The 56,038-nt window shown below is 67.1% G+C and carries 53 protein-coding genes (1 of these 53 running past the window's edge); 25 read left to right on the forward strand and 28 right to left on the reverse strand.

Features of this window, described 5'->3' with window-relative positions; genetic code table 11:
* Positions 1-106: 106 nt before the first annotated feature.
* Positions 107-1,300, reverse strand: coding sequence for a pyridoxal phosphate-dependent aminotransferase (locus Q0Q02_RS03145; protein WP_293806795.1), 1,194 nt, complete (start codon positions 1,298-1,300; stop codon positions 107-109).
* Positions 1,301-1,423: 123 nt separating this feature from the next.
* On the reverse strand, positions 1,424-1,843 hold the full coding sequence (mscL, locus tag Q0Q02_RS03150) for a large conductance mechanosensitive channel protein MscL (protein WP_293806797.1): 420 nt from the start codon (positions 1,841-1,843) through the stop codon (positions 1,424-1,426).
* Positions 1,844-2,354: 511 nt separating this feature from the next.
* Here mscL and Q0Q02_RS03155 point away from each other — a divergent pair.
* Positions 2,355-5,927, forward strand: coding sequence for a NahK/ErcS family hybrid sensor histidine kinase/response regulator (locus tag Q0Q02_RS03155; protein ID WP_293806798.1), 3,573 nt, complete (start codon positions 2,355-2,357; stop codon positions 5,925-5,927).
* A 139-nt stretch (positions 5,928-6,066) separates the two neighbouring features.
* Here the strand turns inward: Q0Q02_RS03155 and Q0Q02_RS03160 are convergent, their stop codons facing one another.
* The gene (locus tag Q0Q02_RS03160) at positions 6,067-6,627 is read right to left on the reverse strand and encodes a thioesterase family protein (RefSeq protein ID WP_293806799.1); all 561 of its coding nucleotides are present in this window, start codon (positions 6,625-6,627) and stop codon (positions 6,067-6,069) included.
* Between the two features lie 105 nt (positions 6,628-6,732).
* Here Q0Q02_RS03160 and Q0Q02_RS03165 point away from each other — a divergent pair, with 105 nt between their 5' ends.
* The 4 genes from Q0Q02_RS03165 to Q0Q02_RS03180 all read left to right on the forward strand — a co-directional run bounded on the left by Q0Q02_RS03165 (position 6,733) and on the right by Q0Q02_RS03180 (position 9,676).
* Positions 6,733-7,245 (forward strand): tyrosine phosphatase family protein, encoded by a 513-nt coding sequence (locus tag Q0Q02_RS03165; RefSeq protein WP_293806801.1) that lies wholly within the window; start codon positions 6,733-6,735, stop codon positions 7,243-7,245.
* A 408-nt stretch (positions 7,246-7,653) separates the two neighbouring features.
* Complete coding sequence (locus tag Q0Q02_RS03170; protein WP_293806803.1) at positions 7,654-8,124, forward strand: Lrp/AsnC family transcriptional regulator; 471 nt, start codon at positions 7,654-7,656, stop codon at positions 8,122-8,124.
* 76 nt (positions 8,125-8,200) lie between these two features.
* Positions 8,201-8,458 (forward strand): exodeoxyribonuclease VII small subunit, encoded by a 258-nt coding sequence (locus Q0Q02_RS03175; protein WP_293801622.1) that lies wholly within the window; start codon positions 8,201-8,203, stop codon positions 8,456-8,458.
* A gap of 297 nt (positions 8,459-8,755) precedes the next feature.
* Positions 8,756-9,676 (forward strand): pirin family protein, encoded by a 921-nt coding sequence (locus tag Q0Q02_RS03180; protein ID WP_293806805.1) that lies wholly within the window; start codon positions 8,756-8,758, stop codon positions 9,674-9,676.
* A 196-nt stretch (positions 9,677-9,872) separates the two neighbouring features.
* Here Q0Q02_RS03180 and Q0Q02_RS03185 read toward each other — a convergent pair whose 3' ends face one another.
* Complete coding sequence (locus Q0Q02_RS03185; protein ID WP_293806807.1) at positions 9,873-11,102, reverse strand: MFS transporter; 1,230 nt, start codon at positions 11,100-11,102, stop codon at positions 9,873-9,875.
* 182 nt (positions 11,103-11,284) lie between these two features.
* On the opposite strand from Q0Q02_RS03185, the gene dxs reads away from it, so the two are divergent.
* Both dxs and Q0Q02_RS03195 read left to right on the forward strand, forming a co-directional pair.
* The gene (dxs, locus tag Q0Q02_RS03190) at positions 11,285-13,195 is read left to right on the forward strand and encodes a 1-deoxy-D-xylulose-5-phosphate synthase (RefSeq protein ID WP_293806809.1); all 1,911 of its coding nucleotides are present in this window, start codon (positions 11,285-11,287) and stop codon (positions 13,193-13,195) included.
* 10 nt (positions 13,196-13,205) lie between these two features.
* Positions 13,206-13,934 carry a TlyA family RNA methyltransferase gene (locus Q0Q02_RS03195; protein WP_293806811.1) on the forward strand — a complete coding sequence of 243 codons (729 nt, stop codon included), beginning with the start codon at positions 13,206-13,208 and terminating at the stop codon, positions 13,932-13,934.
* On the opposite strand, the gene Q0Q02_RS03200 is transcribed toward Q0Q02_RS03195, so the two are convergent.
* Positions 13,935-14,435: a hypothetical protein gene (locus Q0Q02_RS03200; RefSeq protein ID WP_293806812.1), complete on the reverse strand. Its 501-nt coding sequence runs from the start codon at positions 14,433-14,435 to the stop codon at positions 13,935-13,937.
* 86 nt (positions 14,436-14,521) lie between these two features.
* On the opposite strand from Q0Q02_RS03200, the gene Q0Q02_RS03205 reads away from it, so the two are divergent.
* The gene (locus Q0Q02_RS03205; RefSeq protein WP_293806814.1) at positions 14,522-15,289 is read left to right on the forward strand and encodes an SOS response-associated peptidase; all 768 of its coding nucleotides are present in this window, start codon (positions 14,522-14,524) and stop codon (positions 15,287-15,289) included.
* Positions 15,290-15,339: 50 nt separating this feature from the next.
* Positions 15,340-16,935, forward strand: a complete 1,596-nt coding sequence (locus Q0Q02_RS03210) for a gamma-glutamyltransferase (protein ID WP_293806816.1) — start codon at positions 15,340-15,342, stop codon at positions 16,933-16,935.
* A gap of 213 nt (positions 16,936-17,148) precedes the next feature.
* Here Q0Q02_RS03210 and Q0Q02_RS03215 read toward each other — a convergent pair whose 3' ends face one another.
* Complete coding sequence (locus Q0Q02_RS03215) at positions 17,149-18,561, reverse strand: FAD-binding oxidoreductase (protein WP_293806818.1); 1,413 nt, start codon at positions 18,559-18,561, stop codon at positions 17,149-17,151.
* A 9-nt stretch (positions 18,562-18,570) separates the two neighbouring features.
* Complete coding sequence (locus Q0Q02_RS03220) at positions 18,571-19,809, reverse strand: RNA methyltransferase (protein WP_293806820.1); 1,239 nt, start codon at positions 19,807-19,809, stop codon at positions 18,571-18,573.
* A 159-nt stretch (positions 19,810-19,968) separates the two neighbouring features.
* Here Q0Q02_RS03220 and Q0Q02_RS03225 point away from each other — a divergent pair, with 159 nt between their 5' ends.
* Both Q0Q02_RS03225 and corA read left to right on the forward strand, forming a co-directional pair.
* A complete protein-coding gene (locus tag Q0Q02_RS03225; RefSeq protein WP_293806987.1) occupies positions 19,969-21,015 on the forward strand; it encodes a cysteine synthase A in 1,047 nt (348 codons plus the stop codon).
* Positions 21,016-21,109: 94 nt separating this feature from the next.
* On the forward strand, positions 21,110-22,168 hold the full coding sequence (gene corA, locus Q0Q02_RS03230; protein ID WP_293806822.1) for a magnesium/cobalt transporter CorA: 1,059 nt from the start codon (positions 21,110-21,112) through the stop codon (positions 22,166-22,168).
* Positions 22,169-22,220: 52 nt separating this feature from the next.
* Here corA and Q0Q02_RS03235 read toward each other — a convergent pair whose 3' ends face one another.
* The 4 genes from Q0Q02_RS03235 to Q0Q02_RS03250 form a co-directional block, all read right to left on the reverse strand.
* The gene (locus tag Q0Q02_RS03235; RefSeq protein WP_293806824.1) at positions 22,221-23,210 is read right to left on the reverse strand and encodes a magnesium transporter CorA family protein; all 990 of its coding nucleotides are present in this window, start codon (positions 23,208-23,210) and stop codon (positions 22,221-22,223) included.
* A gap of 244 nt (positions 23,211-23,454) precedes the next feature.
* Complete coding sequence (locus Q0Q02_RS03240) at positions 23,455-24,315, reverse strand: NAD(P)-dependent oxidoreductase (RefSeq protein WP_293806825.1); 861 nt, start codon at positions 24,313-24,315, stop codon at positions 23,455-23,457.
* Positions 24,299-25,180 carry an SDR family NAD(P)-dependent oxidoreductase gene (locus tag Q0Q02_RS03245; protein WP_293806827.1) on the reverse strand — a complete coding sequence of 294 codons (882 nt, stop codon included), beginning with the start codon at positions 25,178-25,180 and terminating at the stop codon, positions 24,299-24,301. The genes Q0Q02_RS03240 and Q0Q02_RS03245 overlap by 17 nt, the downstream gene beginning before the upstream one ends.
* Complete coding sequence (locus Q0Q02_RS03250; RefSeq protein WP_293806829.1) at positions 25,177-26,952, reverse strand: acyl-CoA dehydrogenase; 1,776 nt, start codon at positions 26,950-26,952, stop codon at positions 25,177-25,179. The genes Q0Q02_RS03245 and Q0Q02_RS03250 overlap by 4 nt, the downstream gene beginning before the upstream one ends.
* A gap of 185 nt (positions 26,953-27,137) precedes the next feature.
* Here Q0Q02_RS03250 and Q0Q02_RS03255 point away from each other — a divergent pair, with 185 nt between their 5' ends.
* Together Q0Q02_RS03255 and Q0Q02_RS03260 are read left to right on the forward strand one after the other, a co-directional pair.
* Positions 27,138-28,109, forward strand: coding sequence for an L-threonylcarbamoyladenylate synthase (locus tag Q0Q02_RS03255; RefSeq protein ID WP_293806989.1), 972 nt, complete (start codon positions 27,138-27,140; stop codon positions 28,107-28,109).
* A gap of 218 nt (positions 28,110-28,327) precedes the next feature.
* Complete coding sequence (locus Q0Q02_RS03260; RefSeq protein WP_293806991.1) at positions 28,328-29,227, forward strand: LysR family transcriptional regulator; 900 nt, start codon at positions 28,328-28,330, stop codon at positions 29,225-29,227.
* Between the two features lie 176 nt (positions 29,228-29,403).
* Here the strand turns inward: Q0Q02_RS03260 and Q0Q02_RS03265 are convergent, their stop codons facing one another.
* Positions 29,404-30,390 (reverse strand): MDR family oxidoreductase, encoded by a 987-nt coding sequence (locus tag Q0Q02_RS03265; protein ID WP_293806831.1) that lies wholly within the window; start codon positions 30,388-30,390, stop codon positions 29,404-29,406.
* 97 nt (positions 30,391-30,487) lie between these two features.
* On the reverse strand, positions 30,488-31,720 hold the full coding sequence (locus Q0Q02_RS03270; RefSeq protein WP_293806833.1) for an MFS transporter: 1,233 nt from the start codon (positions 31,718-31,720) through the stop codon (positions 30,488-30,490).
* Positions 31,721-31,943: 223 nt separating this feature from the next.
* Here Q0Q02_RS03270 and Q0Q02_RS03275 point away from each other — a divergent pair, with 223 nt between their 5' ends.
* A complete protein-coding gene (locus Q0Q02_RS03275; RefSeq protein WP_293806835.1) occupies positions 31,944-33,251 on the forward strand; it encodes a cell wall hydrolase in 1,308 nt (435 codons plus the stop codon).
* Between the two features lie 622 nt (positions 33,252-33,873).
* Positions 33,874-34,467, forward strand: coding sequence for a hypothetical protein (locus tag Q0Q02_RS03280; RefSeq protein WP_293806837.1), 594 nt, complete (start codon positions 33,874-33,876; stop codon positions 34,465-34,467).
* Between the two features lie 286 nt (positions 34,468-34,753).
* Here Q0Q02_RS03280 and Q0Q02_RS03285 read toward each other — a convergent pair whose 3' ends face one another.
* The 4 genes from Q0Q02_RS03285 to Q0Q02_RS03300 form a co-directional block, all read right to left on the reverse strand.
* Positions 34,754-35,020 (reverse strand): hypothetical protein, encoded by a 267-nt coding sequence (locus tag Q0Q02_RS03285; protein ID WP_293806839.1) that lies wholly within the window; start codon positions 35,018-35,020, stop codon positions 34,754-34,756.
* 8 nt (positions 35,021-35,028) lie between these two features.
* On the reverse strand, positions 35,029-35,298 hold the full coding sequence (gene infA, locus Q0Q02_RS03290; protein ID WP_061964687.1) for a translation initiation factor IF-1: 270 nt from the start codon (positions 35,296-35,298) through the stop codon (positions 35,029-35,031).
* Positions 35,299-35,378: 80 nt separating this feature from the next.
* Entirely contained in the window at positions 35,379-36,893 is a 1,515-nt protein-coding gene (locus Q0Q02_RS03295) for a DEAD/DEAH box helicase (RefSeq protein ID WP_293806841.1), read from the reverse strand.
* Between the two features lie 281 nt (positions 36,894-37,174).
* The gene (locus Q0Q02_RS03300; RefSeq protein ID WP_293806842.1) at positions 37,175-37,384 is read right to left on the reverse strand and encodes a cold-shock protein; all 210 of its coding nucleotides are present in this window, start codon (positions 37,382-37,384) and stop codon (positions 37,175-37,177) included.
* A 270-nt stretch (positions 37,385-37,654) separates the two neighbouring features.
* On the opposite strand from Q0Q02_RS03300, the gene Q0Q02_RS03305 reads away from it, so the two are divergent.
* Positions 37,655-38,149 (forward strand): GFA family protein, encoded by a 495-nt coding sequence (locus Q0Q02_RS03305; protein WP_293806844.1) that lies wholly within the window; start codon positions 37,655-37,657, stop codon positions 38,147-38,149.
* A gap of 35 nt (positions 38,150-38,184) precedes the next feature.
* On the opposite strand, the gene Q0Q02_RS03310 is transcribed toward Q0Q02_RS03305, so the two are convergent.
* A complete protein-coding gene (locus tag Q0Q02_RS03310; RefSeq protein WP_293806846.1) occupies positions 38,185-38,886 on the reverse strand; it encodes an HAD family hydrolase in 702 nt (233 codons plus the stop codon).
* A 101-nt stretch (positions 38,887-38,987) separates the two neighbouring features.
* Here Q0Q02_RS03310 and Q0Q02_RS03315 point away from each other — a divergent pair, with 101 nt between their 5' ends.
* Both Q0Q02_RS03315 and Q0Q02_RS03320 read left to right on the forward strand, forming a co-directional pair.
* On the forward strand, positions 38,988-39,233 hold the full coding sequence (locus Q0Q02_RS03315) for a type II toxin-antitoxin system prevent-host-death family antitoxin (RefSeq protein ID WP_293806848.1): 246 nt from the start codon (positions 38,988-38,990) through the stop codon (positions 39,231-39,233).
* The gene (locus Q0Q02_RS03320; protein ID WP_293806850.1) at positions 39,230-39,616 is read left to right on the forward strand and encodes a type II toxin-antitoxin system VapC family toxin; all 387 of its coding nucleotides are present in this window, start codon (positions 39,230-39,232) and stop codon (positions 39,614-39,616) included. The genes Q0Q02_RS03315 and Q0Q02_RS03320 overlap by 4 nt, the downstream gene beginning before the upstream one ends.
* 21 nt (positions 39,617-39,637) lie before the next feature.
* Here the strand turns inward: Q0Q02_RS03320 and ppdK are convergent, their stop codons facing one another.
* Positions 39,638-42,322 carry a pyruvate, phosphate dikinase gene (gene ppdK, locus Q0Q02_RS03325; RefSeq protein ID WP_293806852.1) on the reverse strand — a complete coding sequence of 895 codons (2,685 nt, stop codon included), beginning with the start codon at positions 42,320-42,322 and terminating at the stop codon, positions 39,638-39,640.
* A gap of 187 nt (positions 42,323-42,509) precedes the next feature.
* Positions 42,510-43,004: a YcgN family cysteine cluster protein gene (locus Q0Q02_RS03330; protein WP_293806854.1), complete on the reverse strand. Its 495-nt coding sequence runs from the start codon at positions 43,002-43,004 to the stop codon at positions 42,510-42,512.
* A 223-nt stretch (positions 43,005-43,227) separates the two neighbouring features.
* Here Q0Q02_RS03330 and Q0Q02_RS03335 point away from each other — a divergent pair, with 223 nt between their 5' ends.
* The 3 genes from Q0Q02_RS03335 (at position 43,228) to Q0Q02_RS03345 (ending at position 46,840) form a co-directional block, all read left to right on the forward strand.
* Positions 43,228-45,438, forward strand: a complete 2,211-nt coding sequence (locus Q0Q02_RS03335) for a PBP1A family penicillin-binding protein (protein WP_293806856.1) — start codon at positions 43,228-43,230, stop codon at positions 45,436-45,438.
* A gap of 197 nt (positions 45,439-45,635) precedes the next feature.
* Positions 45,636-46,211 (forward strand): DUF1214 domain-containing protein, encoded by a 576-nt coding sequence (locus tag Q0Q02_RS03340; RefSeq protein WP_293806858.1) that lies wholly within the window; start codon positions 45,636-45,638, stop codon positions 46,209-46,211.
* Positions 46,208-46,840, forward strand: a complete 633-nt coding sequence (locus Q0Q02_RS03345; protein WP_293806860.1) for a hypothetical protein — start codon at positions 46,208-46,210, stop codon at positions 46,838-46,840. The genes Q0Q02_RS03340 and Q0Q02_RS03345 overlap by 4 nt, the downstream gene beginning before the upstream one ends.
* 147 nt (positions 46,841-46,987) lie before the next feature.
* Here the strand turns inward: Q0Q02_RS03345 and Q0Q02_RS03350 are convergent, their stop codons facing one another.
* Together Q0Q02_RS03350 and Q0Q02_RS03355 are read right to left on the reverse strand one after the other, a co-directional pair.
* A complete protein-coding gene (locus Q0Q02_RS03350; protein ID WP_293806862.1) occupies positions 46,988-47,752 on the reverse strand; it encodes a hypothetical protein in 765 nt (254 codons plus the stop codon).
* Positions 47,749-47,958, reverse strand: coding sequence for a hypothetical protein (locus Q0Q02_RS03355; RefSeq protein ID WP_293806864.1), 210 nt, complete (start codon positions 47,956-47,958; stop codon positions 47,749-47,751). The genes Q0Q02_RS03350 and Q0Q02_RS03355 overlap by 4 nt, the downstream gene beginning before the upstream one ends.
* Positions 47,959-48,127: 169 nt before the next feature.
* On the opposite strand from Q0Q02_RS03355, the gene Q0Q02_RS03360 reads away from it, so the two are divergent.
* Positions 48,128-49,261, forward strand: a complete 1,134-nt coding sequence (locus Q0Q02_RS03360) for a DUF2336 domain-containing protein (protein ID WP_293806866.1) — start codon at positions 48,128-48,130, stop codon at positions 49,259-49,261.
* A gap of 188 nt (positions 49,262-49,449) precedes the next feature.
* Here the strand turns inward: Q0Q02_RS03360 and Q0Q02_RS03365 are convergent, their stop codons facing one another.
* Genes Q0Q02_RS03365 through Q0Q02_RS03375 form a run of 3 tightly spaced genes read right to left on the reverse strand, consistent with a single transcriptional unit; the run spans position 49,450 to position 52,205 of the window.
* Positions 49,450-49,785: a DUF1491 family protein gene (locus Q0Q02_RS03365; protein ID WP_293806868.1), complete on the reverse strand. Its 336-nt coding sequence runs from the start codon at positions 49,783-49,785 to the stop codon at positions 49,450-49,452.
* A 15-nt stretch (positions 49,786-49,800) separates the two neighbouring features.
* The gene (locus tag Q0Q02_RS03370) at positions 49,801-50,382 is read right to left on the reverse strand and encodes a hypothetical protein (protein WP_293806870.1); all 582 of its coding nucleotides are present in this window, start codon (positions 50,380-50,382) and stop codon (positions 49,801-49,803) included.
* A 14-nt stretch (positions 50,383-50,396) separates the two neighbouring features.
* A complete protein-coding gene (locus Q0Q02_RS03375) occupies positions 50,397-52,205 on the reverse strand; it encodes a PAS domain-containing sensor histidine kinase (RefSeq protein ID WP_293806872.1) in 1,809 nt (602 codons plus the stop codon).
* 327 nt (positions 52,206-52,532) lie between these two features.
* On the opposite strand from Q0Q02_RS03375, the gene Q0Q02_RS03380 reads away from it, so the two are divergent.
* Entirely contained in the window at positions 52,533-52,802 is a 270-nt protein-coding gene (locus Q0Q02_RS03380) for a hypothetical protein (RefSeq protein ID WP_293806874.1), read from the forward strand.
* A 50-nt stretch (positions 52,803-52,852) separates the two neighbouring features.
* The gene (locus Q0Q02_RS03385) at positions 52,853-53,284 is read left to right on the forward strand and encodes a SufE family protein (RefSeq protein ID WP_293806876.1); all 432 of its coding nucleotides are present in this window, start codon (positions 52,853-52,855) and stop codon (positions 53,282-53,284) included.
* Between the two features lie 6 nt (positions 53,285-53,290).
* Here the strand turns inward: Q0Q02_RS03385 and Q0Q02_RS03390 are convergent, their stop codons facing one another.
* The 3 genes from Q0Q02_RS03390 to Q0Q02_RS03400 all read right to left on the reverse strand — a co-directional run bounded on the left by Q0Q02_RS03390 (position 53,291) and on the right by Q0Q02_RS03400 (position 55,165).
* Positions 53,291-54,085, reverse strand: a complete 795-nt coding sequence (locus tag Q0Q02_RS03390) for a DUF6456 domain-containing protein (RefSeq protein WP_293806878.1) — start codon at positions 54,083-54,085, stop codon at positions 53,291-53,293.
* Positions 54,082-54,450: a helix-turn-helix domain-containing protein gene (locus tag Q0Q02_RS03395; protein ID WP_293806880.1), complete on the reverse strand. Its 369-nt coding sequence runs from the start codon at positions 54,448-54,450 to the stop codon at positions 54,082-54,084. Before Q0Q02_RS03395 ends, Q0Q02_RS03390 begins: the two co-directional genes overlap by 4 nt.
* A gap of 298 nt (positions 54,451-54,748) precedes the next feature.
* Positions 54,749-55,165, reverse strand: a complete 417-nt coding sequence (locus Q0Q02_RS03400; protein WP_265058358.1) for a MucR family transcriptional regulator — start codon at positions 55,163-55,165, stop codon at positions 54,749-54,751.
* 330 nt (positions 55,166-55,495) lie between these two features.
* Here Q0Q02_RS03400 and Q0Q02_RS03405 point away from each other — a divergent pair, with 330 nt between their 5' ends.
* On the forward strand, positions 55,496-56,038 hold the 5' end (the start) of the coding sequence (locus Q0Q02_RS03405; protein ID WP_293806881.1) for a S9 family peptidase. The gene runs 1,614 nt beyond the window's last position; only the first 543 of its 2,157 coding nucleotides appear in the window; its start codon is at positions 55,496-55,498; its stop codon lies off the right edge, out of view.

The following is a 56,038-nucleotide window of genomic DNA, read 5'->3' on the forward strand; positions in this document are numbered from 1 at the left end:
CGCCGGGGACAGGCGGCGCCGGGCGTTCATGGCGACGGGCCGGCGACGGGTCAACCGGCCGGTTCCCTGCTGGATGCAGGGCGGCGTTGCGCCGCCCGCTCTAGGATCAGAGGATGGCCAGGGCCTTCTGCAGGCGCGCCACGGCCTCGACCAGATCGGAGGATTTGCGGGCGAAGCAGAGGCGAAGGCCGGTCTCGCCGCCGGGGCCGAAAGCCGTGCCGGGGGCGAGGCCGACATTGGCGCTGTCGACCAGATCGAGCGCGAGCTTGCGTGAATCCTCGCGGCCATCGACCGAGAAGAACTGGTAGAACGCCCCGACCGGCGCCGAGAGCGTGACGCGGTTCGTCGCCTTCAGCCCCTCGAACACGATGCGGCGTCCCTCGGCCGCGCGCGCGATCTGCTCGGCGACGAAGCCTTCGCCCTCGTCGAGGGCGGCGATGGCGCCGCGCTGGACGAAGACCGGCGAACCGGAAGTCGAGTACTGGATGAGGTTCTCGACGATCTGCCCGAAGGCGACGGGCACCTCGATCCAGCCGATACGCCAGCCGGTCATCGCCCAGTTCTTCGAGAAGGTCTGGACGAAGATGACGCGGTCCTCGGCCTCCATGATGTCGTGGAAGGAGGGCGCGCGCTCCGAGCCGTCATAGACGAAGCGGCCATAAATCTCGTCGGCGATGAGCCAGATGCCGTGCTTGCGCGAGAGTGCGAGCAGCGCCTCCTGCTCGGCCCTGGTCGCAGTCCAGCCGGTAGGGTTCGACGGCGAGTTCACGAGGATGCCGCGTGTGCGCGGCGTGATCGCGGCGGCGAGCCTGTCGAGATCGAGGGTGAAGCGGCCCTGCGCGTAATCCATCGGGACGCAGACGGTCGCCGCACCGCTGACGCCGACGGCGGCGCCGAAATTCGGCCAGGCCGGGGTCGGGATGAGGATCTCGTCGCCGGGGCCGGCGATCATCCGCACGGCGATCTGGACCGACTGCATGCCCGAGCCGGTGACGAAGAAGCTCTCGGGCGAGAATTTGCGGCCATAGACGCGCTGGTGATAGCGGGCGAGCGCCTCGCGCAATTCCGGAATGCCGCGCTGCCAGGTGTAGAAGGTCTCGCCCGCCGCGAGCGAGCGCGCCGCGGCATCGGCGATGAAGGCCGGAGTCGAGAGATCGCCCTCCCCGACCCAGAGCGGGATCAGGCCGGGCTTGAGCCGGCCGTGATTGACCACTTCGACGATCCCGCTCTCCGGCGCGTTCCGGGCTTCGGGGCGAAGCTCGGCGATCAGGGTGCTGCCCGGCAGGATGGCGGTGTTCATCGGGATCGGCCTCACGAAAATACGATGCCTCACCTTTAGCCGATTGCAGCAAGGCGAGGCATGAAATCGCGAGATCGGGTCGATCGGCGGCCGTGATGAATCACGGCCGCGCGACGGTTGGGGTCAGGCCTGCTTCTGCTTGAGCAGGTCGCGGATCTCACCGAGCAGAACGACATCGTCGGGCTTCGCGGCGGGAGCCTCTGCCTTCGGCGGCTCCTTCTTCTGCAGCTGGTTGATGCCCTTGACCACGAGGAACAAGACGAAGGCGATGATCAGGAAATTGATCGCAACGGTGACGAAGTTGCCATAGGCTAGCACCGCGCCCTGCTTCCTGGCTTCCGAGAGGATCGGCGAGGTCACCGCCTTGTTGAGACCGATGAAATAGTTCGAGTAGTCGACGCCGCCGAGCGCGCCGATGAAGGGCATGATGATATCGGAGACGAGCGAGTCGACGATCCGGCTGAACGCGGCGCCGATGATGACGCCGATGGCGAGGTCGACGACATTGCCCTTGAGGGCGAATTTCTTGAATTCTTCCAACATGGTGCACCCCTTGAGAATCGACAAGGCTACCCCAACAGCCTGATCCCGACGCTAGACCAGCCTCGCAGAGCAGGGAAAGCCCGAAAACGCGCCGATGCCGGCCCTATTCCACGGAGAATGCAAAGAGTTGGGGATGAATCCGGCTCGGAAACGCAACCCTTACCCTGAGAGGGCAGCCGCCAAAGGCGCTCCCGTCCTCGAGAAGCTGACCTTGCCCCCCCAAATGCGCGGGTCATCCCGGCCGGAGCGAAGCGGAGATCCGGGATCCATTCCGAAGCCTTTCAGATCAGGGTTCCGGCATGGATCCCGGGTCTCCCTGCGGTCGCCCGGGATGACCTGTGCAGTTTCGAGCAGACACTGATCAAAGTCATTGCGTGCCTGGGCGGCCAGGCTCTCGGGATGAGGGCTGCATTTTTCGAACGGGCTATTGTACCCTGCCGCAAACCCGGAAACGGAACACGATGGCGCCTGCAACCCGGCCTCGCTCGCACACGATATCCACGAGGGCGGCATGATCCCCGCCTGGTCCGTGGTGCTGGTCGCGCTCGCTTATCTCTGTGGGCTCTTTGCCGTCGCCCATGTCGCCGATACCTCCGGGCGCAAGCTGATGACCGGCCGGGCGCGAACCACGGTCTATGCGCTGGCGCTCGGCGTCTACTGCACCTCCTGGACGTTCTACGGCTCGGTCGGCTTCGCCAATCGCGCCGGCTTCGACTTCCTCGGCATCTATGTCGGACCGATCCTCGTGATCGGGCTGGGCCACCGCTTCGTCGCCCGCATCGTCGGGATCGCGAAGTCTCAGAACATCACCTCGATCGCCGATTTCGTCGGGGCGCGCTACGGCAAGAGCGAGCGCGTCGCCGCGCTGGTCTGCATCGTCGCGGTGATCGGGGCGCTGCCCTATATCTCGCTGCAACTGAAGGCCGTCGCCAACTCGCTCTCGGTCTTCCTGGCCGCGGCCGGCGGCCATGCGCCTCCGTCGGACGTGCCGGTGCTGAGTGACCTGCCCTTCCTGGTCGCCGTCGTGCTCGCCGGCTTCGCCTGCGCCTTCGGCACCCGCCACATCGACGCCACCGAGCACCAGGACGGCCTGGTGCTGGCGATCGCTGTCGAATCCCTGATCAAGCTCGTCGCCTTCCTCGTGCTCGGCTTCTTCATCGTCTACGGGCTGTTCGGCGGCCCCGGCGACCTGCTGGCACAAGCTGCAAAACCGGTCGACGGCGCCCTGCCGATCTGGGAGCGCACCTCGAGCTGGCCGAACTTCCTGACGCTGACGCTGCTATCGAGCTGCGCCGCATTGCTGCTGGCGCGGCAGTTCCACATGACCATCGTCGAGAACCGCGACGTGCGCGACGTGCGCCGCGCGGCCTGGATGTTTCCGCTCTATCTCGTGCTGATCAACCTGTTCGTGCTGCCGCTCGCGGCCGCCGGCGAGATCCTGATCCCCGGCAGCGGCGTCGACCGCGACATGACCGTGCTGCTGCTGCCCTTGCAGCGCGAGGCCGGGGTGATCGCCCTCCTCGTCTTCGTTGGCGGACTCTCCGCCGCGACCGCGATGGTGATCGTCGCCTCGGTCGCGCTGGCGATCATGATCTCCAACCATCTCGTCATGCCGCTGCTGCTGCGCGGCCGCCGCAGCCTGAGCGACCCCGGCCGCGCCTTCAGACGGTTCGGCGGGCGCGATGACGGCGACAGCAATCTCGGCGGCGATCTCGGCTCGCAGGTGGTGATCATCCGGCGATTGAGCATCTTCCTCGTGATCCTGCTCGGTTATCTCTATTACCGCGCCTCGGGCGAGGCGGCGCTGGTCTCGATCGGCCTGCTCTCCTTCGCCGCGACGGCGCAGATCGCGCCGGCCTTTTTCGGCGGGCTGATCTGGCGGCGCGGCACCTCGCTGGGCGCCGCGGCGGGACTGACGATCGGCACGCTAGTCTGGGCCTATACGCTCTTGATGCCGAGCCTCGCGCTGCCCGGTGGCTGGTGGAGCAGCATCGTCACCGAAGGCCCGTTCGGAGCCGGCATCTTCAGGCCTGAAGCGATGTTCGGGCTGGAATGGCCGGCGCTGCCGCATGGCGTGTTCTGGAGCCTCGGCCTCAACATCCTCGCCTATATCGGCTTCTCGCTGCTCCGCCCGGCCAATGCGATGGAACGCTTGCAGGCCAATGCCTTCGTCGCTTCCCAGCCGGCGACGATGGCGCAGTCCTTCTCGCTCTGGCGCACCACGATCACCGAGGGCGAGCTGCAATCGACGATCGCGCGCTATCTCGGGGCGGAGCGCACGCAGCGCGCCTTCGAGGGCTTCAACAGCGGCCGCGGCGAGGCCTCGGAAAGCGGGCGCCAGGCCGATATCCATCTGCTGCGCTTCGGCGAGCACCTGCTCTCCTCGGCGATCGGCGCGGCCTCCTCGCGCCTCGTCCTGTCGTTGCTGCTGAAGCGACGCAACCTCTCGACCGAGGCCGCCTTCAAGCTGCTCGACGATGCCTCGGCCGCGCTCCAGTACAATCGCGACATCCTCCAGCACGGGCTCGACCATGCCGGCCAGGGCATCACCGTGCTCGACCGGGACCTGCGCCTGCTCGCCTGGAACCAGGCCTTCATCCAGCTCTACGACCTGCCGGCCTCGCTGGTCCGGTTCGGCACCGGGCTCGACGAGATCGTGCGCTTCAACGCCGGGCGCGGCGCCTATGGCACCGGTGCGCGCGACGAGTTGATGGCGGCGCGGCTGGAAAGCTTCATCAACGACCGCGAGCCGGTCCGTCTCAAGCTCTACCCCTCGAAGAAGGTCATCGAGGTCCGTACCAACGCCCTTCCCGATGGCGGCTTCGTCACGACCTATACCGACATCACCGACACCGTCGCCGGCGAAGAGGAGCTCGAACGCGCCAACGAAAGCCTTGAGCGTCGCGTCGCCGAGCGCACCGAGGAACTCCTCCACGTCAATGCCGAGCTGCAACGAGCCAAGGCCGAGGCCGAGGCCGCCAACGCCTCGAAGACGCGCTTCCTCGCCGCCGCCAGCCACGACATCCTGCAACCACTCAATGCCGCGCGGCTCTACGCGACCTCGCTGGTCGAGCGCGACCGCAGCGGCGGCCAGCCCGAGCTCGCCGAGAATATCGATGCGTCGCTCGACGCGGTCGAGGAAATCCTGACGGCGCTTCTGGAGATCTCGCGGCTCGACGGCGGGGCGCTCAAGCCGGAGCTCTCCTCCTTCCGGCTGGACGAACTGATGCGCCAGCTCCAGCGCGAATTCGAGCCCAGCGCCCAGGAGAAGGGCTTGAAGCTCGTCTTCATGCCGACCAGCCTGACCTTGCGCTCGGACCGGCGCCTGCTGCGCCGTCTGCTGCAGAACCTGATCTCCAACGCGATCAAGTACACGCCGAACGGCAAGGTGCTGATCGGCTGCCGGCGTCGCGGCAATCAGGTCGCGGTCGAGGTCATCGATACCGGGCTCGGCATCCCCCAGAGCAAGCAGAAGACCGTGTTCCGCGAATTCCAGCGGCTCGACCAGGGCGCGAAGGTGGCGCGTGGCCTCGGCCTCGGTCTCTCGATCGTGCAGCGCATCGCGCGTGCGCTCGACCATGGGCTGACGCTCGACTCGGCGCCGGGACGCGGCACGCGCTTCTCGATTCGAGTCCCGCGCGCCGCGCCGCTCCCGGCCATGACGACCGCGGCCGCGCCACGCAATGCGCCGGCCGGGCAGCTCGCGGGCATGCGGCTCCTTGTCGTCGACAACGAGCCCGCCATCCTCGACGGCATGAAGCGCCTGCTTGAAGGCTGGGGCTGCCGGGTCACGATCGCCGCCAGCCTCGAAGAGGCGCTCCCACATGTCGGCAGCAAGGGCGAGGCGGATGTGCTGATCGCCGACTACCATCTCGACCACGGGAACGGGCTGACTGCGATCAGCACGCTCCGTGCCCGCGCCCGCACGCCGATGCCGGCGATCCTGCTCACCGCCGACCGGACGCCGCATGTGCGCGAGGCCGCGAACGCGCTCGACGTGCACCTGCTCAACAAGCCGCTCAAGCCGGCCGCCTTACGGGCGCTGCTGGCGCAGTGGCGCGCGACGCGGCTGGCGGCGGAGTAAGCACCGCTCTACGTGCTCGGAACCACGACCGTCATCCCGGGCTTGCCCCGGGATCCATCGTAAAGCGCAGAGCCCTACGATGGATTCCGGAGTTCCGCTTCGCTCCATCCGGGATGACGGTAGAGGTTCGAGCGCTCTCTCAGGCAGCGGTCGAGGCGGCGCTGCGCATGGCGTCCTCGGAGGCGAGGAAGGCCGCGACCTCCGGGCTCGGCTCCGGGCTCTGCGCGATAACGCCGATCTCGCCGAGCAGACGCGCGACCGGGACATAGGCGCGAACCTTCTTGTCGTAGAGCGCGGCCCGGACCAGCGCGACCGCAGCGACGATCTCGGTGCCGTCCCGGCCCTGCATCAGCATGCGATGCTGCATCACCAACCAGTTCTCGCTCCAGCACAGGATGGTCGTCTCGACCCGGAACGGGCGAAACAGACGCATCTCGCGGCGGAAGCGGATCGTGCCGGCATTGACCACCGGCAGCCAGCGATGGCGCAGCACCGCCCGCCACAAGCCGCTGCGCAGCATCAGGTCGAGCCGGCCGAGATCCATCAGCGTCCAGTAGCGGCCATTGTTCATGTGCAGGCTGGTGTCGAGATCGTGGAACCAGACCCGGAAAGGCAGGACGGACGCATCTGCCGGCAAGTCGAGCCGCGGGCGGAAGCGCGTCGTCAGCAGAAGCCAGATCAGGCGGAACCAGAGATTCATGGGGAGCTTTTCCGCACCGGATCGATCGCGTGCGCGCCTCCATGTCATGGAGATGCCGGCACTGTCGATCATGCTATCGTCTGCCCATCGCTTCGGAGCCAGCCCTTGCCCACCCTTCACGTTTCCCCGCTGTCGCGGCTGGACGAGACCGTCGCGGCGGTCCGCGCCCGGCATCTGGTGACGCTGATCAATCTCGGCACGCCGGTCGCGCGGCCTGCGGGGATCGCGCCCGAGCGGCATCTCTTCCTCGGCATGTCCGACATCAACCAGGCGCTCGACGGCCATGTTCTCGCCGGGCAGGAGCATATGGCGCGCCTGCTCGCCTTCCTGCGCGACTGGGACCGGGCAGAGCCGATGGTGATCCATTGCTGGGCCGGGATCAGCCGCTCGACGGCCGCTGCCTATATCGCTGCCTGCACCCTCGGACCTGAGCAAGACGAGGACGAGGTCGCGGACGCGCTGCGTGCCGCTGCCCCTTCCGCGACGCCGAATGCCCGGCTCGTGGCGCTGGCCGATACGGCGCTCGGACGACGCGGCCGGATGATCCGCGCGATCGAGCGAATCGGGCGCGGCGCCGATGCCTTCGAGGGTACGCCCTTCGCCATGCCGCTCGCCTGAATTCCCGCTTCCGGCGACGCAGCTTCCTGCGCGCATTCTCCGCCAGCGCTGCCAATGCTACGGCACTCGCGCCGGATCGCTGCAGAAGATTGCTTGCATCGGGCGAAATTTGCGACGATGCATCGCGCGGGAGGCCTGAGAGCCTCTAATAAAATCCGGAGGGATCTCGATGGGCTTTGGAGGAGCCGCATGCCAGGAGGAGCGCGCAGCCGATATCTGTCGATATCGGCAAGTCGGTCCGACGCCGCAGGCGGCCCTCCAAAGCCCACCTCCGGCGCCGGGAATTCGACCGCCCGCGGCGTCGCGGCGCTTGCCGATGCCAAGGGTATCGGCTTCACCTCGCTCCTGGCGGAGCGGACGAATTGCCGGCGTCGAGACCCCACCGGATTTTGTTAGAGGCTCTTCACCGTGACCACGACGATCGAGCTCGATTCGCGCGACCGCTCCATCCTGCGGATTCTCCAGCAGGACGGGCGCATCACCAATTCGGACCTTGCCGAGAAGGTGCATCTCTCGCCTTCGGCCTGCCTGCGCCGCGTCCGACAGCTCGAGGACAGCGGCCTGATCCGCGGCTATGCGATGATGCTCGACGACAAGACCGCGGGCTTTCCCGGCACGGCCTTCGTCTTCGTCACGCTGGACCAGCAGGGCCGCGCCTCGCTGGAGAGCTTCGAGCAGGCGGTGCAGAGCCTGCCCGAGATCCTCGAATGCCATCTGCTGGCTGGCGCGCATGACTATCTGATGCGGGTGATCTATCGCGACAGCGCCGATTTCGAGCGCATCCATACCGACATCATCACGCAACTGCCTGGCGTCACCCGCGTGCAGTCGACGCTGACGCTGCGCACGATCAAGAAGACCTCGGCCCTGCCGGTCTGAATCAGCAGCGGCGCGAAGCGGGTTGCGGCCGGGCGCACTCCGGCGGATAAGCTCACCCGCAAAGAGGAATCAGGCCGTGAGCGAAGAGAAGACCAACGCCGATGTCGCCGCCCTGCCCTTCGAGGCAGCGATGAAGGAACTCGAAGCCATCGTCGCGCGGCTGGAACGCGGCGACGTGCCGCTCGAGGAATCGATTGCGATCTACACGCGCGGCGAGGCGCTGAAGGCCCGCTGCGACGCGCTGTTGAAGCAGGCGGAAGCTCGCATCGAGCGCATCACACTCGGTGCCGACGGCAAGCCGACGGGCGCAACCCCGCTCGACGTCGAGAACTGAGCCGGCCCCCACGCGCCCGACGCCGCTCCAGCTCGTCATGCTCACCCTTGTGGCGAGCATCCACGTCTTGGGCACCAGCCTCGATGAAGGAAGACGTGGATGGTCGGGACAAGCCCGACCATGACGGAAAAGGCCTGTTCCTGCATTCAGGCCTGGCGATACGCGCCCATTGGCACCGCGCTCGCATGCGCATGATCGATCGGCGGATCTTGCGCTCATGCAATCGGGCGATGGCGGCTGGAATCTTGCCGGCCAGTGCAATCGGGTTCACGTTCCGACCCGACCAAGGAGGCCCTCATGTCGCAACTCCCCGCCGACGATCCGATCCTGGGCGATGCCCGCTCCTGCGAGGCGATCGAGAAGGTGATCGTGCCCCGCTCCCATGATCTCGGCGGCTTTCAGGTCCGCCGGGCGCTGCCGGCCATCGGCCAGCGCATGGTCGGCCCCTTCATCTTCTTCGACCAGATGGGCCCGGCCGAATTCCATCTCGGCGAAGGTCTCGATGTGCGTCCGCACCCGCATATCGGGCTCTCGACCGTGACCTATCTCTTCGACGGCGAGATCATGCATCGCGACTCGCTCGGCACGGCGCTCGCGATCAAGCCGGGCGCGGTGAACCTGATGACGGCCGGGCGCGGCATCGTCCATTCCGAACGCACCGGCCTAGAAGCGCGCGCCACCGGCCCGAAGCTCTACGGCATCCAGGCCTGGCTCGCGCTGCCGAAGACGCATGAAGAGGTCGCGCCCGAGTTCAAGCATCACGGCGCCCAGGACCTGCCGCGCATCGTCGAGGGCGGCAAGCGCATCAGCCTGATCATGGGCTCGGCCTATGGCCAGACCTCGCCGGTGCAATTCCCCTGGGACGCGCTCTATGCCGAAGCCGTGCTCTCGCCCGGTTCGATCCTGCCGCTCGATCCCGATTATGACGAGCGCGCGATCTATATCGTCTCGGGCAAGGTCGACATCGCCGGGGAGGAGTTCGGCGCGGGCCAGCTCCTCGTCTTCAAGCCGGGCGACCGCATCTCGATCCTCGCCATCGACCAGAGCCGGGTCATGATCGTCGGCGGCGAGCCGATGGACGGCCCGCGCAACATCTGGTGGAACTTCGTCTCCTCCTCGAAGGAGCGCATCGAGCAGGCCAAGCACGAGTGGAAGACCGGTCGCTTCGACACCGTGCCCGGCGACGAGAGCGAGTTCATCCCGCTGCCCGAAGGCTGAGGCGAGGGTTTCAACTATTCATTCGCGGCTCGCGTTTCGCCGTCTTTCCGGGGCGATCCGAAGGATCGAGCCCGGAACCCAGAACCGATGCCGTTTCCGGGACGGACGCTGTCGGGCCATCGCTCGAACGCATAGTCGCATCGGTTCTGGATTCCGGGCTCAGGCCTGCGGCCTGCCCCGGAAAGACGGTAGAGGCTCAGGCGGCTTCAGAAATATCCCGCAGCCGTGGCACCCGCGAGAAGCCGATCAGCAGCAGCTGGATCAGGAAGCCCGCGGTCGCCAGCGCCAGGCAGGCGGCGATGCCGAGATGCGCCGCGACGGAGGCGCCGATCGCGGCGCCGATCGGCCGCGCCCCGAAGGTCGCGGTCATGATCAGGGCGGAAACACGGCCAAGCATGGCGTTCGGCGTCACCGCCTGTCGCAGTGTCATGGTCGAGATCGTCCAGATGATCGGGCCGACGCCGAACAGGAAGAAGCTCGCGGCAACCAGATAGACCGAGGGCAGCCAGAGCGTCGCGAACATCACGCCGGCCGCGCAAAGCCCTGCGAAGGGTCCGAGCAGGATCAGCGTCCCGAAGGTGACCTGCTTCGCGATGGCCGGCGCGAGGATGGCGCCGACGATCATGCCGGCGCCGTAGATGCCCAAGGTGATGCCGACCTGCGTGGCGCTCAAGCCCAGGTTCTGGACGGCATAGGCGACATAGACGGCCTGGAAGATGAACCAGGAGACGTTGAAGAACACCGCCGTCATCAGGATCGGCCGGAGCAGGTCGTGGCCGGCGACGAAGCGCGCGCCTTCCTTGAGATCGTCAAGCAGATCGCGGCGCGGGCCTGACGGTGCCTCGTCCTTCGGCAGGCCAGCCAGCAGCATCGCCGCGAGGATGGAAAGCCCGGCCGCCAGCCCATAGGCCGTCGAGACGCCGATCCAGCCGACGAGCGCACCGCCCAACGCCGGGCCGCCGGCATAGGCGAAGCTGCGGGCCAGTTCCAGCCAGCGATTGGCATCCGCCAGCCGCGCGCGCGGCACCACCGAGGGAACGAAAGCAGGAGCGGCGACGCTGTAGCAGACCGTACCGATCGCCCCGAGCGCCCCCATCAGCGCGAGCCAGCTCAGGTTGAGAGTGCCCGCGGCAAGCAGAAGCGGGATCGCCAGCAGCGAAACCGCGCGCAGCACTTCAGTGCCAACCATCAGCCGGCGGCGCGAGGCGCGATCGACCATCAGGCCTGCGGGAATCGAGAGCAGGAGGAAGGGCAAGGTCTGCGCCGTCTGCAACCAGCCGGTCTCGGCCGGTCCGGCCGCGAGCAGGAGGACCGCGGCCAACGGCGCGGCGGCAAGCGCGATCTGCTCCGAGAATTGCGCGAAGAGATTGGACCAGCCGATGCGGCGAAATGCCGTCGGCAAAGGCGTGGTATTAGTCAGTTGCATGGTGTTTGCGTCCCCGGAAGCGGTCATGGGCGCACTGAAATCCGTTGCAGGCGTCGGAACCACCCGTTTCGTGGCAAGGCGACACGCGCGCCGTCGACTTGGTCGAAAACACAACTGTGGTTTGCAAGCGCGCCGCGCAGGCTCTATTTCGAGGGCATCCCAGCGAAGGATCAGACAGCCTCGTGCCCCGCCCCGCCACGCCGCTCCTCGACACGATCCACGACCCCGCCGACCTGCGGGCCCTCGACGATGCCAAGCTGCGCCAGCTCGCCGACGAGCTCCGGCTCGAGACGATCGACGCCGTCTCCGTCACCGGCGGGCATCTCGGCGCGGGCTTAGGCGTGGTCGAGCTGACCGTCGCGCTGCATCATGTCTTCGATACGCCGCGCGACCGAGTGATCTGGGATGTCGGCCACCAGGCCTATCCGCACAAGATCCTGACCGGGCGGCGCGAGCGCATTCGCACGCTGCGCCAGCCGGGCGGCCTTTCCGGCTTCACCAAGCGCGCCGAGAGCGACTACGACCCGTTCGGCGCGGCGCATTCCTCGACCTCGATCTCTGCGGGGCTCGGCATGGCGGTCGGACGCGATCTCTCCGGCGGGCGCAACAATGTCGTCGCTGTGATCGGCGATGGCGCTATGTCCGCCGGCATGGCCTATGAGGCCATGAACAATGCCGGCGCGCTCGGCTCGCGCCTCATCGTCATCCTCAACGACAACGACATGTCGATCGCCCCGCCCGTCGGCGCGATGTCGGCCTATCTGGCGCGGCTCGTCTCGGGGCGGACCTACCGCTCGATCCGCGAGGTCGCCAAGCAGCTCGCCGAGAAGCTGCCGCGCTTCTTCCACGACAAGGCGCGGCGCACCGAGGAATATGCCCGCGGTTTCTGGACCGGCGGGACGATGTTCGAGGAGCTCGGCTTCTACTATGTCGGGCCGATCGACGGGCACAATCTCGACCATCTGCTGCCGGTGCTGCGCAATGTCCGCGACGCCGAGAGCGGGCCGATCCTCGTCCATGTCGTCACGCAGAAGGGCAAAGGCTATGCCCCGGCCGAGGCCAGCGCCGACAAATACCACGGCGTGGTCAAGTTCGACCCCGTCACCGGCCAGCAGGCCAAGACGCCGGCCAATGCGCCGAGCTACACCAATGTCTTCGCCCAGGCCCTTATCAAGCAGGCGCGCGAGGATGACAAGGTCGTCGCCGTCACCGCCGCGATGCCGTCCGGCACCGGGCTCGACGCCTTCGGCAAGGAGTTCCCGGGCCGCACCTTCGATGTCGGCATCGCCGAGCAGCACGCGGTGACCTTCGCGGCCGGCCTCGCGACCGAGGGCTACAAGCCCTTCGTGGCGATCTACTCGACCTTCATGCAGCGCGCCTACGACCAGATCGTCCATGACGTGGCGATCCAGAAGCTGCCGGTGCGCTTCGCACTCGACCGGGCCGGGCTCGTCGGCGCAGACGGCGCGACCCATGCCGGCTCCTTCGACATCGCCTATCTCGCCTGCCTGCCGGACATGGTGGTGATGGCGGCCGCCGACGAGGCCGAGCTCACCCATATGGTCGCGACCGCCGCAGCCTATGACGAGGGGCCGATTGCCTTCCGCTATCCGCGCGGCGAAGGCGTCGGCGTCGAGATTCCCGATGTCGGCGTGCCCCTCCCGATCGGCAAGGGCCGCATCGTTCGCGAGGGCACACGGATCGCGCTGCTCTCGCTCGGCACGCGGCTGGCCGAATGCCTCAAGGCGGCCGAGCTGTTGGCGCAGCGCGGCCTGTCGACGACGGTCGCCGATGCCCGCTTCGCCAAGCCGCTCGACGAGGCGCTGATCCTCAAGCTCGCCCGCGAGCACGAAGTTCTCGTCACCGTCGAGGAAGGTTCGGTCGGCGGCTTCGGCAGCCATGTGCTGCATCTGCTGGCGCTGAACGGCGCGCTCGATGCCGGCCTGAAGATCAGGAGCCTGACGCTGCCCGACGTCTTCCAGGATCATGACAAGCCGGATGCGATGTATGCCGCAGCCGGGCTCGACGCCGCCGGCATTGTCAAGGCCGTCGAGGCCGCGCTGGGCCGGCCCAGCGTCGTGAAGCTGGCCTGACGGCTTCGACATGAAAAGCCGTGCAGACCAGTTGCTCGTCGAGCGCGGCTTCTTCGAAAGCCGCGCGCGGGCGCAAGCTGCGATCGCGGCCGGGCTAGTTACCGCCAACGGCGCGCCGGTGCGCAAAGCTTCGGAGATGGTGGCCGATGACGCGGAGGTCACCGCGCAGGCGCCGCACCCTTACGTCTCGCGTGGTGGCCTCAAGCTCGCCGGCGCGCTCGATGCCTTCGGCTTCGATCCGCGGGGGCTCACCTGCCTCGATGTCGGCTCCTCGACCGGCGGTTTCACCGATCTGTTGTTGCAACGCGGCGCGTGCCATGTCGTCGCAGTCGATGTCGGGCGCGACCAGCTTCATCATTCGCTGCGAGCCGATCCGCGCGTCACCAGCTTCGAAGGGCAGGACATCCGCACGCTGGATACCGAAGCCCTGCCGGAGCGACCGAGCCTCGCCGCGATCGACGTCAGCTTCATCTCGCTGAAACTGGTGCTGCCGGCCGTCGCTGCCCTGCTCACGCCAGACGCCGGCATCGCCGCATTGATCAAGCCGCAATTCGAAGCTGGCCGCGCCGCGCTCAAGAAGGGCATCGTCCGGGACGAGGCGATCCAGTTGCAGGTGTGCGACGAGATTGTCGCAGTGTTGCAAGAGCTGGGCTTTACGGTCGACGGGCCGATCCCCTCCCCGATCGAGGGTGGCGACGGCAATCGCGAATTTCTGGTCGGCGCGCGGCGGCCTGCCTGATCAGCGCGCCAGCAAGGCGTCGATCTGGGCCTGAAGGGCAGCATCCTCGAACGCGCCGATATCGATCATGCCGTTCGCGTTGATGAACTGGGTCGCGCGGGCGATCTGGCGGCGCAGAGCCTCGCCGGCAACCTCGATGATCTCCGGCAGCTCTGGTGAAGGTGACGTTTCCGCGAGCAGCGCCGTCACGGTCGTGACAAGGCGTGCCATGGAACGGCAGACCTCCTCGAACCTCTCGCGCAGCGCCAGGTCGATCCGGTCATAGGCTGCCAGCGCCTCGGCTGCGCAACGCAGCGGCGATATCTCGAAATGCCCGCGATAGCAGAGGCCTCGCCAGGATTGCAGGTCTTCAATGACGCTGTCGTCGCTCGTCGCCATCTCGATCAGCATCAGGGCTTCACTGTAGCGATTGAGGAAATCGGTCGACAGACGCGGATGAACACCGGCGTCGAGCCGGTCGGCCGCCGTTCCAGCCAGCATGTCCGTCGCGATGACGCTCATCCGCTACCCCAAATCGGCGCGACTATGTTCGTGCAACCGCAAATAAAGTGTTGCTTCCGAACGCTCGTCTCGACCTAAACAGCGGCATGTGCGGACGCTACGCGATCACCCTGCCACCCGAAGCGATGCGCGAGACCTTCGGCTATCGCGAGCAGCCGAATTTCCCGCCGCGCTACAATATCGCACCGACGCAGCCGGTGCCGATCGTCAGGCTGCATGACGGGGCGCGGCAGTTCATGCTGATGCGCTGGGGCTTCATTCCGGGTTGGGTCAAGGACGCCAAGGATTTCCCGCTCGTCATCAATATCCGCATCGAGAGCGCCGCCGAGAAGCCCTCCTTCCGCAACGCCCTGACACGGCGGCGCTGCCTGCTGCCGGCCGACGCGTTCTACGAATGGCGCCGCAGCGGCGCCGGCAAACAGGCCCGCAACGAAGCTTTCCTGTTCCGGAAGCCGGATCGCGGCCTCTTCGCCTTCGCCGCACTCTGGGAGACCTGGCATTCGCCAGATGGCTCCGAGATCGACACGGTCGCGATGATGACCGGGCCGGCCAACGGCACGATGGCCCCGATCCATCACCGCAGCCCGATCATCCTCGATCCCCGCGATTACCAGGCCTGGCTCGACCCGCAGGCCACGCCGGAGCAGACCGGGCGCCTGCTGAAACCGCCGCCCGACGATCTGCTGGAGGCGGTCGCCATCGGCAATGCGGTCAACAAGGTCGCGAATGACTCGGCCGAGCTTCAGCTGCCACGCGCCGAGTTGCCGCCGGAGGAAGCCCCCGAGGAACCAAAGCGCCATGCGCGCAAAGCGGCCCGGTCTCCCGCAGATGACGGGCAAGGCAGCCTGTTCTAGCGCCGGATTCGTGCTCTGATCGTCGTGAGAAGACGACGAGGAGACGCGATATGCACGGCCGCCGCCCCACGATGACCTCCCGCCACGGCATGGTTGCCGCGGCCCATCCTCTGGCGGCACAGGCCGGCGCAAGACTGCTGGCGCAGGGCGGCAACGCCTTCGACGCCGCCGCCGCCACCGCCGCCGCGCTCAACGTGGTCGAGCCGTTCATGTCGGGGCTCGCCGGCATGGGCTTGTCGACGATGTGGGTCGCCGCCGAGAAGCGGGTGCGCGTGCTCGATTTCGTGCCGCCGATCCCGGCGAGCTTCCCGGCAGGCCGCTTCAGCAAGCGCACCGATCTGGAGCGCGGCGCGCTCGCGGTCGCCTCGCCCGGCAATCTCGCCGGCTGGTGCGAGCTGGTGAAGACCTATGGCCGCAAGTCGCTGGCCGAGGTCTTCGCGCCGGCCATCGCGCTGGCACGGGACGGGTCCGCGCTGGCCGAATTCGGCGCGGCGGAGTTCGAGGAGAACGATCCGCTCTTGGAAAAAATCCCGGCGCTTTACCCGGCCTGGTCGAAGAATTACCAGCCCAACGGCCCGATGCATCTCGGCTCGGTTCTCGTCCAGTCCGATCTTGCGAAGACGCTGAGCGAGATCGCCGAGAAGGGGCCGGAGCATTTCTATCGCGGCGTGCTCGGCGAGAAGGTCATCGCGCATCTGCAGGCGCTCGGCGGCTCGCTGACCATGGCCGATCTCGCGGCGGTCAAGACGGTCTGGCGCGAGCCGATGGCGGCGAGCTTCAAGGGATTGTCAGTGCACGTCCCGCCGCCGCCCTGCGAGGGCTTCCAGTTCCTGCTGACCTTGCGCCTGCTCGACGGGATCGATCTTGCGTCCAAGCCGCGGGACGGGGCTGATCATCTCGACCTCGTCTATCGCGCGATCCGCCTCGCGGCGGGCGAGCGCATCGCCCATAACAATCCCTCGCCGGAGAAGCTCGCCGAGATCATGTCGGAGGCCTCGATCGCGCGCCTGCGGCAGCGCCTGACCGACGGCAAGCCGGTGACCGGGCCGACCGAGCAATGGGTGCCGCAGGACAAGGAAGACCCGGCGCACACCACCTCGCTCTCGGTCGCCGACAGCGAGGGCAACCTGATCTGCATCACCCAGAGCCTCGGCAGCCCCTTCGGCAGCGGCGTGGTCGTGCCCGGCACGGGGCTCTGCTTCAACAACTTCCTGTACTGGGCCGATGTCCAGCCCGGCAGCCCGAACCGCTCGAAGCCCGGCGACGAACTGCCGATGTGCATGTCGCCGACGCTCTCGACTCGCGACGGCAAGCCCGTGCTCGCGCTCGGCACGCCCGGCAGCTACGGCATCATGCAGACGCAGGCGCAAGCCATGGTCCAGCATCTCGTCTACGGCTTGCCGCTGCAGGAGGCGATCGAGGCGCCCCGCGCCCGGCTCTGGGATGGTCGCCTCGTCGAGATCGAGAACCGGATCACGCCGGAGACGATCGCCGAACTGATCAAGCGCGGCCACGAGGCACGCGCCTTCGATGTCGGCTGGACGATGCGTTGCGGCGGCATGCAGGCGGTGGCGGTCGATCCTGCGACCGGCGTGTTCACCGGCGCCGCCGACCCGCGCCGCGATGGCTATGTCGCGACGCCGTGAGGCGTCACGGCCGAGTTCAGAAAATGGCGCGGGATCCCCTCTCCTGTAAGGAGAGGGGTAGGGGTGAGGTGTAGGCCCCTGGACCAGCTCGCTCTGGTCTACCGCAGCAGTGGTTGGGGTACGGCCAAGGCGTCCAACGGCCTACCCCTCACCCTGCCCTCTCCCTCCGGGAGAGGGTTCCCGCGGTATCTGAGCCTACTTGGTGATCTGACGTTACTCTGCTGCGAGCACCGAACCCGGGTTCAGAATCCCCTGCGGATCGAGCGTCTGCTTGATCGTCCGCATCAGGTCGAGCTCGACCGGGTCCTTCACGCCTGGCAGCAGATCGCGCTTCAGGCGGCCGATGCCGTGCTCGGCCGAGATCGAGCCATGCAGCTCGGCGACGATGGCGTGGACCGCCTCGTTCATCTCGCTCCAGCGTGCGAGGAAGCCCGCCTTGTCAGCACCGACCGGCTGGCTGACGTTGAAATGGATATTGCCGTCGCCGAGATGGCCGAAGGGCACCGGCCGGCAGCCCGGCACCATCGCCTCCACCGCCGCGATGGCCCGCGCCAGGAACTCGGGCGTCGCATGGATCGGCACGGAGACGTCGTGCTTGATCGAGCCGCCCTCATAGGTCTGCACCTCCGAGAGCATCTCGCGCAGCTTCCAGAAATCGGCGCGCTGGGCCAGCGAGCCCGCCAGCGCCGCATCGGTGACGATGCCCTTCTCCAAGGCTTCGCCGAGGAAGGCCTCGACATGCTCGTCGAGCCCCGAGGCCTGCTGGGCGGAGACCTCCATCAGCACATACCAGGGCGACGGCTCGGAGAGCGGGTCGCGCGTGCCGGAGGCGTGGCGCAGGACGAAGTCCATGCCGATGCGCGGCATCAGTTCGAAGGTGGTGAGCGTGCCGCCGGCGCCGGCCTTGGCGGCGTTGAGCAGTTCGAGCGCCGCCGCCGGATCGGGCACCGCGAGGAAAGCGGTGGCGCGCGCTGCCGGCGCGGGGAAGAGCTTCAGCACGGCGGCGGTGATGATGCCGAGCGTGCCTTCGGCGCCGATGAAGAGGTTCTTCAGGTCGTAGCCGGTATTGTCCTTGCGGAGCTGGCGCAGGCCATTCCAGATGCGTCCGTCCGGCAGTACGACCTCGAGCCCCATGCAGAGATCGCGGGCATTGCCATAGGCCAGCACGGCGGTGCCGCCGGCATTGGTCGAGAGGTTGCCGCCGATGGTGCAGGAGCCTTCCGACGCGAGCGAGAGCGGGAAGAGCCGGCCGGCCGCTTCCGCCGCATCCTGCGCGCGCTTCAGAGTGACGCCGGCCTCGACGATCATCGTGTCGCCATCGGTGTCGACGGCGCGGATCTTGTCGAGGCGCTGCAGCGAGAGGATGACCTCCCTGCCCTCGGAGATCGGGATCTGGCCGCCGACGAGGCCGGTATTGCCGCCTTGTGGCACCAGCACCGTGCCGGTCTCGGCCGCGAGCTTCACCAACTCCGCGACCTCGGCGGTCGAGCCGGGGCGGACGATGCCTTGCGCCTTGCCGCGGAAGAGATCGCGCCATTCCTTGAGATAGGGCACCATCGCGTCGGCATCGGTGATGATGTTCTTCGCGCCGACAATGCCGGCCATGCGATCGAGAATTACGCTCATCCTGAAGCCCTAGCCCTTCTTACCTCGCCGGAACACGCCGACGAGTTCGACATGAGCGGAATAGCGGAACTGGTCGACCGGCGTCACGGCCTCCAGCGCATAGCCGCCCGCAACGAGGGTCGCGGCGTCGCGCGCGAAGCTCGCCGCATCGCAGGAGACGTAGATCACGTCCTTGACCTTCGAGACCGCCAAGCGCTTGACCTGCGCCTCCGCGCCGGCACGCGGGGGATCGAGCACGACGACGTCGAAACCGTTGAGCTCGTGCTCTAAAAGCGGGCGGCGGAACAGGTCGCGCGTTTCGGTCGCGATTGGCTTCAACCCCTGCGTGGCGCCTGCGCCCTTGGCCAGCGCCAGCATTGCCGCCTTGTCGCTCTCGATCGCGAGTACCTGCATACGCTCCGCGATGCGGAAGCTGAACGGGCCGCAGCCGGCAAAGAGATCGGCCGCGCGCTTGCCCTTGGGCAGGGCGGCCATGACGAGCCCGGCCAAAGCCTCCTCGCCCGCCGCCGTCGCCTGCAGGAAGCCGCCTGCGGCCGGCGCCACCAGCGCCCTGCCCATGCGCTGCAAGGGCGGGCGTCGCTCGACAACGATCTCGCCACGGTTCGAGAGCCGGGCGAGGTCGAGCCGCTCTGCGAGCTGCGTCAGGGCGAGCCGGAGCTTGTCACCGAGCGGGCCGTGGCCACGCATATCGACATCGAGCCCGGCTTCCGAGGCCGTGACCTGGATATCGAGCGGCTTGCTCGCGCCGCCCATCCGGTTCGCCAGCATCAGGGCGACGGCTGGCGCGCGGTCGAGCCCCGGCGCCAGAACCGGGCAGGCTTCGACCGAAATCAGATCGTGGCTGCGCGCCGCCATGAAGCCGACGACCATCGCCTCGCCCTGACGACGGGCATGGAAGGTGACGCGGCGGCGCCCGGTGCCATGGGCATCGACGAGATCGGCGACCGGCGCCTCGATGCCGGCGCGGCCGAGCGCGGTCACGACCTGCTGGCGCTTCCATTCGCGATAGAGGCCGGGCGCCATGTGCTGGGCGGCGCAGCCACCGCAGCGGGTGAAGAGCGGGCAGATGGCGGCGATGCGGGATTCGGAAGGCGTGATGATCTCGACAAGCTGGCCGCGCTCGCCATCGACCACGGCGCGCACGGTCTCGCCCGGCAACGCATAGGGAATGAAGATGCTGCCGGAGGCGGCCTGCACGATGCCGTCGCCCTTCTGGCCGAGGCGATCGACGGTGAGAACTTCATTCATGGCGAGCTTCGGAGAAGAAACTTCTCCGGCTTGCGGCTTGGCGACTGGCATTGTTCCGAACTCGGGGCGAAAGGCCCGCTCACTGATGACCGCTGAGAAGCTTTCGCCTATCAGGTCGGAGAGAAATTGGGAAATCCCGCCATGACTATCCGCGCGAAGATCGACATGAAGAATGGCGTCATCGAAGCCATCGGCAACACCCCGCTCATCAAGCTCGAACGCGCCTCGACCGAGACCGGCTGCACCATCCTCGGCAAGGCCGAATTCATGAATCCCGGCCAGTCGGTGAAGGACCGGGCCGCGCTTGCGATCATCCGCGATGCCGAGGCGAAGGGGCAGTTGAAGCCGGGCGGCGTCATCGTCGAGGGCACGGCCGGCAATACCGGCATCGGCATTGCGCTCGTCGGCAATGCGCTCGGCTATCGCTCGGTGATCGTCATCCCGGAGACACAGAGCCAGGAAAAGAAGGACATGCTGAGGCTCGCCGGCGCGACGCTGGTCGAGGTGCCGGCTGCGCCTTATGCCAATCCGAACAACTACGTGAAGGTCTCGGGCCGCCTCGCCGAGGAACTGGCGAAGACGGAGCCGAACGGCGCGATCTGGGCCAACCAGTTCGACAATGTCGCCAACCGACAGGGCCATTTCGAAACGACCGGTCCGGAAATCTGGGACCAGACTGCAGGCCAAGTCGACGGCTTTATCTGTGCGGTCGGCTCGGGTGGGACGCTGGCCGGCGTCGGCATGGCGCTGAAGGCACGCAATCCGAAGGTGACGATCGGGCTCGCCGATCCGATGGGCGCTGCGCTCTATTCCTACTACACATCGGGCGTGCTCAAGGCCGAGGGCTCCTCGATCACCGAGGGCATCGGCCAGGGCCGGATCACTGCCAATCTGGTGGATGCGCCGATCGATATCGCCTTCCAGATTCCGGATGCGGAAGCGGTGCAGATCGTCTTCGACCTGCTGGAGCGGGAGGGTCTGTGTCTCGGCGGCTCGTCGGGCATCAATGTCGCCGGCGCGATCCGTTTGGCCAAGCAGATGGGACCGGGCCACACCATCGTGACGGTGTTGTGCGACTACGGCACGCGCTACCAGTCGAAGCTCTTCAACCCCGAATTCCTGCGTTCGAAGAACCTGCCGGTTCCCGGCTGGCTGGAGCGCGACGGCTCGGCGCTGAAGCAGGTCGTCGCGCAGGTCATGGCCTGAACGACGCTGCTCATTTGCCGGAAAAGTGATTTCCACGGAGATCGAACAGTTCTAGCCTGCCACCCGATGATCCAGCGATCGACGAGGTGGTCGCATGTCAGTCTCGGAAGTCCGGTTCACGTCCCCAGCCGCGCGGGAAACGACGCCCGCCGCCGTTCCCCTCGAACAGGATCACCCGCATCAGGACGGGGTCATCGCATCGGGCGTCTATGTCCATGGCGTGCGCGTCGCGGACATCCCGGTCACGGAAGCCGGAGAATGGGCGCGCAAGGACGATCATGTCGTCTGGATCGGCCTGCTCGAACCGGAGCCCGCGCTGCTGCGCTGCGTGCAGCAGCAGTTCAACCTGCACCCGCTCGCAGTCGAAGACGCCACCAACGCGCATCAGCGGCCCAAGCTTGAGCAATATGGCGACGCGCTCTTCGTCGTCGCGCGCACGGCGCAGTTGACCGAGGGGCGCATCGCTTTCGGCGAGACCCATATCTTCGTCGGGCGCGGCTATATCGTCAGCGTCCGGCACGGCGCCTCGACCTCGTACAAGTCGGTGCGGCAGCATTGGGAGACATGCCCGACCTCGCTGGCGAAGGGCGAGGATTTCATCCTCTATGCGATCCTCGATTTCATCGTCGACAACTACATGCCGGTGCTGGAAGCGATCCATGACGAGGTCGAGAAGATCGAGGACAAGGTCCTCGCCAAGCCGATGGCGCGCTCCGACATCGAGCGGCTCTACATGCTGCGCCGCGACCTGCTGCGCCTGCGCAATGCGGTGGCGCCGCTGGTCGATGTCTGCCAGCGCCTGATGAACGGCACCGTGCCGCAGGTCCGGCCGACGCTCGCCCCGATGTTTCGCGACGTGACCGACCATGTCCGCACCGTGCAGGAGAAGATCGACAGCCTGCGCGAGGTCCTGGCCTTCGCCTTCGAGGCGAGCCTGCTCGTCGGTCAGAGCCAGGAGAACGCGATCACCAAGCGCCTGGCCTCCTGGGCGGCGATCCTGGCGGTACCGACGGCGCTCGCGGGCATCTACGGCATGAATTTCAAGAACATGCCGGAACTGGAGCTGCAGTACGGCTATTACACGGTGATCGGCGTGATCGTAACGTCCTGCGCCATCCTCTACTGGCGCTTCAAGCGGAATGGCTGGCTTTAGAGCCGCTCCGGCTCATTGGAGTGATGGTGCGCTTCCCCCGAGAGGCAGACCGTCACAGCCACTTCTTCCAACGAAAGAACAGGTAGGGCAGCACGGCGAAGAGGATCATCAGGCCGATCGCCATGGGATAGCCCCATTGCCAGTCCAACTCCGGCATCGACTTGAAGTTCATGCCGTAGATCGAGGCGATGAGCGTCGGCGGCATCAGCGCGACCGAGACGACCGAGAAGAGCTTGATGATCTTGTTCTGCTCGATCGAGACCAGGCCGAGCGTGGCATCCATCATGAACTGCAGCTTGTTGGACAGGAAGGCAGCGTGCTCCTCGATGGCCTGCACGTCGCGCACCGCGGAGCGCCATTCCGCCGAGAAGCCGGTCTGCGCCTTCTTCGGCCGGGTATAGTTGGCCGAGAGAAAGAGCAGCACGCGCTCGACCGTCATCATGCTCTCGCGGACATTGGAGATGATGTGCTCGTACTGGCCGATCTTCTGGATGACGACCTGATAGACGCCGCCGCGCTCGACATCCTGGCCGCGCCCGGCGAAAACACGGCGCGAGGCGATATCGATCTTGTCGCCGACGCCGCGCAGCACCTCGGCGGCGCGGTCGACGATCGCCTCGATCAGCCCGTCCAGCACGGCCTCCGGCTGCTGGCCGCAGCCGCCCGGCTTTGAGGCGCGATTGAGGAAGATGTTGAAGGCGCCCGGCTCGTCATAGCGCACCGTCACCAGCGCCTTGTCGGTCAGGATGAAGGTGACATCCGCCAGCTTGGGAACGACGGTATCGGATTGGCAGATGATCCGCGCGGTCATATAGCGCGCGCCATTCTCGGTATAGATGATCTCGGAGGGCTCGAGATCGTGCATCTCCTCGCGCGTCGGAATCGAGATGCCCAAATGCTTCTCGACCCGCCTGTCCTCCTCCGCCGTCGGATTGAGCAGGTCGATCCAGACGACGTCGTCGGGAAAGTTGCCATCCGCGCCGAGCGCGCCGGGGCGGAGCTTGTCGCGCGTATCGGAGCAAGTGCCGTGGATCGTCAGCATGGCGCGAATCTCGCTGCACGGTCGGGATGGAAAGCGGCAGGAACTCCGATCCGCGCGGCATGTCAAACCGATGACGCGATGGGAAGCGCTCAGGCTCGCGCTCGCAACCCGGAAGCATGACCGAGCGTCATTCTCGGGCGAAGCGAAGCGCAGACCCGAGAAACTCTTTCAGAAAGAGGCTCCGATGCCCTCTCCGACATGAGATGCTCGGGTCAAGCCCGCGCATGACGGAGCATATCCTGCCTCACACCCCGCCCTTCACGCCCTGCGGCGGCAAGCTGTCCGCCGGCACGAAGAAATCCGGCATCAGCGGCACGGAGGGGTCGACACGGTACGGGCTGAAATCGGTCACGCCCTCGCCGGCCATGAAGCTGTCGTCGATCAGGAAATTGCCGGAGAATTCGCGGGACGGCTTCGAGAAGATCATGTGTGCAGCGTCGGCGAGGATCTCGGGCGTGCGGCTGGCCTGCACCATCTTGTCGCCGCCGAGCAGGTTCTGGACGGCGGCGGTCGCGATGGTGGTGCGCGGCCAGAGCGCATTGACCGCGATGCCCTGGCGCGCCAGCTCGCCGGCGAGGCCGAGCACACACAGGCTCATGCCGTATTTCGCGATGGAATAGGCCAGATGCGGCGCGAACCACTGCGTCTTCATGTCGAGCGGCGGCGAGAGCATCAGGATATGCGGGTTTTCGGCCTTCGCCAGATGCGGAATGGCGTACTTCGAAACCATGAAGGTGCCGCGCGTGTTGATCTGGTGCATCAGATCGAAGCGCTTCATATCGGTCATCTGCGTGTTGGTCAGCTGGATCGCGCTGGCATTGTTCACGACGATGTCGATGCCGCCGAAGGTCTCGGCGGTCTTGGCGATCGCCTCGGCCACGCTCTGCTCGTCGCGGACATCGACCATCAAGGGCAGGCACTTGCCGCCGGCCGCCTCGATCTCCGCGGCGGAGGTGTAGATCGTGCCGGGGAGCTTGGGGTGCGGCTCGGCCGTCTTGGCGGCGATGGTGACATTGGCGCCGTCCTTCGCCGCCCGCAGCGCGATGGCCAAGCCGATGCCGCGCGAGCCGCCGGTGATGAAAAGCGTCTTACCCTTGAGCGACATCGCCGCCTCCCTCCTGGTTGTCGATGACGTAGCGGGCCGGCTGCGAACCGTCCCGGTCGGTGAAGCCATAGGCACGCGCCAGATCGGCGACATGCAGCACCTGCCCGGCATGAACAGCGACTTGCGGATCGGCGGCCAGCGCCGCGACGGCACGGCCGGCATAGAGCGGGGTTTCGGTGGTCTGGTCGCCGAGGCCGGCATCGCGGACCCGCTCGGTCAGGACATGACCGGGCGACAGGCCCAGTGCGGTGACGCCGAAAGGCTTCAGCTCCTCAGCCATCGCAAAGCTCAAGCGGTTCATCGCGGCCTTGGCGAGGTCATAGAAGACATCGCCGAGATAGCCGCCGGCCATATCAAAGCTCAGCGTGACGATCAGGCCCGCGCGCGCCTGAACCATGGCCGGTGCGACTGCCCGCGCCAGCAGCAACTGGGCATAGACGCCGCTTTCGAAGCTCTCACCCAGTCGTGCCGCCGGGCGACGCCAGAACGGCGTACCGAAGCCGGATCCGTCGGGATAGCGCTCGCCGTCATAGCCTTCATGGCCGCCCCAGACCGCGTCAACGACGCAATCGAGCCGGCCGAAACGTCGCAAGGCCCAGGCGACGAGCCCGTCGACATCGCGCTCGCTGGTGTGGTCGCAGCGATAGGGATAGCCCTTGCCGCCGGCCGCCTCGACCTCGCGGGCCGTGTCCTCGAAGGTCTCGAGACGCTGATCGGTGCGCGGGCCCGCCTCGCTGGAGCGGCCGGTGACGATCACCGTCGCGCCGGCCTCGCCGAGCGCTTTCGCAATGCCGCGCCCGAGCCCTCGCGACGCGCCAGCGACGAGGCAGATGCGGCCGGAGAGAGAGCCCGGCGCTTCGCTCACGCGGCGAAGACCGCGGCCGCGTCGGCGATGGCGCCGGCCCCCTCCGTTACCGCGAGTTCGAGGCCCGGCGCCTCGGTCGCGAGATATTCAGCATAGAATCGAGCGGTGGCGAGATCGGCAGTGCCCTCCGCGTCGGAACGCGTGGCGAGCGCCTTCTTGGCCAGCCCCGTGCCGCCCTGCGCCAGCGCGAAGAGCTTGAGATAGGGCGTGGCGCCGGCCAGCGCGTCGGCAGGCTTGCCGCCGAGCGCGCCGAGCATCCATTCCGTCGCGCGTTCCAGAGAATCGACGGCAGCGCCGAGGCGCGCAGCGGCATGGCCGAAGCCCGGATTGTTGGCGCGCTCGACCTCGCCGACAATGCCGCGCATCTCGTTGATCAGAGCATGCACCGCATCTCCGCCAGACAGCGGCAGCTTGCGGGTGACGAGGTCGATCGCCTGGATGCCGTTGGTGCCCTCGTAGATCGCGGCGATGCGGGCATCGCGCAGATGCTGGGCGGCGCCGGTCTCCTCGACGAAGCCCATGCCGCCATGGACCTGCACGCCGGTCGAGGCGACGTCGATGCCGATATCGGTGGCATAGGCCTTGGCGATCGGCGTGAGGACAGCGGCGCGCTCGGAAGCGGCCTTGCGCCTGGCCTCGTCCGTCTCGCGATGCGAGCGGTCGAGCGCTTCCGCGACCTGATAGGAGATGGCGCGGGCGCCTTGGGTCTTGGCACGCATATCCATCAGCATGCGGCGCACATCGGGATGGACGATGATCGGACTCATCGGGGCGCCCTTGGGCGCATCGAGCGCCGCGCCCTGCTTGCGCTCATGCGCGAACGCCACCGCCTGCTGATAGGCGCGCTCGGCGATGGCGACGCCCTGCAATGCCACGTTGAGGCGGGCATTGTTCATCATCGTGAACATGCAGGCGAGGCCGCGATTCTCCTCGCCGATCAGCCAGCCGATCGCGCCGTCATTGTCGCCGAAGGCCATCGAGCAGGTCGGCGAGGCGTGGATGCCGAGCTTGTGCTCGATGCCGGAGCAGCGCAGGTCGTTATGCGCGCCCAGCGAACCATCGGCATCGACCAGGAATTTCGGCACGAGGAAGAGCGAAATGCCGCGCGTGCCGGGAGGGGCATCGGGCAGGCGCGCCAGCACCAAGTGGATGATGTTCTCGGTCAGGTCGTGCTCGCCATAGGTGATGAAGATCTTCTGGCCGGTGATGCGATAGGTGCCGTCCCCGACGCGCTCGGCCTTGCTGCGCAGCGCATTGAGGTCGGAGCCGGCCTGCGGCTCGGTCAGGTTCATCGTGCCCATCCACTCGCCGGAGACGAGCTTGGCGAGATAGGTCTCCTTGAGATGGTCGGAGCCATGGGCATGGATCGCCTCGATCGCGCCGACCGTCAGCAACGGGCCAAGCGCGAAGGCAAAGGCGGCCGAGTTCCACATCTCGATGCAGGCCGATTGCAGCAGCGTCGGCAGGCCCTGCCCGCCATAGGCTTCCGGCGCCGGCAGCGCGTTCCAGCCGGCCTCGGACCAGGCCTTGTAGGCCTCCTTCCAGCCCGGCGGCGTGGTGACGGCGCCGTCCTTCAGCTTGGAGCCGTTGAGATCGCCGACGCGGTTCAAAGGCGCGATCACGTCGGCGGCGAATTTCGCGGCCTCTTCGAGCACGGCTTCCGCGACACCGCCTTCGAGTTCCGGCACGAGCCCGTCGGCGATCAGCCTGTCGAGGCCTGCGACATGGCGCATGGTAGAGAGCATGTCCGAAACCGGGGCGCGATAGCTCATTGGTCGTCTCCCTGAGGCCGGCATTTGCCCGCGAAGGCAGCCGCAGCCTGCATTTGCCGTTGCCGCGATGGTAGCGAGGAACTATCGCCTAAGCCACGCGCAAGCGAGCGCGACCTTCGTCCCGTGCCGCGCCCATCAGTTAGTTTATATATAAACCATCATCGGTCAATCGCGTCGTGAACCAGATCCTGCCCGCCTCTCGCCCCACGAAGCTCCTCGCCGCAGATGCCTCCGGCATCGCCGAGGCGGCGGCGCTGCTGCGCGCGGGCGGACTCGTCGCGATGCCGACCGAGACGGTCTACGGGCTTGCCGCCGATGCGACATCGGGCACGGCCGTCGCCGGCATCTACGCCGCCAAGGAGCGGCCGAGCTTCAACCCGCTGATCTCACACCTGCACGATCTCGCGAGCGCGCGCCGTCAGGGACTGTTCGATGCGAACGCGCTGGCGCTGGCGCAAGCCTTCTGGCCGGGCCCGCTGACGCTGGTCGTGCCGGCCTCTCCCGGCTGCACCGTCAGCGATCTGGCGCGGGCGGGACTTCCTTCCGTCGCGTTGCGCGTCCCGGCGCATCCGGTCGCGCATGCCGTGCTGGAAGCGGCCGAGCGGCCGATCGCGGCGCCCTCCGCCAACCGTTCCGGCCGGATCAGTGCCACCAGCGCCGCCCATGTCCTCGCCGACCTCGACGGGCGCATCGATGCCATCCTCGATGCTGGCCCGACCGAAGTCGGGGTCGAATCGACCATCGTCGCCTGCCTCGACGACGCCCCGCGCCTGCTCAGACCCGGCGGCGTGCCACGCGAGGCGATCGAGCATGTCATCGGCCGACCGCTCGTCATCGCGGGCGATGCCGGTCACGCGCCGATCTCGCCCGGCATGCTTGCCTCGCATTATGCGCCGGCGGCGCGGGTCAGGCTCGATGCCGACGCTCCGGAAGACGGCGAGGCCTGGCTCGGCTTCGGCCCCGAGGCCCACCAGCACCCGACTTCGCTCAATCTCAGCCCGACCGGCGACCTGCGCGAGGCCGCCGCCCATCTTTTCGGCTATATGCGCCGGCTTGACGAGATGGGGTTGAAGACCATCGCGGTCGCCCGCATTCCCGAGCACGGGCTGGGCGATGCGATCAACGATCGTCTGCGGCGCGCGGCGGCGCCGCGCTGAGGGTTATGCAGCCCTCATCCTGAGGAGCGAGCCAGGGGCTCGCGTCTCGAAGGATGCTCCAGATATCACCGGAGCCTCGTGAAGCATCCTTCGAGACGCCGCTTCGCGGCTCCTCAGGATGAGGGCTCGGATATTCCCCGCTCTCCTGGATTTGAATTCCTCCAGCTTGCATCGCTGCAAGATATCGGCTTGCGTGCGCGCAGGAGGACGCCTTGCCGATGAATGCCAAGCTCGCCTGGGACGATTTCCGGCTGATCAAGGCCATTGCCGATCATGACGGGCTGACCGGGGCGGCGGCAGCGCTCTCGGTCAATCATTCGACCGTGTTCCGGCGTCTCGGCCAGATCGAGGAGTTCGTCGGCATGCCGCTCTTCGAGCGGCGCAAGACCGGCTATGTCGCGACTGTCGCAGGCGCCGAGATGGCGGCGCTGGCGAGCCGGATGGACGAGGATGTCACGGCCTTTGCCCGGCGCCTGGCCGGGCGGGATGTCGCCCCCTCCGGCGAATTGCGGATCACAACGACCGACACGCTCTACCAGAACGTGCTGCTGCCGATCTTCGCAGCCTTCCGCAAGGCCCATCCGCTGATCCGGCTCGATGTCGTGATCGGCAACCAGGCGCTCAACCTGTCGAAGCGGGACGCCGATATCGCGATCCGCGCCAGCGACACGCCGGGCGAGACGCTGGTCGGCCGGCGCATCGCCACCATCGCCTGGGCGATCTATGGCCGCGCCGCGGACGGCATCACGCCGGAGGAGCAGGCCAACCCCGCCCTGCTCTACAAGCGCGACTGGGTCGCGCTCGGCGACCAGCTCTCGCATGTGAAGGCGGCCCGCTTCGTGCGCGAGCATGTCGCGCCGGAGCGGATCGCGCTGAAGAGCTCTGCCGTTCTCGGCATCGCGGAGGCTGTCGCGCAGGGCCTCGGCGTCGGGCCGCTGCCCTGCTTCATCGCCGACCAGCGGTCGGACCTGATCCGGCTCCTCCCGCCCAATCCGGATTTCGCCACGGGGCTATGGGTGCTGACCCATCCCGATATCCGGCATGTGCCGCGCGTGCGCGCCTTCATGGACTTCTGCAGCAACGAGCTCGCACGGCAGCGGGCGCTGTTCGAGGGGTAGAGGGCAGGCGCAGACCTGAGCCCAGAGACTATGAACACGACGTAGCTCAAGCTCGTCATGCTCGCCCTTGTGGCGAGCATCCACGTCTTGAACACCGCACTGCATCGAAGAAGACGTGGATGGCCGGGACAAGCCCGACCATGACGGGAACAATAACGGCGTGGCTCCGTGCAACCTCAGCCGATCTCGACGACGACCCGCCCCTTGACCTTGCCCTCGACGATGGCCCTGCCGGTCTCGATCACGGCGTCCAGCGGGATCGTCGTGGTGATCAGGGCGAGCTTGTCGCGGTCGAGATCACTGGCAAGGCGCTGCCAGGCTTCGATCCGGCGCGGTTTCGGGCACATCACCGAATCGACACCGAGCAGGGCGACGCCGCGCAGGATGAAGGGCGCGACCGAGGCCGGCAGGTCCATGCCCTGCGCGAGGCCGCATGCGGCGATGGCACCACCATATTTCGTCATCGAGAGCAGGTTCGCGAGGGTATGCGAGCCGACCGCGTCAACGCCGGCGATCCAGCGCTCCTTGCCGAGCGGGCGGCCGGGCGCCGCCAGCTCGGTGCGGTCGATGATCTCGGCCGCCCCGAGGCTCTTGAGGTAATCGGCCTCCTCGGCGCGGCCCGTCGAGGCGATGACGTGCCAGCCGGCCTTGGCCAGCAGCGCGATCGCGACCGAGCCGACGCCGCCTGCCGCACCCGTGACGACGACCGGGCCGTCGGAAGGTTTCAGACCGTGCTTCTCGAGCGCGAGCACACAGAGCATGGCGGTGTAGCCGGCCGTGCCGATCGCCATCGCCTCGGCGGGCGTCAGCCCCGCAGGCAGCGGCACCAGCCAGTCGCCCTTGACCCGGCTCTTCTGGGCATAGGCACCGAGATGGGTTTCGCCGGTGCCCCAGCCGTTCAGAACGACAAGGTCGCCCGGCTTGAACTCGGGATGATCGGAGGTCTCGACCCGACCGGCGAAGTCGATGCCGGGGATCATCGGCCAGCGGCGCACCACCGGCGCCTTGCCGGTGACGGCGAGGCCATCCTTGTAGTTCACCGTCGAATGCGTGACGCGGACGGTGACGTCGCCCTCCATCAGGTCGCTCTCGGCGAAATCGGTGAAGGCAAGGTTCGGCCCGGCCTCGCCCTTGGTCGCCACGAGGGCCTTGAACGTCGTCATCACCATCTCCCAAGCGCTCAAACGCGAAGGCCGACAAGGTTGCAGCGGCGTGGCGCCACCGCAACCCCATCGGCCGTGCGAAGGTTCGTCTTCCCAATCAGGCGGGCTGTGCTTCCGGCCGCTGCACCGGCCGTTCGATGATCGGCAGGTTGATCAAGGCCGAGGCGACGCCGAGCGCGACCGAGAGCCACCAGACGAACTGGTAGTTGCCCATCGATTCGTAGAGCACGCCGCCGAGCCAGACGCCGAGGAACCCGCCGACCTGGTGCGAGAAGAAGGCGAAGCCATAGAGCATCGCCATGTACTTGGTGCCGAACATCAGCATGACCAGCGAGGAGGTCGGTGGCACGGTCGAGAGCCAGAACAGGCCGATGACGATGCCGAAGGTGATCGCGGTCGTCGGGCTCGGCGGCAGCAGGATGAAGGCGGCGATGGCGACCGCGCGGCCGAGATAGATCCAGGCGAGCAGATGCCGCTTCGGCATCCGCATCGAGAGCCAGCCCGAGGAGAGCGAGCCGACGGCGTTGGCGAGACCGATGACGGCGAGCGTCCAGCCGCCGACCCAGGCCGGCAGGCCGGCATCCTTGAGATAGGCCGGCATATGCACGGTGATGAAGGCGAGCTGGAAGCCGCAGGTGAAGAAGCCGAGCACCAGCAGGACATAGCTGCGGTGCCTGAACGCCTCCGTCAACGCCTGCCTCACCGTCTGGTTCGGCAGGTTCGCTGCGGCCGCTCCCGCTCCGGCGCCGGTCTTGCGTGTCGCCATCACGATCGAGATCGGCAGGATCGGCAGCAGCGTGAAGGCGAAGACGACCAGCGCCTGCTGCCAGCCCAGCGTCTCGATCAGGATGTTGCCGATCGGCGGGAAGAGGAACTGGCCAAAGGAGCCGGCGGCCGTGCCGGCGCCGAAGGCCATCGGCCGCCACTGTTCCGGCAGGAGCTTGCCGAAGGCCGCGAGCACGAGGTTGAAGGAGCATGCCGAGAGACCGAAGCCGATCAGCACGCCGGCGCCGAAATGGAGCTGCAGCGGTGTCGTCGCATAGGCCATCGTGACGAGGCCGGCGGCATAGAGGAGCGCGCCGACGCAGAGCACGCGCACGGTGCCGTAACGGTCCGCGATCGCGCCGGCAAAGGGCGCGCCGAGGCCCCAGAGCAGGTTCTGGATCGCCAATGCCAGGCTGAAGGTATCGCGTCCCCAATGGAACTGCACGGTCATCGGAATCTGGAACAGGCCGGCGCTGGCGCGGGGGCCGAAGGTGATCAGGGCGATCAGGCAGCCTGCCGCGACGATGATCTCCGGAGCATAGCTGCGCGCTGGAGTGGACGTCATGGATGTCTCCGAAGCATCGAATGTGTGGCTACACGTTAGCGTCCTGCCCCGAGGGCAACCAACGCGATTTCGTGAAATCTCGCATCACGGCGACACATGGAAGGCAAAAGGCGGGCTCGCCGTTAACCGGCGCTCAACCTTACCGAGGCGATAACGGATTCCAACGAAGGCGCGCGAGTCGGCGGCGCTTTTCGCTCCGTGCGGTCGGGACGGGTGTGTCGCTTTGAGTCACTGGCGTGTGCACAGGCATGGGCGGAAGGCGCGCCCCCTCGGCATCAAATGGGCCGCGAACACCGTTGCGCCCTGGGCCCTGTCGGTTGGCCTGCTGGTTTCCTTCACCGCCTCCGCCGGCCAGAATTTCGGACCGACCGGCCTGCCCTCCAGCGCCATTCCCCGGGTTGCGCCCGCCCCCGTCTCGGAACTCGCCGAAGGCCCCTCGATGCTGGTCGCGGCCAGCGCCTTCCGCTTGCCGGGCCTCGCCCTGACCTCCGCCGTCACGCAGGCGAAGCTCTCCTTCGAGGATCCGGAGCGACGCATCGTCGTCGATCCGCGCGCGCCGCGCGAGGACATGAAGCGCTCCGTCGCCGCCACCTTCCCGGAGGTCGACCGCACGGCCAAGGGCGACATGCTGCCGAGCCTGCGGCCAGGCCTTTCCGAACACCCCTCCGTCGAACTGGAGCGCGTGGTCTTCGGCGACACCCAGCCCAAGCTGATCTCGGGCGGCTTCTCGATCGACGCCATGCGCGCGGCCGAGGCCGTCGACGGCCCGCAGACCGGCTTCGAGCCCTATGCCAATGACGAGGGGCTGACCGATCCGGCCCTGTCCGATTCCTCACCCGTCTCGCCGTTCAAGCCGAAGATTCACTCGGCGCGCCAGGCGGAGCTCCATCTCGAAAGCATCGACGGCTCTTCGCCCTCGGTCCCGAAGGCCAGCCAGGCCTCGTCGTCGACGCCGCTCGTCGGCTCGGTCATGGGCACGCTGACGCCAGCCGCCCTGCCCGCCCATTCCGCCCAGCAGCAGCGCGGGCGCATCGCGCTGGCCTCGGCACCGGCCAATCGCGACCTGCGCCTCGCCGAGCCCGGCGTGAAGCAGGACTATACCAGCCTGATCGCGCCGGAGAACATGGCGAAGGAACAGCGCTGCCTCGCGGAAGCCGTCTATTTCGAGGCTCGATCCGAGTCGCTTCAGGGCCAGGCGGCCGTGGCGCAGGTCGTGCTCAACCGCGTGAAGAGCGGGCTCTATCCGAGCAGCGTCTGCGGCGTGGTCTACCAGAACAGCAACCGCTATCTCGCCTGCCAGTTCACCTTCACCTGCGAGGGCAAGTCGCTGCGCATCACCGAGCCCGCCTCCTGGCGCGACGCGGTCAGGATCGCGCGCGAGGTCTATGACGGCACGACCTATCTGCCGGAAGTCGGCGCCTCGACCCACTACCACGCGAATTACGTCAGGCCTTATTGGGCGAAGCGGCTGAAGAAGATGGATACGATCGGCCAGCACGTCTTCTACCAGTTGCGGCCGGGGCAGACCTGATCGCGGCCAGCAGCCGACACCGGCTACCCTGAGACGGCAGGCGGGTGCTCGCGCTATCCGAACAGGAAATGCCAGGCGCCGTAGCCGATCACGCCGATCCAACCCAGCGTCACGACGGCGGTAAGGCCCAGATACAGAAAAACGAACGCGTTATCCTTGAGATCGCTCATGAGACCTCCCCCCGGTGAGCTCAGCCTGCGCTCCGGGTGACCGAACCAGCCCACGGGACTGCAGCCTGAGGCTGCTCGAGCCCGCACGGTTCATAGCAAAGCGATTCCGATGCCCGCGTCCTGCATTCGAACGGTGCGTGACGCGGAGCGCGCCCGCAGAGATCATTCCGCACCGGAACCGGAACTGAGCGAAAATGCGGGAGTCCGCTTGCGGAATCCGCCCCGGCCGTTAAGAAGCCACTCGCGCCCAATCGCGCGCCGGGCCTACTTGCCCATCGCTAAAAGGCGAGCGTTTTCCTTTACTTGAACGCAATCTGCGTGAATGTGCCCAACAGCGGCAAACTGGTTAATTTTACCTTGTTTTAGCGTTTACCTTGCGTTCATCACTTCAAGCAGGCTTCCTGTCTCCAACGAACGGCGCCCGGCGCCGGCACCGACAGGTCAGGCCCACCATGCTGCGCTCGCTTTCGTCAGGGATCATCACCGCTTCCAGCCTCGCAGCCGCGCTTGTGCTCGGTGCCTCGGCCGCCCAGGCCGGCGGCGGCTGCCGCGGCTCCGCCTGCTACAATCTCGTCAACACGCCGCCGGTCTACGGCACCATCGACGAGACCTATCAGGTCCGCCCGGCCCAGGTTCAGCGCCGCGTCGTCCCGGCCGAATACGAGAGCGTGACCGACACCGTGATGATCGCGCCGGAGCGCCGCATTCCGCATCATCGTGCCGCCGTCTACGAGACCGTGACCGAGAAGGTGCTGGTCGCGCCCGCCAGCCGCCGCTGGGAAGTGACCCGCGACGCCTGGGGCAACACGGTCGGCTGCTGGGTCGATGTGCCCGCCCGCTACGGCTACCAGAGCCGCCGCGTCGAGGTTTCCCCGGCCACCGTCGATTACGAGACGGTCCCGGCCGTCTACACGCAGCGGCAGCGCCAGGTGATGGTGCGTCCGACCCAGGTCGTGCGGGACGAGATTCCCGCCGTCTACGAGACCCGGCAGCGCCAGGTGATGGTCAGCCCCGGTTCGCAGTATTGGTCCCGCGCCCGCTACTGAGCGGGCCGGGCAGAGTTTCACGCAGACCCTTTTATACCCACGGAACGACCACTTTCACCCCGGCCCTCGCGCCGGGGTTTTTTCTTGGGCGGTTTTTTCAGGAAAGGGGTGCCGTTTCGCGGCATGGCAAAGCCGCGAGCCCGGAATCCGGAACCGCTCATCTGATCGAGAAGAATGGGAAGCGCGGCGCCACGACGAATGGTGGCATCGGTTCTGGCTTCCGGGCGCTTCGCTATCGCGAAGCCCCGGAATGACAATGGAATGCAATGTGCCGTGGAGCGCCCGCTCAGGCGAACTTGGCGCCGAGCAGGACGATGCAGACGCCGGCGACGAAGGCGAGGAAACGGGCGGGCATGCCGACCAGGGTGCCGGGCGAACGGCCCGTCGCGAAGCCGGCGACCAACTCGACCAGGCCGAGCCCGATCAGCACGATGGCGAAGGGCGGCAGGGCTCCATTGGGAGCAACAAGGCCGGCCCTGACCGCATAGGCGACCACGGCGCCAATGACGGCGCCCAGCGCGACGAACAGGAGCTCGTTTCGCGACAGGCGCATCGCGTCGATCAGCGCCGGCGGAAGTTCTGGCGCGGCGGACCGCCCGGAGCGGGGCCAGCCGTCTTCTGGCGGAAATTGATGCGGCCGCGATCGAGATCGTAAGGCGACATCTCGACGATGACGCGGTCGCCCGCGATCGTGCGGATGCGGTTCTTCTTCATCTTGCCGGCGGCGTAGGCCAGGATGATATGCTCGTTGTCGAGCTTCACCCGGTAGTTGCCGTCAGGGAGCACTTCGACCACGGTGCCGTCGAATTCAAGCAGTTCTTCTTTCGCCATCTGTCGTCCTTCGTGAGCCCTAGGGCGCGTGGGCGAGCCGTCGTTTCAGAGGCTCGCCCTTTGTTCTGGTCGATCGCGCGTCAGCGCGCGCGCCGCCGGGCGCCGTTGGTGCGTGGTTGCTGTGTTCTTTGCTGCAAGAACGCGACGCCGCCAAGCCCTTCTTTTGCGGAAACGCCGTCTTTTCGCTGTGCCGCCTGCTCAGGGCGAGGAGCACGCTCGGGATGACGCGGGCGTTCGTGACGTTCCTGGCGCTGGACGCCATGGGCAGGCTGGTTGCGCTGGCCGCCCTGCTCGGGCTTGCCGCCGCGCGGCTGCTGCCCTTGCGGGCGCCCCTGCTGCTGGCCCTGCGGGCGGTTGGCTTGCTGGCCCTGCGGGCGGCCTTGACCGCGCCCGCCGCCATTCTGCTGCTGGCCACGTCCGCCGCCGCGCTGGTTCTGCGGCGGCTTCTTGGGCGTGCGACCATCCCAATAGGGCACGGCGCCGATCGGTGTGATCGCGACCTTGGTCAGCTTCTCGATGGCGGCGAGATCGCCACGCTCTTCCGGCGTACAGAAGGCGATGGCAAGGCCCGCCGCGCCGGCGCGCGCCGTGCGGCCGATGCGGTGGACATAGGTCTCCGGCACGTTCGGCAAGTCGAAATTCACGACATGGCTGACGCCATCGACATCGATGCCGCGCGCGGCGATGTCGGTGGCAACGAGAATGCGCAGAGACCCGTCACGAAAGGCGCCGAGCGCGCGCTCGCGCTGGCCCTGGCTCTTGTTGCCGTGGATCGCGGCCGCCTCGATACCGGACTGGCCGAGCTGGCGCACGACCTTGTCGGCGCCATGCTTGGTGCGGGTGAAGACGATGGCGCGCTCGAGCTCCGGCACGTTCAGCGTCTTCGCCAGCAGCGCCGGCTTGTCGTGGGCTTCCGTGAAGATGACGCGCTGGTCGATCTTCTCGGCGGTGGTCGCGACCGGCGTCACCGCGACCTCGACCGGATCGGTCAGGTAGGCGGAAGCGATCTCACGGATCGGCTTCGGCATGGTCGCCGAGAAGAGCAGCGTGTGGCGCTCCTTCGGGATCAGGGTCGCGATGCGGCGCAGCGCGTGGATGAAGCCGAGATCGAGCATCTGATCGGCCTCGTCGAGGACGAGGAACTCGATCTCGCGCAGCGAGACGGCGCGCTGGTCGACGAGGTCAAGCAGGCGGCCGGGCGTGGCAACGAGGATGTCGACCTTCTCACCGAGCGCGCGGATCTGCTTGCCGACGGGAACGCCGCCGAAGATCACCGTCGACTTCAGCGAAGTAAAGCGGCCGTAATTGCGGATGCTGGCCTCGATCTGGGCCGAAAGCTCACGCGTCGGCGACAGGATGAGCGCACGCACGCTGCGGGCCGGCATCTGGCGCGGCTTGGCGAGCAGGCGATGCAGCATCGGCAGCGAGAAGGCAGCGGTCTTGCCGGTGCCGGTCTGGGCGGCGCCGAGCAGGTCGCGACCCTGCAAAATATGGGGGATCGCCTGCGCCTGGATCGGCGTCGGCGTTTCATAGCCCTCGGCCGCGAGCGCCTTGAGAAGGGGCTCGGCGAGGCCGAGATCGGTAAACTTGGTCAAGAAGGATCTTTCCGGACGCCGCGATGCGAGGGGCGCATGTGGGTTTCGGCTGCGCCGCAGGCTCGCATCCGGCCTGAATTCAATAGAGTCGGACCTGCCGGCGAACCGCTAGCCACAGCGCCGGCAGGCTTGTCGTGGACCGGGGCCGTTATAGCATCGGACCGAAAAGTGGAATCCACTTTTCGGAAAACTCCGACGCGATAACAAAGAGATAGATCATCGTCACCACGTCCTGTCGGACGCGCGATGATCTAGGCACTCCCGGTCGATTGGGTATCAGCTCAGGCGACGACGAGGTTGCCGGCCGAGGTCTTGCCGGTCTTGCGATCGGCAACCAGCTCGAAGGAGACGACCTGGCCGTCGCGCAGCTCGCGCAGGCCGGCACGCTCGACGGCGGAGATGTGGACGAACACGTCCTGGCCGCCGTTCTCAGGGGTGATGAAGCCGTAGCCCTTGGTGGCGTTGAACCACTTCACGGTGCCCTTGTTCATGGGTTTAATCCTTACGTTTCAGATCCGCGGCTGTCCTGGAACACGACATGACGCGCGGACGCCTCGCCGTGGCAATGTAGCGATGTGTGGTGGATCTGAATCGTGCCCGCCGACCGGATTACCCGCGCGGAGGATTGGCCAGAACCCGGCCGCATCTCGTCATACATCGGTGCGGATAGCACGAAATGCAAGATTGGTCCAGCAAGGGGCCTATCGGCGCCTGGAACCGAGCGGGCAGGCCCGTGTTTGGCTGGAAAGGGAGGCCGCATCATGCCGATCACGCTCAAGGGTTCCTGCCGCTGCGGGGCCGTGCATTTCTCGGTGGAGAGCCATGCCCCGGTCCCCTACCAGCTCTGCTACTGCTCGATCTGCCGCAAGACGGCAGGTGGCGGCGGCTTCGCGATCAACCTCTCGGCCGAGGCCACGACGCTCAAGGTCGAAGGCGAGAACGGGGTCGGCAGCTTCAGCGCGGAGATCCGCGGCGATGACGGGGCTTGCGAGCACTCGCAGGCGCAGCGCCGCTTCTGCATGGCCTGCGGCACCGCGCTCTGGCTGTTCGATCCGCGCTGGCCGGAGCTGTTGCATCCCTTCGCCTCCGCGATCGACAGCCATCTGCCGCGTGCGCCCGAAAAGACCCATATCATGCTGCGATACAAGGCCAGCTGGGTCGAGCCAGCGATCGGGCCAAGCGACCAGAGCTTTGACAACTATCCCGAGGAATCGATCGAGGACTGGCACCGCAAGCGCGGCCTTTGGGTCGACTGATCCACCGCGAGCGCCAGCGCACCGCTCCGAACAGATTAGCGAACGAGCTGCTCGATGAGACCTCGCAAAGGCCCAAGATCCGGGATCGCGTGATAGCGGCCGTGCCCCACCGGCTCCTCGGCGCGCTCCAGTGCCCAGGTCAGGTGATGCGGGACATGGACGGCCCAGGAACCGGCCTCCAATGCCGGCAGGATGTCCGACTTCAGGGAATTGCCGACCATCATCGCCTGCCCTGCTCCGTCGCCGTGGCGCGAGAAGATACGGCCATAGGTCTCCGGCTTCTTGTCGCTGACGATCTCGACCGCATGGAAGAAATCGCCGAGACCGGACTGGGCGAGCTTGCGCTCCTGGTCGAATAGGTCGCCCTTGGTGATCAGCACCAGCCGGTAATCACTTGAGAGTGCAACCAGCGTTTCGTGAACATGCGGCAAGGTCTCGACAGGATGGGCGGCCATCTCGCGGCCGGCGGCGAGGATTTCGCCGATCACGGCAGCCGGAACCTGCCCCCGGGTGATCTCGATCGCCGTCTCGATCATCGAAAGGACGAAGCCCTTGATGCCGAAGCCGTAGAAGCCGAGATTGCGCTTCTCGGCTTCGAGGAGGCGCCCGGAAATCTCGGCCGCCTCGCCGTGCTCGCCGAGCAGCGCGACGAAACGCTCCTCCGTCATCCGGAAGAACTGCTCGTTCTGCCAGAGCGTGTCGTCGGCATCGAAGCCGATGGTGGTCAGCTCCCGCATATCCGAGACCTCTTCGCCATCAAACCGCCTCCCCGCAAGCTATCGCTTGCGCCGCACGAAATTTGAACTAAGTTTGTTAAACTAAGTCCAGAGAGGCAGCCATGGACATCGTCAACATTCACGAGGCCAAGACGCACCTCTCCCGTCTCGTCGAGCGCGCGGCCAAGGGAGAGAGCTTTATCATCGCCAAGGCCGGCAAGGCGATGGTCAAGGTCGTCCCCGTCGATGCGCCCGATCAGAACCAGATGCGCCGCATCGGCTTCCTGAGCGGCGCGTTCGAGGTGCCTGACGATTTCGATCGCATGGGCGAGAACGAGATTGCGAACATGTTCGGCGCCCGTCCGTGAAGCTGCTGCTCGACACGCATCTGCTGCTCTGGCTCGCCTTGGACTCCGGCAAGCTTTCAACAAGGGCACGCTCCGTCATCGAAGATGCCAGCAATAACCTCTTCTTCAGCGCCGCGAGCATCTGGGAGGTCGCGATCAAGCGCGGGCTCGATCGTGACGACTTTACGGTCGATCCTCGCCTCCTGCGCCGGGGTCTGCTCGACAACGGCTATGAAGAGCTGGCCATCGACAGCCGGCATGCGGTTGCAACGCTCGATCTGCCGCCCTTGCATAAGGATCCGTTTGATCGAATCCTGATCGCACAAGCCATGGTCGAAGGGATGACATTGGCGACGGCGGATGAAGCCGTCGCGCGCTACCCCGGAACCATCCTGCGCGTTTGAGCGGCGAGCCCGGCTCCGCGCTCAGCCGTCCTTCGGCTTGATCGCGCCCAGCGCCGCCTGCGCGGCGGCAAGCCTCGCGATCGGCACGCGGAAGGGCGAGCAGGAGACGTAATCGAGCCCGACGCTCTCGCAGAAGCCGATCGAGGCCGGATCGCCGCCATGCTCGCCGCAGATGCCGAGCTTGATGCCGGAACGGGTCTTGCGGCCGCGCTCGGCGGCGAGCTTGACCAGTTCGCCGACGCCATCCTGGTCGATGGTGACGAAGGGATCGGCGTCGAGCAGGCCCTTGGCGGTGTAGGAGCCGAGGAAGGAGGAGGCGTCGTCGCGCGAGATACCGAGCGTCGTCTGTGTCAGGTCGTTGGTGCCGAAGGAGAAGAACTCGGCGCTTTCGGCGATCTCGGCAGCGCGCAAGGCGGCGCGCGGCAGTTCGATCATCGTGCCGACCTGATAGTCGATCTTGGTGCCGCTCTCTTCGATCACGGCCTTGGCCATGGCGTCGATGCGGGATTTGACGAGGTCGAGCTCGGGCTTGCCCATGACGAGCGGCACCATCACCTCCGGGATCACCGACTTGCCGGTCTCCTTGGCGGCGATCACCGCCGCCTCGAAGATGGCGCGGGCCTGCATCTCGGCGATCTCCGGGAAGGCGACCGCGAGACGGCAGCCGCGGAAGCCGAGCATCGGATTGAACTCGTGGAGTTCGGCGGCGCGCTGGCGCAGCGCGTCCGGCGTGACGCCGAGCGCGGCCGCGACCTCCCCGATCTCCCTGTCCCCCTGCGGCAGGAACTCGTGCAGCGGCGGATCGAGCAGGCGGATCGTCACCGGCAGGCCGCTCATGATGGTGAAGAGCTGGACGAAGTCCTGACGCTGCACCGGCAGGAGCTTGGCAAGCGCAGCGCGCCGGCCCTTGTCGTCCTGGGCGAGGATCATCTCGCGGACCGCCTGGATGCGGCCTTCGTCGAAGAACATGTGCTCGGTGCGGCAGAGGCCGATGCCCTCGGCGCCGAACTCGCGGGCGGTCCTGGCGTCCTCCGGCGTCTCTGCATTGGCGCGGACCTTGAGGCGGCGGACCTTGTCGGCCCAGCCCATCAGCGTCGCGAACTCGCCGGAAAGCTCCGGCTTCTGCATCTTGATCTCACCGAGCAGGACCTGGCCGTTGCCGCCGTCGATGGTGACGAAATCGCCGGCCTTCAGCGTGGTCGGGCCGATCGAGAGCGTGCCCTTGGCATAGTCGATGCGGATCTGGCCGGCGCCGGAGACGCAGGGCTTGCCCATGCCGCGCGCCACGACCGCCGCATGCGAGGTCATGCCACCGCGAGAGGTCAGGATGCCCTCGGCAGCGTGCATGCCGTGGATGTCTTCGGGCGAGGTCTCGACGCGGACGAGGATGACCTTCTTGCCGGCCTTCTTGGCGGCTTCCGCATCATCGGAATTGAAGACGATCTCGCCGGCGGCGGCGCCGGGCGAGGCCGGCAGCCCCACGGTCAGCACGCGGCGCTCAGCCTTCGGATCGATGGTCGGGTGCAGGAGCTGGTCGAGTGCGCCCGGCTCGACGCGGCCGACCGCCTCCTCCTGCGTGATCAGCCCTTCGGTCGCGAGCTCGACCGCGATGCGCAAGGCCGCCTTGGCGGTGCGCTTGCCGGACCGGGTCTGCAGCATCCAGAGCTTGCCCTCCTGGATGGTGAACTCCATGTCCTGCATGTCGCGATAGTGCTTTTCGAGGATGCCGTAGATGCGGCAAAGCTCGGCATAGGCCTCCGGCATCTCCCTTTCCATCGAGGGCTTGTCGGAGCCGGCCTCCTTCTTTGCCGCCTCGGTGATGTCCTGCGGCGTGCGGATGCCGGCGACGACGTCCTCGCCCTGGGCGTTGATCAGGAACTCGCCATAGAGCGCGTTCTCGCCGGTGGAGGGGTTGCGGGTGAAGGCGACGCCGGTCGCGGAGGTATCGCCCATGTTGCCGAACACCATCGACTGGACGTTCACCGCCGTGCCCCAGCTCGCCGGGATGCTGTTGAGCTCGCGATATTTGATGGCGCGGTTATTCATCCAGGAGGAGAAGACGGCGCCGACCGCGCCCCAGAGCTGCTTCTCGGGATCCTGCGGGAAGTCGGAGCCGAGCTCCTTCTTCACGATGTCCTTGTACTTGCCGACCAGCAGCTTCCAGTCGGCGGCCGAAAGGTCGGTGTCGAGATGAAGGCCCTTGCGCTCCTTGTAGTCCTCCAGCGCCTCCTCGAAGAGGCCGTGGTCCACGTCGAGCACGACGTTGGAATACATGGTGATGAAGCGGCGGTAGCTGTCCCAGGCGAAGCGCTCGTCGCCCGAGGCCTTGGCGACCGCCTCGACCGTCTCGTCGTTGAGGCCGAGATTGAGGACGGTGTCCATCATGCCCGGCATCGAGGCGCGCGCACCGGAGCGGACCGAGACGAGGAGCGGATTGGCGGCATCGCCGAAGGTCTTGCCAGTGAGCTTGCCCATGCCGGCGAGCGCGGCCCTGACCTGCCCGTCGAGCTCGGCCGGGAAGCTCTTGCCGTTGTCGTAATAGGCGGTGCAGACCTCGGTGGTGATGGTGAAGCCGGGCGGAACGGGCAAGCCCAGATTGCTCATCTCGGCGAGGTTCGCGCCCTTGCCGCCGAGCAGGTTCTTCATTCCCGCCTCACCCTCGGCCTTGCCGTCGCCGAAGGTGTAGACCCACTTCCCACCTGCCATCACATAGCCTCTTCTGTTCAACCGGACGAGGCAAACGCCGCGCCGGCGCGAAAGTTTCGTGCGTGTGCCGTCGATGCCCATGAGTCATCGGCAGCGGGGATGAGGCGCTCATGCCCAAAACGACATGAACAATCAATGAGCGTGTGCAGCATCGGCTGATGCAGCGCAATAGCACGGCAGGGTTGCGTCAGGCTCCCTTCCCGCGCGCGGCCCGGGGCCAGCGCAGCGGCCAGTTGACGATGCGCTCGGCGACCTCATCCTCCGGCATCTCGTCCTCATTGGCAAAGACGCGGCCGCGCACGGAGACGCCGGCCGCGACCACCGTCTCGGGATCGCCAGAGACCAGCGGATGCCACCAGGGCAGGTCCTTGCCCTCGGCGACGAGGCGATAGCCGCAGGTCGGCGGCAACCAGGGCAGCGTCCGCACCTCTTCGGGCGTCAGCGTCACGCAATCCGGCACCTTCTGCGAGCGGTTCGGATAATCGCGGCAACGGCAGGTTCCGGCCTCGAACAGCCGGCAGCCGACATCCGTCGCGAAGATGCGCCCGCTATCCTCGTCCTCGAGCTTGACCAGGCAACAGCGGCCGCAGCCGTCGCAGAGCGATTCCCATTGCTCCGTCGTCATCGCCTCCAGCGGCGTCGTCAGCCAGAAGGGCTGCTCTTTCGGCGGGGTTTGCGTCATGGCAGGCTTATGCGCCCGCCGGCGGCAAGATGGAAGAGCCGGCCGGACAGCCGGCGCGCCGCACCGCCAGATCGACCGGATCTATTCCCGAAATTTACCGTCCCGCCTCTTATTCGACGACGGAGCATCCCCATGTCTTCCTTTCGGGGCGCTCTGCTGTTGCCAAGTGGGCAACCACGCGGCAGGACTTATGCTGGGGGCCATTCGGAAGCCTGGAACCGCCATGGAGTTCAGGAAGGCTGGCTGGAGGACGCGGCTGAAGCGCTTCGCGCTCGCGGCGGATTCGTGGCTGGATGCCGGCCTGTGGGGCGCCGGGCGCCGGACCGGCGAGATTCACGAGCGCATCCGCAGCATCGCCGACCGCCTGACCGTCAGCGGCGGCAAGCGCATCGCCACCGAATTCGCCAGCGAGGGCCTGAATATCGGCATCGTCGGCGCCATCTTCGTGCTGGCGCTGGCGCTGCCGGCCTTTCGAATCGGCAATGAGGAGACGCTCAAGAACCAGGTCTTCGCCGTCACCTTCCTCGACCGCTATGGCGCGTCGATCGGCCATCGCGGCGCCCGGCATGACGATTCGTTGAAGCTCGAGGAGATGCCGGACCACCTGCTCAAGGCCGTGCTCGCCACCGAAGACCGGCGCTTCTACGACCATTTCGGCATCGACCTGATCGGCACATTTCGCGCGATCACGGTCAATGCGCGCGCCTCGGGCGTCGTGCAGGGCGGTTCCTCGCTGACCCAGCAACTCGCCAAGAACCTCTTCCTCAACAACGAGCGCTCGCTCGACCGCAAGATCAAGGAAGCCTTCCTCGCCCTGTGGCTGGAGACGCGGCTGACCAAGAACGAGATCCTCAAGCTCTATCTCGACCGCGCCTATATGGGCGGCGGCACCTTCGGCGCGGCGGCTGCCGCGGAATACTATTTCGGCAAGTCGGTGCGGGACGTCTCGCTGGCCGAAGCGGCCATGCTCGCCGGCCTGTTCAAGGCGCCGACGAAATACGCCCCCCATGTCAACCTGCCCGCCGCGCGGGCACGCGCCAACGACGTGCTCAACTCCATGGTCGATGCCGGCTTCATGACGGCAGGACAGGTCGACAGCGCCAAGCGCAACCCCGCGACGCCGGTCGACCGCAAGCGCGATTCCAGCCCCGACTACTATCTCGACTGGGCCTTCGACGCGGTGAAGGAGCTCGCAGCCGAAGGCAAGCTCGGCAACGACCGCGTGCTGACCGTGAAGACGCCGCACGACATCGCGATCCAGGAGCGCGCCGACGAAGCGATCGAGTCGATCCTGCGCCAGCACGGCCCGGCCTACCATGTGAAGCAGGCGGCGACCGTCATCATGGACCCGGACGGGGCGGTGCGCGCCATCGTCGGCGGCCGGGACTACGGCGCGAGCCAGTTCAACCGGGCGACCGCCGGCCAGCGTCAACCCGGCTCCTCGTTCAAGCCCTTCGTCTACGCGACCGCACTCTCGTCCGGGCTCTACAAGCCGACCACGATCGTCACCGACCGGCCGGTCTGCATCGGCAACTGGTGCCCGAAGAACTATGGCGGCTCGTTCTCCGGCTCGATGCCGCTCACCGTCGCGCTGGCGAAGTCGATCAATTCGATCCCGGTGCAGATGTCGATCGCGATCGGCAAGGCGACCGGCGAGACGCACGAGGCGCGGGCAGCCGCGATCGGGCGCAAGAAGATCATCGAGACCGCCCGCGCCATGGGCCTGACCACTCCGCTGACCGACACGGTCTCGCTGCCGATCGGTGCCGGCGAGGTCACCGTCATCGACATGGCCGCCGGCTATTCCGTGCTTGCCAATGGCGGGCGCCGGGCGAAACCCTATGCCGCGATCGAGATCGCCAATTCGCAGGGCGAGGTGATCTATCGCCATGACCGCGACGAGCCGGAGCCCAAGCAGGTGCTGAGCCCGCAGGTGGCGCAGGATATGAACTTCATGCTCTCCAAGGTGCCGACCGAGGGCACGGGCCGGCGCGCCGCACTCGACGGCGTCGTCACCGCCGGCAAGACCGGCACGACCAACGGCTACAAGGACGCCTGGTATGTCGGCTATTCCGGCAATCTCGTCGGGGCCGTCTGGTTCGGCAACGACAATTCCGCCGAGACCGCGAACATGACCGGCGGCTCGCTTCCCGCGATGACGTGGAAGGAGGTCATGCAGTTCGCCCATCAGGGCCTGGAGCTGAAAGCCATTCCCGGCGTGCCCGCGGCCGACCCGAAGGGCGCGGCCGTCGCCAAGGCCGGCAGTGCCGCAACACCGCCCGGCGCCACGGCCGGCCATATGCCGCGCCAATCCTTCGAGGTGCTCTCGGCAGTATCCTCGATGTTCAAATCGCTGGAACCGCGGCGTATCGCCAGCCGCCCGGTGCAGGTCGGCATCCGCGACATCTCGGGCAGCGAGCCCAGGGTTCGCTGAGGTTGTTGACGATCATCGTTGCGCCGGATCAACTCCCCTCGTCATGGACACGCGGGTCATCCCGGCCGGAGCGAAACGAAGAGCCGGGATCCATGCCTGAACCGTGGCCGGAAGCGCTCCGGAATGGATCCCGGGCCAAGCCCGGGATGACGGCGTGTTTCCGTAGATAATCAGCAGCCTTCGAGCGGAAGGACGACGTGCGGATTCTCGACCTCGCCTATATCCTCGCGCTCGGAGCCGGCGTCGGGCTGGGAACCGCCCATTGGGCGGTGGCCGGGCGCCCCGCGATCGGCCGGGTCGAGGTCGGCGCCTGGGCGGCCTGGCCCGGAAGCGGCAGCCGAGAGGTCGATCCCTATATGCGGGCCTATCTCGCCCGCGGCGTCCATCTGCCGCTCGGTTCCGGCGAGGGGCTGGAGCTGATCGCAGAGCACGACGATTCAGGGCAAGCGCTGGACGGGCGCTGCCGCTACCGGCTCTCCGGCGCGGTGCCGACGACGCGCGGCTGGACCATCGGCATCACCGATGGCGGCGGCCTGCCCTTCCGCCTGCCGCTGGAACGCACCAGCTTCACCGATTCGGAGATCGTCCGCCCTGAGGATGGCGGGCTCGCCATCGTCGCTTCCGCCACGCCCGAGGCCGGCAACTGGCTGCCCTTGCCGGCGAGCGGGCGCTTCCAGATTCGCTTGCGGCTCTACGATACGCCGATATCGAGCCAGGCCGGCGAAACGCGCGCCACCAACCTGCCGCGCATCGCGCGCATCGATTGCCGATGAGCACCGTCAGCCACAATCCGCCGGAGAGGCGCAATTCGCTCTTCGCCGGCTGGCGGCCGCGCCTGCGCGCCGGTTTCGCGCGCTTCGTCATGACGACGCTGGCTGGGCTGATCCTCGCGGCCATCGTCCATATCGTCACGATCCTGGCGATTCCCGCCCTCGCCGGCCGCGATGCCGCCCATGCCTATCGCGAGCTCGGCACCGAGGGGCATGCCGAGACGATTCCCGCCCCCGGCAATGCCCGCGGCGTGCCGGCCCTGCGCGAGGCCGATCCCAATACCGTCACCGCCATCTGCAGCTACGATCTCTCGGCCGGCCCGATGCGGGTCGTCGCCCGCACCGGCTCCTTGCCGCTCGCCCTGACGCTGCACCGTCAGGGCGGCGGCGTGCTCTATGCCATCACCGACCGGGCCGCGATCCGCGGCACGCTCGAATTCCTGGTGATGACCGAGGCCCAGCGCGACGAGCGCATAGCGGCGGACGAAGACGGCGAGACCAGCCGTGAGCTGCGCATCGTCTCCGACACCGTGCAGGGGCTGGTCGTGGCCCGCGTCCCGCTCCGCCTGCCGTCGGACCGGGCCGATGCCGAGGCGCTCGCGACGGGTGTCGCCTGCGGGGCAGCGAACTGAGCTCGACGGCCCAGCAGCTTTCAAACACATGTCATCCCGGAGGCAGCGAAGCGGAGATCCGGGATCCATCGTCGCGTGCGGCGCCATTCGATGGATCCCGGGTCAAGCCCGGGATGACGGCGCGTTTCCGCGGAAAGCAACGAAACTCTAGCCCTTGTAGACGACCGGGCGCTTGCCTTCGCCGAAGGCGCCGTTGAGCTGCATCTGGCAGAGAGGTCTTGCCTCCATCTCCAGCGCCATGATCGCGCGCTCGGCCTTCACAGCCTCGCGCGAAGGCATCTCGACGACGAGATTGGCCAGCGCGTAGCGGTAACTGCGGATGCGGAAATCGATGCGTTCGCAGACCCAGAAGACCAGACCCTCGTTCTCGACGACGCGCGCATAGGCCGGCGCCTGCTTGTCGACGGGCACATCGGGGGAGCCTTCGACGGTCCGCATCCGGACGCGGTCCATGCTCACCACCCGCCCCGCATTGGCGCGGAAGGGGCCGATCAGCAGACGATCGGCATTGGCATCCTCCGCCAGCCGGTTGTAGCGCGAGGCCTGCGAGGCGAAGGATATCGCGGTCAGCCCGCGGAAATAGTCGGAGACGTCGGTCGACTGCGCCGCGACCGGCAGGATGCGCGTATGGGCGAGATTGGAGACCTCGCCCTGGAAGACGCTGTTCGGGCTCGACGGCATGACGAAGCGCCAGGCACGGTCGCGCATCTGCTCCTCGTCGTCGGTCAGGCGGAAATAGGAGGCCTGCTCGTCGCGGAAGGTCGCGGACCAGAAGCCCGCCTCGGGCGCGATCAGCTGCGACCAGACCGTCGGCCGCGGCCGGCCGAGATCCCCCGTCGTGGCGGTGCAGGCCGAAAGGAAGGCTGCCGCCAGCATGGCGGCCAGAGCCGGCTTGACGAAGGCTCGCGTCACGCAGGCTGCCTGCGGGGGCTCTTGCGCGTTGCGATCTTGCGGGCCCGCGCGCCGACGGAAGGCTTGGCGGCCGGCGGCCGGGCCTCGGGCGCGCGCTCGTAACGGACGCCGGTGAAGAACAGGATTTCCGCCGTCCGCGGCGGAAGGGAGCAGGCCGAACCCTGCCGCGGGCGCCGCTGCGGCGCAAAGGGGATGACGATGGCCAAGATGCGCCTCCTTATCCAGCGCCAGAGTTGCAACGCGAGAATCGGCGAGGTGCGGGCAGCACCAAGTCGCAAGGTCCCGCTAGCCCATCAGGCCCGGACATGGTTAACGCAGCCTTAACGGTCGGGGATTAATGCTGCTGCATCTTCGGTTTCCCTGCCCGAGCCAGTCATGCCTGCATCCGTCTCCAAGGAACTCGCCGATCTCGCACGCCTGGCGCGTGAGGGCGGGCTCGACCTCAGCCTGATCTCGCTGCGGGTCAAGGCGGACCTGTTGCTCTCAACCGCGCATCCGCCACTCGACGACCTCACGGCCTTCAACGAGATGGCGGAAGCGCTGCTACCCGGCATCGACGAGGCGACGGCGCTCGTGCTTGCACGCAAGCTCGCCGGCTGGCCGCATACACCCGCACCGATCATGGCCGGGCTCGCCGCGAAGGGTGGCGCCGTGCTGGTGGACTTGGTGCGGCACGGCATGCCCCTGACCGAGGCCGAACTCGAACGCCTCGCCGAAACCGGTGGCGAGACCATGCGCGCGGCGCTGGCCATCCGGCCCGACCTCACCGCCCAGGCCGTCATCATGCTGATCGCCGAGGAGCGGCGGGAGCTCGATCTCGCCTTGATCACCAATCACAGCGCCCCGATGCCGCGCGCCGCCGTCGACAGCCTGATCGCGCGAGCCCGGGCCGAGCCGGCCTATCGCCCCGGTTTGCTCGCGCGCCCCGACCTGTCCAATCTCGAGCTCGCGCCGCTCTTCCTGCATGCCGGTGCGGAACGGCGGCTCGCGATCCTCGAATCGCTGATGGCGCGTGAAGCGCTGCATCCGAGCGAAAGACGCCCGGCCCTGTCCGCCACCGCCTTCGGCCGTTGGCTCGACCTCGCCTCAGAGGATCGCGGCGCCGCCTTCGCGGCCATCGCCGACCATCTCGGCGGCGGCGCGACGCTTGCCGCCGCGATTGCGGCCGACGCATCGCGGGACCTCGCGGCTCTCGTCCTCACCGCCTGCGGCGCGACGGTCGAGGAAGCCACGCGCTTCCTGATTCGGCTCGGCGACGAGACCGCCCATTCGGTCGAGCGCATCTTCGCGCTCGTCGCTCTGATGCGTTCGGCAAAGCCCGCCATCGCCTTTCGCCTCGCGATGCACATCGCCGGCATCGTGGCCGTGACGCCGCAACGGCGTGGCCAGCATCAGCCCGCCATGGACCCGAGCGGAACGCCGTCGCGCGCCGGCAACACCCGGCCGGAGGCGCAGCCGGCAATGTCGGAGGTTCTCGGAAAGATCGGGGCGAAGCGCGAGCGCGGCTGAGCCATCGCGCTTCAGCGCCTGTTTGGCAACTCCTTGAGCCCTCATCCTGAGGGGCATTCCCTTGGGAATGGCGTCTCGGAGGATGCTCTGGGAGGTTCGGAAGCCCGCTGGAGCATCCTTCGAGACGCCGCTCACGCGGCTCCTCAGGATGAGGACTGAGGTTCCAAACGGGCTCTAAGCAGCTCCGGTCAGCCTGCGACCAGCGTGAGCCGCGGATCACCGGCCCGATTCTCGATCTCGACCAGCCAGAGATCCCCGTCGAAACGCAATTCGCGGTCGACGCGATCCTCGATCGCGAGGGGATCGGAATCCAGCAGGAGCTGGAAGCGACGCTCGCCATCGTCCTCGGCCAGCGCCTGTGGCGCTGGGCCATAGAGTGCGGCCGTGCCGTCCAGGCGGTCGAGCTTGATGAAGATGGCGCCGGCCTCGCGCGCCCCGCGGCGGCGCAACACGGCGACGAGGCCATCGAAGGCCGCCTGCCGCAGATAGGCGGAAACCCAGAAATCGCTGGTCAGGCGCGCCATGTCACGCGCCGCGGATCAGGTACGCGGCGCCGAGCCGGAACGGTTGGCGGATTTGACATCCGCCGGCGGGCGCAGGTCGCCATTGATCAGATCGGCGATCGGATCGCGCGCGGGAGCGGGAGCCGCGGCAGCGCGGGCTGCGGGGGCCGGAGCGGCCGGCGCCGCAGCGCGCGGCGCGGCAGGGACCGGCGCCGGTGGGCGAGGCTGTGCTTCCCGAGCCTGCTGCGTCTGCGAGAGATCGCTCGGCCGCGCCGGCGGACGGACCGGCTGCGCGGGAGCCTCGACGGCGGGAGCCGATACAGGTGCAGGCGTGGGCTCGGCACGGCGCTCCGCCGTGGCCCGCGGCTGCGAGACCGGCGTGGAGGACGAGAGCATCGGGGCCGGATGGCGCGCCTTCTGGAACATCAGCGCATTGGCGACGATGGCGACCGAAACGAGGCCGAAAGCCAGCAGCACGAGCGCCCGGCCCGGCCGCTTGCCGGCGACGCGGGCGATCCGCCCGAACCATGAGGTCTTGCGACGCGTGGCTTGAGCGCGGCGCACCGGTGCGGAGAGGGAAGCGCCGGAATGGGCGCGGGCGGCCATGGTCACGGACATCGGTCAGCTCGTCTTCAGGCGGTCAGGCGGAGAGGTTCTTTGGTATCGAGGCCCCGGCGCGGCGCCCGGGCGAAAGTCACGATCTTGGCAGGCTGCTCGGCGCTGTCGGCACCGCCGGACGGCAACCGGACGGAAACGCGCGTGCCGATGCCCGGCGCGCTCTCGATCGTCAGGCGGCCGCCATGCAGGCCGACGAGCCCGCGCACCACGGACAGGCCGAGGCCGGTGCCCTCATGGGTACGATCATAGGCACCCTTGGCCTGGAAGAAAGGATCGCCCAGCCGCGGCAGGTCGGCAGCGGCGATGCCGATGCCGGTATCGGAGACGGAGAGGTCGATCGTGTCGCCGTCGCGCACGACGGCGAGCGTCACCCGTCCGCCGGCCGGGGTGAACTTGATGGCGTTGGACAGGAGATTGAGCACGACCTGTTTCAGCGCGCGCCGGTCGCCTTCCAGCGCCGGCAGGGCCGGACCGACCACGCGCTCCAGCGCGATGCCGCCGGTCTCGGCCCGCAGCGCCATCAGCGCGCAGCAATCCTGAGCCATCGCGGCCAGGTCGAGCGGTTCGCGCTCGATGGTCATCGCGCCGCTTTCGATCTTGGAGATGTCGAGCAGCGTGTTCACGACATCGAGCAGATGATGGCCGGACGCATGGATGATGCGCGCATATTCCAGGCGCTTCCCTGCATCGAGCCAGCCGTTGTCCTCGGCGCTCAGCATCTCGGAAAAGCCGATGATCGCGTTCAGCGGCGTGCGCAGCTCGTGGCTCACCGTCGCCAGGAACTGGCCCTTGATGTCGTTCGCGCGCAGCGCCTCGGCATGGCCGCGGTCACGGGTTTCCTCGACGGCTCGACGCTCGGTCACGTCGCGCATCACGCAGACGACGGCCGCGCCATCCGCGGCAGCAGTGCCCGCGACGCGGCAGGCCTGCATCTCCAGCCAGAGCGAAACCGGCAAGCGGGCTTCGCCCGCGCCTTCGTGCGGCACGAAGAGCGTGCGGAACGAGACCGTCACACCCTCCTCGCCATGGGCGGCGTCGCTCAGCGCCTTCAGAAAGACCGGCCGGTCGGCGATATGGACGCGCTCGAACAAGCCGCGCCCTAGCAACTCGCGGGGATCGGCGCCGGCCAGCGTGCGCGCCGCCGCATTGGCGAAGACGACCGCGCCGCTGGCATCGTGCCAGGTGACGAGATCGCCGACATGATCGAGCAGGAGCTGCGAGCGCGCCTCGGAGACGCGCTGCTCGCGCTCCTCGGCATGGCGCCGACGCAGCAGCACCGCCGTCACGACCAGGGCCTGGGCCAGCGCGGACATCGCCAGAAGCGGCATCGACTCGCCCGTCCAGAGCGCCGCTTGAGTGAACAGGCCTAGCCACTGCAGCCCGATGGCGGCGAAGAGCGCCCCCACCGCGATCCACCCGGCCCGCAGCATGAAACCACGCGAGCCGAAGACGGCCGCCTCGACCGGCACGACCGCCAGCCAGAGCAGCAAGGGCGAGGACAGGCCGCCGGTCGCGCCGGCCAAAGCCACGATGAAAAGGGAAAGCGCGGCGGAGGAGAGTGCATGCGCCGCGTCGAGGCGCCCCGTGCGGGAGACCAGCGCCACGGACAGAACAGCCAAGGCGGCAGCGACGACCATGGCCGCCTCGAAGGCGCCGGGCGCGCCGCGCCAGGCCAGGTAGGCAGGGGCGAGACCAAGCACGCCGCCGCCGACGAGCAGGCGCGACAGAACGAAACGTTCGTGACGCTGCCTTTCCGTCGGGTCCGACTGCACCGATGCATGCACCAGTGCCGCCGCCTGTATCCTCAGTGCTGTCATCGCCATACGGAACGCAACGCCTTACTTTCGCGGATAACCCCCATCCGCTCGACGCAATCTCGCCATGGCCGGTTTAAGCGGGGCTTAAGGCGAACGCCCCCGAGAGCTGGCCCGGCCGCCGCAATGGCAAAATTTTATGCTATTTTTCATAGAGTTAGATCAAATCTCCGATCTTTTCAGGGTCTCCCCGATGTTCGCGGCAAGGTGAACGGAACCTGAAGATCACCCACCGTATTCAACTCGTATTTGAGCGTTTGGAATGACGCGATTTTTTCGGATCCCGGCCTAGATTGATCTCGCGGCGCATGGAAGGCGCCTGCGACGGAGACCGACATGGCCTATCTGCTGCGCAAGATCGCGATCATCGGCCTGATCGCCGTGAATTCGCCGGTGCACAGCGGCAAGCCGGCCGACACGGACTTGCCGCAGGCCGTGCGGCAAGCCGCCGAAACCGTCCGGACCGAGACGCGCAACGTTGCAGGCAGCCTGACGGCGGCGCGCGAAGCGGCAGAGATCCTCGCGGGCATGGACCCTGTCCTGCGCGAGCGCATCCTGCACGCGGCGGCGACCGCCATGACCGGGAAACAGCCGCCGCAGCGCTAGGAGCCTCTAATCGCTTGACGCTTCCCCGCAATCGCGGGAAGACGCCGGACATGACGACAAGCCTCGACGATATCGTCGCGAATTTCGAACTGCTCGACGAGTGGGACGATCGCTATCGCTACCTGATCGAACTCGGCAAGAGCCTCGAGCCACTGCCCGAGGAAGACCATATTGACGTCAACAAGGTGCGCGGCTGCGCCAGCCAGGTCTGGCTTGTCGCGCATCGCGAAGGCGGCAGCGGGGCGCAGACCCGGCTCCATTTCGTCGGCGACAGCGACGCCCATATCGTGCGCGGTTTGGTGGCGCTGGCCCTGGCGATCTTCTCCGGGCGGCAAGCCTCCGAAATCCTCGCGACCGACGCCTTCGCCATCTATGAGCGCCTCGGGCTCGCCGCTCATCTCACGCCACAGCGCTCGAACGGCGTGCGCGCCATGATCGACCGGATCAAGCGCGACGCCCAGGCCGCAGCCGCGACCACCTGAGCAGGCTCAGCCGGAGATCGGGAACCCGCTCGGCCGGGCTCCATCCGCCTGCCAGCTCCGCATACCTGCCGGCCGGCCGCGACGATCCAGCCCGTAATGCGTCACCAGCGCGGCGAGTGCGACGCGGAGCACGACCTTGGCCGAGCGTGGCGGCCAGCGGCGCTCCTTCTCGACGAGATCGAGACCCTTGAGGAAGCCGCAGATATCGATCGCGAGGCCCGAGAGCTCCGGCCCCAGCCGGTCGCAGGCGAGCCTGACGCGCTGACGCGCCGCAAGCGCGGCATCGGACGAGCCGGCGACGTCGCGCGGCCCTGCCCCGGCCTGTTCAGGCGTCAGCGCGGCGTCCCAGTTCATGGTCGTGCGCGGAAGCATGCCGGCCAGCGTGATATCGGCGCGAAAGCGCTCGCCCGCGGCGAATTCCTCATCGCTGATCTGAGGCCTGCCATCCTTGCCTGGGCGGCGATACAGCCAGAGCAGCGGGCTTTCGCGATCGTCCATGGCAGGGACCTGCGGCGCGCGCTCCTTGGGCTGCGCCTTCCCCGCGACCGAGGCTTTCAGCGCCGATGAAGCAAGGCCGAGACGGCCGGCTTTCGCATCTTTCGACCAGGCGACGAGCCCCTCGGCCTCCAACGCCTGCACCGTTTCGGCCGCGACATAGCCGGCGCCCAGGCTCGTGCCGTTCACCGTGCGGAAGAGCGCTATCCGACCGCAGCCCAGCGGTGAGACCAAACCATAGCATCCGGCTTCGGCAAGGTGCTTCAGCAGGCGCCCACGTTCATTGCGTTCGATCTCGGCGGTCATCGGCCGGCCTCCGCAGGCTGCGTGCCCAGCTTCGCCATCGTGGCGAGAAGGGCGGCCTCCAGGGCCGTCAAACCGAATTCCAGCCCTGGATCATCGCGACGATCCTCGATCAGTGCGCAGGCGTGGCGGACGGTGGTGCGGTCCCGGCCGAAGCAGATGCCGACGCGGGTCAGGCTGAGGCCGAAGGCAACATGGGCCAGATACATCGCTGTCTGGCGGGCGAGCGCGACCGGCTTCCGGCCCCGGTTCGCCGCACGCAGACCGGCCAGTGGGATGCGGGCCGCGGCCGCCGTGGCCACTTCCGCCAGGCGCGCGCCGGCTGTCGCGTGCAGAGCGGCTTCAGGTTGGCTGCCTTTCATGTTCATGATATGTTCCTATTCACAATTAGCCCGCCCCTAGCGAGGCGTGGTGGATATAGGATTATATTCTTATTTCTCGACTGGCAAGCCCGAAGCCGGCTTTATCCCCGCCTCCGCGGCAAGCACGCACGCACGAAAAAGCCGCCGAGGTCATCGGCGGCTTTTTCTTCAGAGCCCGGCCCCCCAAAGCGCTTCCGCAATTCTTCGAAGCGCGGAAACACTCTTCCGTGGCCTATCGCATAGTCTTCACGCGAACCGGACTCCGCCTCGCCTGAATGCGCTGGCCCAGCGCCGGATGGACCGTTCAGCGGCGCTTGCGGCGCTGCTGGCCGAGGCCCATCTTCTTCGCAAGCTGAGAGCGCGCTTCGGCATAGTTCGGCGCGACCATCGGATAGTCGGGCGGCAGGCCCCACTTCTCGCGATACTGCTCCGGCGACATGTTGTACTGCGTGCGCAGGTGCCGCTTCAGCGACTTGAACTTCTTCCCGTCTTCCAAGCAGATCAGGTAATCGGCCGTGATCGACTTCTTCACGGGAATAGCGGGCTTGGGCGCTTCGACCTGCACCACCGGCGCGGCGCCGCCGATCACGCGGCTCAGGGCCGAGTGAACTTCGCTGATCAGGGCCGGCAGATCGGAGGCAGGCACGGAATTGTTGGAGACGTAGGCGGAAACGATATCCGCCGTCAGCTCAATGAAGTCAGCTCCGTCGTTCTCGGTCATGGCGATGTCTCTTCCTTATCGTTCTTGGTAGCGTTCTGCGCTGATCGTCCATCGCCTCGTATCCGATAGCCTGAATAATACTACCAATAGTGGGTCAAGCACCATCGGCTCAGAATCGGACAACGCGGACTGATCGGGATAAGCGTTTATTCGATACTGTTTAGTTCCGCAAGCCAGCAATCCCAAACAATTGAGCCGTTCAAAGCTCAAGAATTCACCAGCGGGATGCTGCATTGCACTGACCGGGAAAATCAAAGCCGCAGCCGCGTCGATGTCTTGCAAGCTCATCCCGCGGCCTCTACCTGTCGGCCTCCCTCGCCGGAGATCGCCATGCCCAAGGTTCAGGATAGCCCCTCCCCGAGCACGACGCCGCTCGGGCGCAGCCGTGTGCCAAAGCCGCCGCATGCCGAAATCAGGACCACGGAAACGCAGGTCCACGGCGTCACGTTGCGCGACGATTACGGTTGGCTGCGCGCCAACAACTGGAAGGAGGTGCTGCGCGAGCCGGACGTCTTGCCAGCCGATATCCGCAGCTATCTCGAAGCAGAGAATGCCTATTGCAAGGCATTGATGGCGCCGACCCGGGCCTTGCAGAAGGAGCTGGTCAAGGAAATGCGCGGCCGGATCAAGGAAGACGATTCCAGTGTTCCGCAGCCGGACGGGCCGTTCCTATACTATTCCCGCTATCGCAAAGGCGCCGAACATCCGCTGATCTGCCGCAAGCCGCGCGGCATGGCAGGCAAGGCCGGCCGGGCGGGCGAACAAATCATGTTGGATGCTGATGCCCTGGCGGAGGACAAGGATTTCTTCGATCTCGGCGATGCGGAACACAGCCCCGACCATCGCCTCCTGGCCTGGAGTTCGGACGAAGCC

It is taken from the genome of uncultured Allobosea sp. (assembly GCF_945956895.1).
GTDB lineage: Bacteria > Pseudomonadota > Alphaproteobacteria > Rhizobiales > Beijerinckiaceae > Allobosea.

Bases quoted from the DNA above. Each gene is read 5' to 3' on its own strand.
- Q0Q02_RS03235 (WP_293806824.1), bottom strand. From the start codon at position 23,210: ATGCTGACGATCCACGGCACTTGCTCCGATACGCGCGACAAGCTCCGC.
- Q0Q02_RS03180 (WP_293806805.1), top strand. From the start codon at position 8,756: ATGTCGCAACTCCCCGCCGACGATCCGATCCTGGGCGATGCCCGCTCC.
- Q0Q02_RS03145 (WP_293806795.1), bottom strand. From the start codon at position 1,300: ATGAACACCGCCATCCTGCCGGGCAGCACCCTGATCGCCGAGCTTCGC.
- Q0Q02_RS03265 (WP_293806831.1), bottom strand. From the start codon at position 30,390: ATGACGACGTTCAAGGCCCTCGTGGCGACCAAGGGCGAGGCCGGGCCG.
- Q0Q02_RS03250 (WP_293806829.1), bottom strand. From the start codon at position 26,952: ATGAGCTATCGCGCCCCGGTTTCGGACATGCTCTCTACCATGCGCCAT.
- Q0Q02_RS03395 (WP_293806880.1), bottom strand. From the start codon at position 54,450: ATGAACATGAAAGGCAGCCAACCTGAAGCCGCTCTGCACGCGACAGCC.
- Q0Q02_RS03390 (WP_293806878.1), bottom strand. From the start codon at position 54,085: ATGACCGCCGAGATCGAACGCAATGAACGTGGGCGCCTGCTGAAGCAC.
- Q0Q02_RS03360 (WP_293806866.1), top strand. From the start codon at position 48,128: ATGCCTGCATCCGTCTCCAAGGAACTCGCCGATCTCGCACGCCTGGCG.
- Q0Q02_RS03185 (WP_293806807.1), bottom strand. From the start codon at position 11,102: ATGCAACTGACTAATACCACGCCTTTGCCGACGGCATTTCGCCGCATC.
- Q0Q02_RS03330 (WP_293806854.1), bottom strand. From the start codon at position 43,004: ATGACGCAAACCCCGCCGAAAGAGCAGCCCTTCTGGCTGACGACGCCG.
- Q0Q02_RS03400 (WP_265058358.1), bottom strand. From the start codon at position 55,165: ATGACCGAGAACGACGGAGCTGACTTCATTGAGCTGACGGCGGATATC.
- ppdK (WP_293806852.1), bottom strand. From the start codon at position 42,322: ATGGCAGGTGGGAAGTGGGTCTACACCTTCGGCGACGGCAAGGCCGAG.
- Q0Q02_RS03260 (WP_293806991.1), top strand. From the start codon at position 28,328: ATGAATGCCAAGCTCGCCTGGGACGATTTCCGGCTGATCAAGGCCATT.
- Q0Q02_RS03220 (WP_293806820.1), bottom strand. From the start codon at position 19,809: ATGAATGAAGTTCTCACCGTCGATCGCCTCGGCCAGAAGGGCGACGGC.
- Q0Q02_RS03280 (WP_293806837.1), top strand. From the start codon at position 33,874: ATGCTGCGCTCGCTTTCGTCAGGGATCATCACCGCTTCCAGCCTCGCA.
- Q0Q02_RS03240 (WP_293806825.1), bottom strand. From the start codon at position 24,315: ATGTCGCTCAAGGGTAAGACGCTTTTCATCACCGGCGGCTCGCGCGGC.
- Q0Q02_RS03285 (WP_293806839.1), bottom strand. From the start codon at position 35,020: ATGCGCCTGTCGCGAAACGAGCTCCTGTTCGTCGCGCTGGGCGCCGTC.
- Q0Q02_RS03210 (WP_293806816.1), top strand. From the start codon at position 15,340: ATGCACGGCCGCCGCCCCACGATGACCTCCCGCCACGGCATGGTTGCC.
- Q0Q02_RS03365 (WP_293806868.1), bottom strand. From the start codon at position 49,785: ATGGCGCGCCTGACCAGCGATTTCTGGGTTTCCGCCTATCTGCGGCAG.
- corA (WP_293806822.1), top strand. From the start codon at position 21,110: ATGTCAGTCTCGGAAGTCCGGTTCACGTCCCCAGCCGCGCGGGAAACG.
- Q0Q02_RS03160 (WP_293806799.1), bottom strand. From the start codon at position 6,627: ATGAATCTCTGGTTCCGCCTGATCTGGCTTCTGCTGACGACGCGCTTC.
- Q0Q02_RS03380 (WP_293806874.1), top strand. From the start codon at position 52,533: ATGGCCTATCTGCTGCGCAAGATCGCGATCATCGGCCTGATCGCCGTG.
- Q0Q02_RS03315 (WP_293806848.1), top strand. From the start codon at position 38,988: ATGGACATCGTCAACATTCACGAGGCCAAGACGCACCTCTCCCGTCTC.
- Q0Q02_RS03305 (WP_293806844.1), top strand. From the start codon at position 37,655: ATGCCGATCACGCTCAAGGGTTCCTGCCGCTGCGGGGCCGTGCATTTC.
- Q0Q02_RS03335 (WP_293806856.1), top strand. From the start codon at position 43,228: ATGGAGTTCAGGAAGGCTGGCTGGAGGACGCGGCTGAAGCGCTTCGCG.
- Q0Q02_RS03200 (WP_293806812.1), bottom strand. From the start codon at position 14,435: ATGAGCGTCATCGCGACGGACATGCTGGCTGGAACGGCGGCCGACCGG.
- Q0Q02_RS03205 (WP_293806814.1), top strand. From the start codon at position 14,522: ATGTGCGGACGCTACGCGATCACCCTGCCACCCGAAGCGATGCGCGAG.
- infA (WP_061964687.1), bottom strand. From the start codon at position 35,298: ATGGCGAAAGAAGAACTGCTTGAATTCGACGGCACCGTGGTCGAAGTG.
- Q0Q02_RS03300 (WP_293806842.1), bottom strand. From the start codon at position 37,384: ATGAACAAGGGCACCGTGAAGTGGTTCAACGCCACCAAGGGCTACGGC.
- Q0Q02_RS03215 (WP_293806818.1), bottom strand. From the start codon at position 18,561: ATGAGCGTAATTCTCGATCGCATGGCCGGCATTGTCGGCGCGAAGAAC.
- mscL (WP_293806797.1), bottom strand. From the start codon at position 1,843: ATGTTGGAAGAATTCAAGAAATTCGCCCTCAAGGGCAATGTCGTCGAC.
- Q0Q02_RS03270 (WP_293806833.1), bottom strand. From the start codon at position 31,720: ATGACGTCCACTCCAGCGCGCAGCTATGCTCCGGAGATCATCGTCGCG.
- Q0Q02_RS03155 (WP_293806798.1), top strand. From the start codon at position 2,355: ATGATCCCCGCCTGGTCCGTGGTGCTGGTCGCGCTCGCTTATCTCTGT.
- Q0Q02_RS03375 (WP_293806872.1), bottom strand. From the start codon at position 52,205: ATGGCGATGACAGCACTGAGGATACAGGCGGCGGCACTGGTGCATGCA.
- Q0Q02_RS03370 (WP_293806870.1), bottom strand. From the start codon at position 50,382: ATGTCCGTGACCATGGCCGCCCGCGCCCATTCCGGCGCTTCCCTCTCC.
- Q0Q02_RS03345 (WP_293806860.1), top strand. From the start codon at position 46,208: ATGAGCACCGTCAGCCACAATCCGCCGGAGAGGCGCAATTCGCTCTTC.
- Q0Q02_RS03195 (WP_293806811.1), top strand. From the start codon at position 13,206: ATGAAAAGCCGTGCAGACCAGTTGCTCGTCGAGCGCGGCTTCTTCGAA.
- Q0Q02_RS03310 (WP_293806846.1), bottom strand. From the start codon at position 38,886: ATGCGGGAGCTGACCACCATCGGCTTCGATGCCGACGACACGCTCTGG.
- Q0Q02_RS03385 (WP_293806876.1), top strand. From the start codon at position 52,853: ATGACGACAAGCCTCGACGATATCGTCGCGAATTTCGAACTGCTCGAC.